The organism is Sporosarcina quadrami, from assembly GCF_014836615.1.
In the GTDB taxonomy this organism is placed as follows: Bacteria; Bacillota; Bacilli; order Bacillales_A; family Planococcaceae; genus Sporosarcina; species Sporosarcina quadrami.
The window spans coordinates 1-57,671 of the sequence record NZ_JACSQN010000014.1; the positions used below are offsets into that span (position 1 = coordinate 1).

Genomic DNA, 57,671 nt, shown 5'->3' on the forward strand with positions numbered 1-57,671 from the left:
CTCAATCGATGGGGTCATCCGCTCAATAAAGGTCCACAACCGCTCAATCGATGGAGTCATCCGCTCAATAGAGGTCCACAACCGCTCAATGTATGGAGTGATCCGCTCAATAAAGGTCCACAACCGCTCAATCGATGGGGTCATCCGCTCAATAAAGATCTACAACCGCTCAATCGATGGAGTCATCCGCTCAATAAAGGCCCACAACCGCTCAATGTACGTGCTTCATCCGTGAAAACTATACGAAATGTCATTGTTCATTTATACTGAATGAAAAACCAGTAGGAGTGTTCAGTTATGCATGTAAACTTTTATTCGAGGAAGAACTGTCAGCTTTGCGAGGAAGCCGAAGCGATGCTAAAACTTGTGCAAGAAGATTATCCTTTGACTTGGTCGACTATCGATATCGAATCGGATGATGAAATCCATGAAAAGTATATGCTCATGATTCCAGTCATTGAGATGAATGGTAAAGTGTTGGCGTATGGCAATGTCGGCTATATGGATATCATTGAACTATTTTAAGAAACACTCAAATATTTGAATAATTGATTATAAAGGTGTATGATGACATTATAAATCATATTTTTTTGACTTAGGTGGGACATTTTAAAAGTAGGTGGGCGATATATGACCAACTCAAAGGAGAATCTTTCCTTACACTCGAAACTACTTGAAGCACAACAGAAACTTGTGCCAGAAATGATGGATATACTGCAACAACGTTTTAAGTTACTGAAATTTATCGGCATGTCAGGTCCGATCGGAAGACGGCCATTAAGTTTGATGGCGGGATTATCGGAACGTGAATGTAGAAATGAGATGGAAAGTTTACGTTCTTTGAACTTGATACGCATCGCAAAAGAAGGTGCGACGATTACTACTGAAGGTGCGGAAGTACTTGACTCACTCCAATCGAGCATCGACGAATGGACGGGTAATAACCTGTTGGAAAGAAAACTGACATCACTTCTTGGCATAAAAGAAGTGAAAGTTGTAGCAGGAGATAGTGATGCCAACAAAGCTATCAAAGGCCAATTAGCAAATGAAGCGGCAAAGCAGTTCCTTGAGCGCATTGGCGATGGTCGGCTTGTAGCTGTCACGGGTGGCACTTCTGTAGCCTCGATTCCGCAATATATACAGCCTTTTGAAAGAGGCGAACGCTTGCACTTCATTGCCGCGAGGGGCGGAATTGGAAATGATATCGGTTTGCAGGCAAATATCATTGCAGCAACTTTTGCGCAAGCGTGTGGGGGCACATATAGCACTTTCTACTACCCTGAATCGCTCAGTGAAGAAGCACATGAAATCTTCAAACGTGAACCGGCTGCTATTGACATGATGAAACAATATGAACGAACAGATTGTGTCATCCATGGTATTGGAGATGCGCTACGCATGGCTGATATGCGTGGGACTGCAGAAGACGTAAAAAGCATGTTGCAGAAAAATGAAGCCAAAGGTGAAGCATTCGGATTTTATTTCAACGAAGTTGGCGATATTGTTCACAGGATAACGACTGTCGGTATTCAGACTGAACAATTGGAAAAAGTTCCGCTCCTTCTTGCTGTAGCTGGCGGAAAGAAAAAAGCTGAAGCCATTTTGTCGTATATGGCTAGTGCACCTCGGCAGACCCTGTTAGTGACTGATGAAGGTGCCGCTTTGGCAATGCTTGAGAAATTGGAGAGACATTAAAAATTGGAGGAAACTACTATGACTTTAAAAATGGCGATTAATGGATTTGGACGTATTGGACGTAAAGTGTTCCGAGAGGCAAGCAAGCATGAAGGAATCGAAATTGTAGCTGTCAATGATTTAACGGATTCAGCTATGCTCGCTCATTTATTGAAATATGATTCAGTGCACGGAATTTTTGACGCTGAAATCGGTTCAGAAGAAGGATACTTACTGTTAAATGGCAAAAAGATTAAAGTATACGCTGAAAAAGATCCTTCCCAACTTCCATGGGGTGAGTTGGATGTGGACGTTGTCATTGAATCGACAGGCGTGTTCAGAGATGAAAAAGGCTTGATGAAACATATCGAAGCAGGTGCGAAGAAAGTCATCTTGTCTGCGCCGGCTAAAGGCGAGATGAAAACGTTGGTCATGGGTGTCAATGAAAATGAATATGATCCGCAAAATGACAAAGTCGTATCCAATGCATCTTGTACGACAAACTGTCTTGCACCAGTCGTTAAAGTATTGAACGACCAGTTCGGTATTAAACGCGGCATGATGACAACAATTCATTCCTATACGAACGATCAGCGCATCTTGGATCTTCCGCATGAAGATTACCGCAGAGCGAGAGCGGCAGCTGAGTCCATGATTCCGACGACGACTGGCGCTGCATCAGCGGTAACGAAAGTAATTCCTGAGTTGAAAGGGAAGTTGGACGGTATGGCCGTACGTGTACCGACACCGAACGTGTCACTAGTCGATTTCGTTGCTGAACTTTCTAAAGACGTCACTGTCGAAGAAGTGAACAGTGCACTTAAGAATGCATCAGAAAATGAATTGAAAGACATTCTGTTCTATAATGAAATTCCGCTTGTTTCCAGAGACTATAACGGAAATACAGCATCTTCAACTGTCGACGGTCTATCGACGATGGTGATGGACGATAATATGGTGAAAGTGATCGCTTGGTATGATAATGAATCCGGTTATTCTGCCCGTTGTATCGACTTGGCGCTCTATATGAATGAAAAAGGAATTTGAAACACTGAAAGTATATAAAACATAGCCAATCCCATGGCTAAACCTTATAATAGAAAATGGGTAAGAGGAACGGTTGAACCCGTTCCTTTTTTACATTACATACGCTGGAATAATGGACAGAAGACAGTTGAAAGTCCTTGTTCTGAGCGCTTAAATTCTCGGAGGTGTACAGTTTACATGAATGCCAAAAAGACAATTAAAGATATTGACGTAAAAGGAAAGCGCGTTTTTTGCCGGGTGGATTTCAATGTGCCTATGGAAGATGGAAACGTGACAGATGACACGAGAATCAGAGCTGCTGTGCAGACAGTCAACTATTTAGCAGAACAGGGCGCGAAAGTTATTCTTGCAAGTCATCTTGGTCGGCCGAAAGGTGAAGTGAATAAGGACTTCAGATTGACGGCAGTTGGAGAACGGTTAGCTGAGCTTATTGGAAAAGACGTGAAAAAACTCGATTCATCGATTGGTGAAGAAGTGGAAAATGCTGTGAGCACTATGGACGAAGGGGATATTATACTTCTTGAAAATGTCCGCTTCCATGCAGGTGAAGAGAAGAATGATGCAGACCTTGCGAAGAAATTTGCAGCTCTTGCGGATATCTTCGTCAATGACGCATTTGGCGCTGCACATCGCGCGCATGCATCGACTGCAGGTATCGCTGAATTCATCCCTGGCGTCAGCGGCTTTTTACTTGAGAAAGAGCTTGATGTACTTGGCAAAGCATTGTCTGATCCGGAACGTCCTTTCACGGCAATTATCGGCGGTGCAAAGGTGAAGGACAAAATTGGAGTCATTGACAATCTGTTGGACAATGTCGACAATTTATTGATTGGCGGCGGTCTTTCCTACACATTCACGAAAGCACAAGGATATGAAACAGGAAACTCCTTAGTAGAAGAAGATAAAATCGAATTGGCCCAGTCATTCATACAAAAGGCGAAAGAGAAGAACGTCAATCTCTATTTGCCTGTTGACGCTGTTGTGGCAGATGCGTTTTCTGCAGAGGCAAACGTGCAAACGGTGAAAATCGACAGTATACAAGACGGTTGGATGGGGCTCGATATCGGCCCTGAAACAGCTGCGTTATATGCTGATGTTATTAAAAAATCCAAACTTGTAATATGGAATGGACCGATGGGTGTGTTCGAAATGGAACAATTTGCGGCGGGTACGAAACAAGTTGCTGAAGCGATGGCTGAAACTGAAGGCTATACGGTTATCGGTGGCGGCGATTCGGCTGCAGCTGTTGAGAAATTCCATGTCGCTGACAAGATGGATCATGTATCTACTGGCGGTGGAGCGTCGCTGGAATTTATGGAAGGTAAAGAGTTACCTGGAGTCACTGTACTGCAGGATAAATGACAGGAGGGGTACAATTGCGGAAACGAATTATAGCTGGAAATTGGAAGATGTATAAAACGATGGATGAAGCGAAAAGTTTTGTGACGGAAGTGAAGGGGCGACTGCCTGAATCGGATCAAGTCCAAGCAGTCATTTGTCCGCCATCACTCTATCTGTCTGAGCTTACAAGCTTATCAGAAGACTCGATGCTTGGCATTGGCGCACAGACGATGCATGATACGGACGAAGGAGCGTTTACAGGTGAAGTGAGCCCGAAAATGCTTGCTGAACTCCATATTCCTTTTGTTATTTTAGGTCATTCAGAACGTCGTCAATATTTCAATGAAACAGATGAAACGGTAAATAAAAAAGTGCTTGCTGCCTTCTCGCATGAGTTGACTCCAATCGTTTGTGTTGGGGAAAGTCTCAAACAGCGCGAAGAAGGTAAAACAGTTGAAACCGTAGCGATGCAAGTGAAGAAAGCATTTGAAGGTGTTCAAGCTGAACAGGCGAAGCGGGCAATTATCGCTTATGAACCGGTTTGGGCGATTGGAACTGGCAAAACAGCTACTGCGAATGATGCGAATGATGTGTGTAAAGAAATCCGTTCTGAAATCGGTCAGTTGTATGACGAGGAAACGGCTTCAGCAATACGTATTCAATACGGCGGCAGCGTAAAACCATCCAATCTTGCAGAATTATTGTCCATGGACGACATTGACGGAGCGCTAGTCGGTGGGGCAAGCCTTGACGCAGATTCGTTCGTTGAAATGATCGAGGTCGCAAGTCATGCGTAATGGACCAGTCGCATTGATCATCTTGGACGGTTTTGGACTACGGGATGAAAAGTTCGGCAATGCGGTCGCGCAAGCGAGTACACCGAACTTTGATATTTTATGGAACAACTATCCCCACTCAACGTTAACAGCATGTGGCGAGGCTGTAGGACTTCCAGAAGGGCAAATGGGCAATTCGGAAGTCGGTCATTTGAATATTGGCGCAGGGCGTATTGTCTATCAGAGCCTTACACGTGTCAATAAATCCATCAAAGACGGCGACTTCATGACGAATGCGGCATTGCTCGGTGCAATTGAACATGTGAAACGAAATGGTTCAGCACTCCATCTCATGGGGCTTGTATCGGACGGTGGTGTCCATAGTCATTATGAGCATCTGTTTGCGCTGCTTCGTCTTGCCAAAATGAACGGAGTCGAAAAGGTCTACATTCATGCATTTCTTGATGGGCGTGATGTCGGACCTCAAACAGCACCGGGTTATCTCGAACGGACAGAACAAGTACTTCAAGGCGTAGGGGTCGGCACAATCGCTTCTGTCTCAGGACGGTATTACGCAATGGACCGTGACAAAAGATGGGACCGCGTGGAATGTGCGTACCGCGCAATCGTAGACGGCATTGGAGAGAAGTTCCCGACAGCAATCTCGGGTGTGCATGCATCGTATGAAGAAGATATCTATGACGAGTTTGTCAAACCGTTCGTCATCGAAAAAGAAGGTGAACCGGTTGCCACTGTGAATAGTGATGATGCTGTCGTATTCTTCAACTTCAGACCGGACCGTGCGATTCAATTGTCACGTGCATTCACCGATCCGAAGTTTGACGGATTCCACACAGGGCCGAAACAGCTCGACAATTTGAAGTTTGTGTCATTTACTCATTACAGTGACGAAGTCCAAGCGGATGTCGTATTTACAAATGATAATCTTGAAAATACAATTGGTGAAGTGCTTGCTAAAAATGGTCTGCGACAATTGCGTATTGCCGAAACCGAAAAATATCCACACGTGACATTTTTCATGAGTGGCGGCAGGGAAGAGGAATTCGAAGGCGAAACGAGAATTCTCATCGCCAGTCCGAAAGTTGCGACATACGATCTGAAGCCTGAAATGAGTGCTGTAGAAGTGACAGAAGCATTACTTGCTGAAATCGAAGGTGACCGGCAAGATGCGATTCTGTTGAACTTTGCTAATCCTGATATGGTCGGTCATAGCGGCATGCTCGAACCGACGATTAAGGCGATTGAAACAGTCGATGCATGTTTAGGCAGGATTATAGATGCCCTCATGCTAAAAGGCGGAACGGCGATTGTAACGGCGGATCACGGAAATTCCGATGAAGTGTTGACACTTGAAGGAAAACCGATGACCGCTCATACGACAAATCCTGTCCCTGTCATTATTACGAAAGCGGATGTTGTGTTGCGCGAAGGCGGTATTTTGTCTGATCTTGCACCAACGATGTTAAAGCTACTTGATGTGAAACAGCCAGAAGAAATGTCCGGCACACCATTATTCTAATTAAAGGGAGAGAGTTATTATGCCAATCATTAGTCATATTCAAGCAAGAGAAGTCCTTGATTCACGTGGGAATCCAACAGTTGAAGTAGAAGTGTTCACGGAAAGCGGCGCGTTCGGACGAGCAATCGTTCCGTCTGGTGCTTCCACGGGAGAATATGAAGCGGTTGAATTGCGTGACGGCGACAAGTCCCGTTATTTAGGTAAAGGTGTTCTGAAAGCAGTAGATCATGTGAATGAAGTGATTGCTGATGAATTAGTGGAAAACTACTCAGTGCTCGATCAAGTTGTTATCGATAAAGCATTGATCGAATTAGATGGCACAGACAACAAAGGAAAGCTCGGTGCGAACGCAATTCTTGGTGTATCCATCGCTGTCGCTCATGCTGCAGCTGATTATTTGGATCTTCCACTTTATCAATACCTTGGCGGTGTCAACGCGAAGCAGTTGCCAGTTCCGATGATGAACATCCTAAACGGAGGCGAACATGCGGATAATAACGTGGATATCCAGGAATTCATGGTCATGCCTGTCGGTGCGGAATCATTCCGTCACGGACTGCGAATGGGCGCTGAAATCTTCCATAGCTTAAAAGACGTTCTAAAGTCTAAAGGCTTGAACACTTCAGTAGGGGATGAAGGCGGCTTTGCACCAAACTTAGCATCTAACGAAGAAGCACTATCGACAATTATGGAAGCGATTGAAAAAGCAGGGTATAAGCCAGGCGAAGAAGTATTGCTTGCAATGGATGTCGCTGCATCTGAGTTCTATGACAAAGAAGCGAAAAATTATTCGTTGGCTGGAGAAGGCATTACAAAAACGTCAGAAGAGATGGTTGCTTGGTATGAAGAGCTTTGCTCGAAATATCCGATCGTTTCAATTGAAGACGGATTGGATGAAAACGACTGGACAGGACATAAGTTGTTGACAGACCGTTTAGGCAAAAAAGTTCAATTGGTAGGGGACGATCTATTCGTTACGAATACGGAGAAATTGGCTCGTGGAATTGAAGAAGGTGTCGGTAACTCGATCCTTATTAAAGTGAATCAAATCGGTACATTGACAGAAACGTTCGATGCGATCGAAATGGCGAAACGCGCTGGTTATACAGCTGTCATTTCTCACCGTTCAGGTGAATCAGAAGATACGACGATTGCGGATATTGCAGTTGCAACAAACGCAGGTCAGATTAAGACAGGTGCTCCTTCACGTACAGACCGTGTAGCGAAGTACAACCAACTTCTCCGTATTGAAGACCAGTTACATGAAACAGCTGTGTATCTTGGGGAGAAGACGTTTTATAATTTGAAGAAGTAAGAACAGCAAAAGCCGGCGATTGCCGGCTTTTTGTCAAATTATTTAAAACATGTTGTAACAATATCTAATATTTGATAGAATGTAAACAGTGTTATGTTCGATTCAGGAGGTGGAACAAAGTGCATGCTTTGTTTATGACGTTATTAGTAATCGTATCATTGGCGTTAATTGTTGTTGTATTATTGCAATCCGGTAAAAGTGCTGGTCTTTCTGGAGCCATCTCCGGTGGTGCCGAACAGCTTTTCGGAAAACAGAAGGCACGTGGGTTAGACTTAGTGCTTCAACGAGTGACAATTGTACTTTCGGTTTTATTTTTCGTTTTGGCGATTGCCATTGTGAAGATTTAATTGAGATGATCTAATTGCATACATGACAAACGCCTGGCCAGCCGTATGGTCGGGCGTTTTTTATCTTGTTTGTTGGGAATAATGACATATATAGTTACTGTTTTGGGTGAAAGGATGAAAGAATATGAGAATTGCACAGCCTAAGCCGTTCTTTTTTGAGAGTGGGAAACGGGCGGTTTTGTTGTTACATGGATTTACAGGAACGTCAGCGGATGTACGGATGCTTGGACGTTTTCTTGAGAAGAAAGGATATACGTCGCTTGCACCGCATTACAAGGGGCATGGTGTGCCGCCGGAAGAGTTGATTGAAACGGGTCCGGATCAGTGGTGGGAAGATGTGGTTGCAGGTTTTAATCAACTAAGAGATGCAGGATATGAAGAAATCGCTGTTGGTGGTTTGTCGTTAGGTGGCGTATTTTCCTTGAAAGTAGGGGTTAAACTGCCAGTAAAGGGTATTGTAACGATGTGTGCTCCGATGTCGATGAAAACGACGGATACGATGTTTCAAGGTGTGTTGAAATATGCCGCTGATTATAAAAAGTTTGAAGGAAAATCAGCCGTTGAAATCGAAGAAGAGATGGAGGCGCTTCGCGTGCAGTCGATGCCGTCATTGAGAGATTTACGTGATTTGGTTTATCGTGTGAAAGATGAGCTTGGTCAAGTGGAAGCTCCTTTATTCGTTGTCCAGTCACGAAAGGATGAAGTCATTGATCCGAATTCTGCGAATGTCATTTATGATAAATCGAATGCTGTTGAAAAAGAACTTAAATGGTTTGAAGACTCAGGACATGTCATCACACTCGGTCCTGAAAAAGAGCAACTTCATGAAGATGTATATCAATTTCTTGAATCGCTCGACTGGAACGTGTGAAAATAGGGTTAGATGACGATAATAAGAAATGGAGGGATGTAATTGGACATGATTGAAGAAGAACTGAAAACACGCTTATTGGCGTTTATGAGAGAAGAAACGTATAAACCGATGACCGTTCAAGAAATCCAGGAAGAAATGGGTATTGAAGGTGCAGCGGAATTCAAGGAACTTGTGAAAATGCTCGTTCACTTGGAACAGAAAGGCAATATTATCCGGTCTCGCACGAACCGCTACGGCGTTCCTGAAAAAATGAATATGATGCGCGGGAAGTTCATCGGTCATGCGAAAGGCTTCGGATTTGTTGCGCCTGAAACGGATGGCATGGATGATATTTTCATTCCACCGCCTGAAGTGAACGGAGCGATGAACGGAGATATCGTTCTCGTCAGAGTTTCTAAAGGGTCATTCGGCGATCGCCGGGAAGGTTCAATTATACGGGTCGTGGAACGCAAAACGACGAAAGTGGTCGGCATGTACCAGGATAACAAAGGGTTCGGCTTTGTCATTCCGGATGATAAGAAATTGCCGATGGATATCTTTATCGGCAAAGGAAACGCGCTTGACGCGGTAGATGGCCATAAGGTTGTCGTGGAAATTACGGATTGGCCGAGTGATATGAAGTCTGCAACAGGAATGGTCGTACAGATTCTTGGTCATAAGAATGATCCAGGTGTTGATATTCTGTCGATTATCCATAAGCATGGCATCGAAGTGGAATTCCCGCAAGAAGTGATGGATCAGGCGAATAAAACACCTGATGAAGTGCAGGAGAAAGACCTGTTCAAACGCCGTGACTTGCGTGAAGATCTTGTTATCACGATCGATGGAGCAGATGCAAAAGACTTGGATGATGCAATTGGCTTAGTGAAAAACAGTGATGGGACATTCACATTGTCTGTTCATATCGCGGACGTCAGTCATTATGTACAACAGAACACACCTCTTGACGATGCAGCGTATGATCGCGGCACGAGTGTTTATTTGACGGACCGTGTCATTCCGATGCTTCCGCATAAATTGTCAAATGGTATCTGTTCGTTGAATCCGCATGTTGATCGTCTAACATTGTCTTGTTCGATGACAATCGACCATAACGGGAAAACGATTGATCATGAAATTTTTGAAAGTGTCATTAAGTCGAAAGAACGGATGACATATACAGACGTCTATAAGATCATCGAAGAAAAAGATGAAGAGTTGATGGAGAAGTATGCTCATATCGTTCCGATGCTTAACAATATGGCGGAGCTTGCGTCCATTTTACGCCAGAAACGAATTGACCGCGGAGCGATCGATTTCGATTTCAAAGAGTCGAAAGTACTTGTCGATGATAAAGGTTGGCCGACAGATATCGTTATTCGTGAACGTACGGAAGCGGAACGTCTGATCGAGGAATTCATGCTTGCAGCGAACGAAACGGTTGCAGAGCACTTCCATTGGCTTCAAGTGCCATTCTTGTACCGGATTCACGAAGATCCAAAAGCCGAAAAGCTTCAGCGTTTCTTCGAGTTCATCACGAATTTTGGTATTGTCGTAAAAGGTGCCGGGAATAAAGTGCATCCACGCGCTTTGCAGGAAATTGTCGAGTCGATTGAAGGCATGCCTGAAGAAACGGTTATTTCTACGATGTTATTACGTTCCATGCAACAGGCGAAGTATTTTGAAGAGAGCCTTGGTCACTTCGGTTTATCGGCTGATTTCTATACACATTTTACATCACCAATTAGACGTTATCCGGACTTGATCGTGCATCGATTGATCCGCACGTATTTGATCGAGAAAGATGTGTCTCCTCAGACGATTGCGCACTGGAACGCCAACTTGGCTGAAATCGCGCAGCATACGTCAGAACGTGAACGTCGTGCAGTCGATGCAGAACGAGATACGGATGCACTGAAGAAAGCGCAGTTCATGTTGGATAAGATTGGTGAAGAGTTTGACGGTGTCATCTCGTCTGTAACGAACTTCGGGATGTTCGTTGAGCTTGAAAACACAGTCGAAGGACTTGTGCATGTAAGCTATATGAACGATGATTATTATCGTTTTGACGACCGTCAAATGATGATGATCGGTGAGCATACAGGCAAGCAGTTCAGAATCGGAGATGAAGTGACGATCCGCGTTGTTTCAGTTAAGCCTGAGGAGTCTGCAATCGACTTTGAAATTGCGGGTATGAAGCAATCGTTCCATAGAGCGCGCAAAGAGACGCCGAAGGTCATTCATGCGAAAAAAGGCGGGGACCGTGCTTCTGCAGGTTCTTCGAAGCCGAAGTCGGATAAGAAGCCTGGATCGGGTAAACCGAAGCGGAAGTTTTATGAAGATGTCACGAAGGGTAAGAAAAAGAAGAAGAAACAGGCTCCTAGAAAGAGAAAATAATACTGAAGTGGGCGGCATCCGTATAAGTCGTGGATGCCGGCCGTTTCACCAGTAATTGTTGAAATGGGGGATACAGCATGGCGAAAGGTCAAGGGAAAGTATTGGCAATCAATAAAAAAGCGAATCATGATTTTGCTATTGAAGAGACGATTGAAGCTGGAATTGTTCTGCAAGGGACCGAAATTAAGTCGATTCGTAATGGTAAAGTCCAAATTCGTGATGCGTTTGTTTTGATCCGGAATAATGAAGCATGGATCTCCAATATGCACATTAGTCCGTATGAACAGGGGAACCAGTTTAACCATGATCCACTCCGTTCTCGGAAGCTATTACTGCATAAGAAGCAGATCAAGTCGCTTATCGGCCAGACAAAGCAAGAAGGTTTCGCAATTGTGCCACTTAAAATGTATTTGAAAGACGGCTTTGCGAAAGTGTTGATTGGCATCGGTAAAGGGAAGAAGTTGTACGATAAACGTGAAGACTTGAAGAAGAAAGAAGCGAAGCGTGAAGTCGAACGTGCTTTCAAGGCAAAACAGCAATATTGATTATCAGTCGAAAATGTAGTAAGATAAAGATAGTGAAATAGTTCAGAAGCCTTTCATTAGGCCTTCCTGACATCCCTATAAAGGTTGAATTTAACCTTTAGTTAACGGGGACGTTACGGATTCGACAGGGGTGGTCTGGGCTTGAGCTGCGCGTCGGAGGGATCGTCTCCGTCAGAAACGACAGTTAATAATAACTGGCAAAACAAACAACAACTTAGCATTCGCAGCGTAAGCTGATGAATCTGCCTAGCAGTTCCATCGCCCATGTGGCATTGTTAGGCTCAACTTAAGTGGGATACGGTAACTGTTGCCTCCTGAGGCAGTTGCAAGAGATTTCCGGGATAGCGTCACGAGTCGCCTTGATTGACGGCAAACGTGCGCGCGAATAAAAGTAGTCAATCTACACGCGTAGACGCTGAAGTAGCAGAGCCTTTGGACGCGGGTTCGACTCCCGCCGTCTCCATAGAAATTATGGAAAGCAACAAAACAGATTAGAAGCATGAATTTTCCGGATGGAGAATTTATGCTTCTTTTTTTATAGACATTTCTTTTCTTATTTTTCGCTAAGTGATGTAGACTATGGCAAAGTTGTTTAAAAGCTGAGGTGAATTTAAAAAGCATGATTCAAAGAGATATATTTTATCACGGCACCTTGGATATTTATAAGGATAGTTTAAAAGAATCGCGTTACGGGCAGATGCAGCGAATTTATATTTTCGGAAGTAGGGAAGAAAAATGATTGAATTAAGAAAGATTACCCACGATAATTTTGAAGCAGTGTTGAAGTTAAGCATAACAGATGAGCAGAAAGGAAATGTGGATTCCAGCATATATTGTTTGGCTAGAGCCTATGTGAGGATACTCAACGACGAAAAGCCTCCTATGATCTTCGCTATATGTCATCATGATGAAGTCATAGGATATGTCGATATGGGATTTTACAAACTGGCGGAAAGTTCAATTTTACATGAAAAATATGGAGATACATCTACTTATGGTCTTAATCGCTTTATGATTGATAAAAAGCATCAAGGCAAAGGATTTGGCAAACAAGCAATGATGAAAGTTATTGATTACATAAAGTCGTTTCCACAAGGAAAAGCCGATGCAGTTTCTACATCATATTGGATGGTAAACGAAGCCGCCCGGAAGTTGTATGCGTCTGTCGGTTTCGTTGAAACAGGAGCGAAATGGGACGGACAAACAGGGGGTAATTGGAGTGCAGAAAGAAAAGATATAGAGTATGCAGAAGTAGGTGCCAGACTCGGATTATAATGCTAACAATTTGAATCGTGCATCGTACAGTATAAGACCAACTATGCGAAGTCAATAGCAAAAATGCAAAATAGAAAACACAACATTAGCCATACAAAAGAGTGCACGCTTCCGCGAACCTATGCGGAAACAGGTTCGAAAAAGTAATAAAACGTTAAGCTAAACTATAATATTTATGAAGAAAGCATAGGAAGCATGAACCTTTCCAATCGGGGAGTTCGTGCTTCTTTTTTTAATGCTCAGATGCCGCTATGTGAAAATTTTTACTGGCCATCCGTCTCGCCACGGAACGACTTTGCCTCTATAATGAAGTGAACCATTATTTTTTGTACGCTCAGTAAAGGAGTTCATGCATGACTACTCAATTCTCAAAGAAACAAACCATCCTCTTGCTTCTCACCATTTTCGCGGTGTCCATCAATATGCGGCCCGCTATCACATCAATCGGCCCGATGCTCGATACGATTCGGGATGACCTCGCCCTCACCAACGCGCAAGTGAGCCTGCTTACCGCGCTGCCGGTCTTCTGCATGGGCTTGTTCGCGTCGTTTGCGCCAGTGCTGAACCGGAAGATCGGATTGACTCGGTCAATGTTTCTGATGTTGATCATCATTGGCGGCATGACGGTGCTGCGCGGGTTTTATTCTACCTACGCCGCTTTGCTCGTGTCTGCGATCTTGATCGGAATCGGCATTGCGGTCATCGGGCCGCTGTTGTCCGCAATGATCAAGCAGTTCTTTCCGGACCGGGCGACAAGCGTCATTGGCGTCTACACATTCGGCATGGGAGTCGGAGCGACGCTTGGCGCGGGGCTGACGGCGGTCTTTTTCAGATGGACTGGCTCGTATCCTTTCGCTCTAAGCATCTGGGCCTCGCTCGCACTGGTAGGGATCTTCTTCTGCGCGATTTCCTTGCGCGGCAATGTACGCTTGAAGCAGACAGAGACTCCGGCCGCGAACGGTGCAGTGAGAATCTCACCGTGGAAGCAGAAAAAAGCCTGGCTGTTCCTCGTATTCTTCGGTCTGCAGGCATCGAGCTTCTTCTGCGTCATCACATGGGTCGTCCCGATCGCGACGGACAGCGGCATGACACTCGTCGCCGCGAGCGGAGTATTGAGCCTGATGACGGGGATTCAGATCGTCTTGAACCTGATCTTCCCGATTGTCTACGAACGGTTTCCGAAACGGAAGCTCTGGCTACTGTTTTTCCTAACGATGGGCTTAATTTCGATCGGGTTGCTTTCCACTGGCAACTGGACACTCATGTGGATCAGCGCCATTTTCATGAGCCTGCCTCTTGCGGGCCTGTTCCCAATCACATTGCTGTTCCCACTAGACGCGACGGAAACTGCCGAAGACACGAATGCCTGGACCGCCATGATGCAGACTGGCGGCTATATTATGGCCGGCTTCGTCCCGCTCATCATCGCACTTGTCTACGACGTCACCGGCAACCATGCCTACACACTCTGGATTTTCGCCGTATTGTTCATCTGCATGATCGGACTGACGTTCTTGGTCGGGGAGCGGGAGCAGCGAGTTGGTTGATAAGGAGTTACCTTACAAGAGAATGGCGGTTGATGAAATTTGGCTGCGATGTGAGAGAGGTATTGACGTGCGGAGTATTTGAAGAAAAAGCAAAAACAAACAAATAAATAATAGGAATGAAAACATAGGAAGACTAACATCTCCCTATGTTTTTTCTTATTCTACGTTCTCTTCTTCTAATTTAATTGTACTGCATTTGAAATAGTGACAATTCATGAACTGTGACATTCTTGAGAAATGACTAAGGGATAGCCAAAGATTAAAAAAAGTTAATGAGAGTCTAATTGTTTTTTTAACATACCTTCACCTTCCTTTTATATATTGGGCGTAAGATAAACATTGTAGTAAATAAAAAGGAGGAACAAATCATGAGAAACAAAAAGAATAAAATACTTATCCCGGCAATAGCAGCAGTAGTTTTAGCAGGCGGGGGTTATAGTTTTGCAAATGCTGCCAATACACAAGTTAAGCATTCATCTGAGGTAGCGGTAGAAAACGATGATTTAAGCCAGGCTGAATTAGCTAAACAAGCAAAAATCACAGAAGAAGCAGCAACTAAAATAGCGTTAGAAAAAGTACCTGGCACGATCGATGAGGTGGAATTAGAGGACGAAGATGGAACAATTGTTTACGAGTTTGAAATTGTTTCAGAGGATGGTACTGAACAAGAAGTAAAAGTGGATGCAAACACAGGTAAGATTGTAAAAGTTGAAGCTGATGATGAAGATGGTGAGGAGCAAGGCCAAGAAGAAGACGATGAGCTAAGCCAGGCTGAGTTAGCTAAACAAGCAAAAATTACAGAAAAAGCAGCAACTAAAATAGCGTTAGAAAAAGTACCTGGCACAATCGATGAGGTAGAATTAGAGGACGAAGACGGAACAATTGTCTACGAGTTTGAAATTGTTTCAGCGGATGGCACTGAACAAGAAGTAAAAGTAGATGCAAAAACAGGCAAGATCGTAAAAGTTGAAGCCGATGAAGAAAATGATGAAGAGCAAGACGATTAAGAAGACGGTAGTCAAAACCAAGCAGAAACAGCTAAATAAGTAAATATGAATTTGAAAGATGCCGCGAAATCGTAAACATATTTCGCGGCACTTTTTATTGGGGAAATTCCTCATATTTGAAAGAAAAGATGGTTAAAATGATGATTCATAAAGCCTTGCCAAATATGTGTAATAGCCGATGCAAGGATAAAAGAATATAGGTAAGGGTGCCTTCATATGTGACCCTTTTATTGGAGAGCGATCTTGCATGAAAAAAATATTGATTATTGAAGATGAAAAGGATTTATCGAAATTTATCCAATTGGAATTAGAGTATGAGGGCTATGAAGTACGAACTGCCTTTAATGGAAGAGATGGTTTAGAACTGGCGTTACATGAAGATGTTGACCTTGTTTTACTCGACTTAATGCTGCCCAAATTAAATGGAATCGAAGTGTGCAGAAGAATTCGTTTGGTTAAGTACACGCCCATCATTATGATAACGGCTAGAGATAGCGTTTTAGATAAAATATCTGGACTGGATAGCGGGGCAGATGATTATATTACAAAACCATTTGAGATAGAAGAATTATTAGCAAGGATGAGGTCCCTTTTTAGAAGATCAGAAGTTCCCGTGAATCACAATACAATCATCTATCAAGATTTAGAGGTGAACATGGAATCCAGAACGGTGAAACGAGGGAAAGATGAAATTGAACTAACTAAAAAGGAGTTCGAATTGCTATATCTTTTACTGAAAAACAAGAACAGAGTGTTGACACGGGATATCCTATTAGAAAAAATATGGGGATTTGACACGACAATCGAAACCAATATTGTAGATGTTTATATTAGTTATTTACGTGCCAAAGTCGATCGAAAAGAAGAGGAATCCTATATTCAAACGGTCAGGGGTACAGGATATGTCATAAGAGATTAGGGGATAAAGATGCATGGATAAAAAAATGAAGAGGATCTCGATTAAGTGGAGGATGACTATCTATTCAGCTATTTCCATTTTTATTATTTTTATGTTATGCAACGTTCTGCAACTTATTCTCATCCATACGCTTACCACTAATCAGGAAGAAGACCAATTAAAGAAACGGTCGAAAGAAATTAGTACGTTAATCAAAGAACAATCTAAACGGAAGGATATAAAAACCGCTCTGTCTGAAGTTTTTTTTGGAAATATTTTAGGTGAGAATGAAATGATACGAATTTTGGATGACCAAGGACAGGAGCTTTTAAATATTTCAGAGGACTTTCCTGATCTGGAAAACAGAAACACGGAATTTGGTTTCCGCCGAATAAAGGAAGACAATGAAGGCTTACTTATGCTAACAAAACCATTAATCGTTGGATCCTTTAAAGGTTCACTTGAGATTGGACAAAGTGTGGAGACTTTTGATGAATTTATGGAAAGCGTTTTTTGGGTATTAATAGTAGGGACCATTCTATCACTCCTATTAAGTAGTATAGGTGGACAGCTTTTGGCGAGAAAGTTATTAGTTCCCCTTGCCATCATGACGAACACCATGAGAAAAATTGAAGACAAGCATTTCCAAGAGCGAATGCCCGTTTTAGAATCCAATGATGAATTTTCGCAACTTAGTTCGATCTTTAATTCAATGATGGATCGAATTGAGGCTTCAATGGAGCAGCAGAGACGATTTGTGGAAGATGCATCTCATGAGCTCAGAACACCATTAGCCGTTATTCATGGCCACCTTTCGTTATTGCAAAGATGGGGTAAAAATGATGAAGAAGTATTAGAGAATTCCCTGCAAACAAGCATTAAAGAAACCAATCGATTGATCGAACTAACAAATCGATTATTAATGCTTACTCGTATGGATAAACAAGAAGACCAAGAAAGTATCATTGCTTGTGATGCTACAGAAATCATGAATGAAGTTATTCACGACTACGAACTCATATACGGGCAACTAGAAATAACAGAGGATATGACGAAAGCCAATCGGTTAATTGCGATCCCACAAGAACAGTTGAAGCAAGTTCTAATCATCCTACTAGATAACGCCATAAAGTACAGTGGAGAGCAGAAAGAAATCGCGATAAGATCCAGTAATCATGAAAATAACTACAAGATCGAAATTGAAGACAATGGATATGGGATCAGCCAAGAGGATCTCCCCTTTATTTTTGATCGTTTTTATCGAGCGGATAAGGCTCGCAGCAGGGAAGAAGGCGGAACGGGTCTAGGACTTTCTATAGCAAAGGATATCCTAACTAAAAACAGAGGAAATATTTCAGCGGCGAGTAAGCTGGGAGTGGGAACCATCATTACTTTGGAAATACCGTACACTAATTAATCGTTTATCATCATTCCAAGTGAGAATCATTTTGTAGCAGGTTCTCATTGAATTTAGGATTGTTTCAGAACCTGGTTCCCTGTATGACAGGGTGGCTGGGCTTGAGGTGCGCGTTGGAGGGCTCGTCTCCGTCAGAAACGACAGTTAATAAAACTGGCAAAACATACAACCTAGCATTCGCAGCGTATGCTGTTGAGTCTGCCTAGCAGTTCCATCGCCCATGTGGCATTGTTAGACCTATTAGTGGGATACGGTAACTGTCGCTTCCTGAGACCGTTGCAGGAGATTATCAGGATAGCGCTCACGGATAGCCTTGATTGACGGCAAACGTGCGTGCGAATTGAAAGTAGTCAATCTACACGCGTACCCGCTGAAGTAGCAGAGCCATTGGACGTAAGTTCGACTCTCACCTTCTCCATAAATAAATAGGATTGATAAAAATAGTCGTAACAATGATTTAAAAAGATAGGGGTATTGAACGGGAGCTGTACTCTTGGGCAATATCCTTATTTTTTACGTTATAAATGATTATTAATAAGATCTTTGCCGTTCATCTAAAAGTACTAAGGATATTAAAAAGAAATAGAAGACGGACCTTCTATTTCTTATAGGGAATATTCAACAATTCAGGAACAGCCAGTTAAGAAAACTTTCAAAACAAACAGCAACCTCGCATTCGCTTTTGTACGCAAAATTTAGAATTCCATTCGCTTTCTAGAAATGAAGTGATAAAATGCATGTATATGGCAATAAACAACATATAAAGAAATGGCGTGGGGAGTGAAACGGGGATGGGCAAGAAGAGAAAAACCTTACCGAAAAACTTCGATGAACTAATTGAAGCGGGAGACATATCGGCATTAAAAGAGCTATTTACCCGATGTGAACTGGATGCACGAGGCGGTTACAGTAAATCAACAGCCTTGAGTTTCAATCTATCGAATGAAATGGTTTGTTGGCTCGTGGAACAGGGCGCAGATATTAATGCTAAAGACAGTTACGGAAGAACTGCTCTACATAAACACGCAATGAGTTGGTGGGGGAATGCTGAATTACTGCTTGAGTTGGGTGCAGATATCGAAGCCCTTGATTATCAAAACGAGACACCATTATTTGCCGCCGCAGGGTCATTTAAGCCAAATGCAGTCCATACGTTGGTAGTTAAAGGCGCAGATCTAAGCGCAAGAAATAATATGAACCTGACTCCTTTAGAAAAAGCTTTGGCTAATTGTAGAAATATAGATATTGTTCATATGGTGGAAGTTGCAGATGTTTTGCTAAACGCTGGAGCAACTGTGACAGAGAAAATGAAAGAATCGATTAAGCGCATTGGTAACGAATTTGAATTCCACAGAGATGGATTTAATAAAGAGTATTTGGATCAAACGGATGAGGCACTTTACCGTCTATATGAACTATTTGACGTTCCCTCGGTAGGGAAACGAAAGACTCATGATGGCACGTCTCCAATAACAGTTTCAACAAAGGGATGGCTGGCCCAACATGATGAACTCTGGAATTTACTAATTCCTTCACAAGGACATGCGAACACCGTGCAGGGTGAGGTAATCCGTATTACTGGCAAAGTGTCATATGAAGTTTTAGATAATGGCGGCATCAACTGGGACAATCATTTTCGTCAGATGCTCAATCATTTACATCATTACTTTAGCTTGGGCACACCATTACAACCCGCTGCACTTCAGGAGGTAGAAGCATTAGCGAAAAAACTTCACAAAGGTCAGGGTACTGATGAACCTGCAAGACTATGCGAAATGGCAGTACAATGGGTACTAAGCAATCCGGATCCAATCACTATGGAACAGCCCGATTATAAGCGATAGAATGGGGGACTTATATTGATGACATACGAAATTCCTGAACTCTTAAAGGAACATGAAAACCTAATACAAGGTACTTTGAGGTATAGCAACGAAATCCGTTTTAAGCGTGAAGAAACAAAACCTTGGGAAAGTAAATTAGGTGGGTGTCCCTATTTGAAAAGCATTGAAGATTATCCCACCGATGAAAATGGAAACCCTATGTTGTTTTTAGCACAAATCAATCTGGTGGATCTTGAAAATCTAGATGAATTGCCAGAAAAGGGATTACTGCAATTTTTTGTTGCAAACGATGATCTATTTGGCTTGGAAGATCCGATTCGAGTACTATACATTGAAGATTACGAAGAGAACGAAGAACATTTAGTAAAGAAACATCCTTATGAAAACGAAGAATATAACAGGAGTCTTCCTTTTTCACACAACGGTAAAATGTATTTTACATCAAGGGAGATGCCTATGTCTTCATCATTAGAATTATTTCAGGATACATTTATGAAACTATCAGAAGTAGAATATGAGAAACTTAGTGATGATTGTTATAGCAGCGATAGCAGAATTGGCGGTTACCCCTATTTTGTTCAGAATGACGATATCGGTTTTGACGATGGCGATTTTCTATTATTACAACTGGACATCGATGAGGAATGTGGCATTATGTTTGGGGATTCCGGAAATTGTGTTTTCTCTATTCCAAAAGAAGCTTTGAAAAAGAGGGATTTCTCAAAAGTAGTTTATGATTGGCAATGTTGCTAGCCGAAGTAGCAGAGCCTTTGGACGTGGGTTCGAGAATCACTGATAAGAAAAAGCCATCCCCTCCACATGCGGAGAGAATGACTTTCCTTGAAACAACTGATTGCAGTTTTGCCCAACATACCGCTAACCAGTTCGTAAATTGTTCACCTTTGTCACCATCATACGCATCAAAGACATCTAAACGCATACGTTTTAGCTGGTCCGTAAAGTCTGCCACTGTGTGGTCCTTCGGCAAGCTCTTTTCACCCGTAGGAAAATTTTGTCCGTGTATTTAATAATATCAAAACGTGCAGGAGACGGCTTCTCTACGTCTTCACCAAACGCTACAAGTGCTTCATAGGCTGCTAATTGCACCTTGTTGACCGTATCATGCTTCATACGATTTTATAATAAATTAATGACTTTTTCATATTAATAAGTCAATAGTATTTCCACTGCGTCTAAACGATCTCGCCAACTAGACGTATAATTGGCCTGTTTTTTTAACGTTTCATATTGCTCAGGTAATGCTGTTTCAAACTGTTTCAAGTAATAGCACCTCTTTTTTAACTAGAGGAAAAATGAATTCTTCTCTGCTTCACTTATTATACGTTGTCTAGGTGAAAATAGCGATGAATCGCTTGTAAGGCGATTCAGAAATAAACGAGTGCCCGGTACTTGAATATAAGAATTTCGAATGGTTTCAGAAAGTGGCACCGTGAAATACTTCTCTTTTAGGGGACGTTACGGATTCGACAGGGGTGGTCTGGGCTTGAGCTGCGCGTCGGAGGGATCGTCTCCGTCAGAAACGACAGTTAATAATAACTGGCAAAACAAACAACAACCTAGCATTCGCAGCGTAAGCTGATGAATCTGCCTAGCAGTTCCATCGCCCATGTGGCACTGTTAGGCTCACCTATTAGTGGGATACGGTAACGGTCGCCTCCTGAGGCCGTTGCAAGAGATTATCAGGATAGCGCTCAAGACGCCTTGATTGACGGAAACGTGCGCGCGAACCGTAAGTTGTCAATCTACACACGTAGACGCTGAAGTATTGGAGCCTTTGGACGCGGGTTCGACTCCCGCCGTCTCCATAAGTTTTTCTAGCTTACGGAGTGTTTGGTCAATTATTTGTCGTAAATTTCGAGAAACAAAGATAAAATGTTTCAATTTTATGGTAATATGAATAGACGTAGTAAATTATTCAGATAAAATGTATGTCTTATAAAAAGGGGTAAAAAATTGACTAGAGCTTTAGAGGTAAGAAAAATATTATCTTGTAAAATTAACGAATCTAATTTACATTCCTATTTTATCGATTTTGATTTAGATGATGATGGAAGTTTAACTCAGATGGTTAAACAATTTACTAGATTATTGACTGAAGAAATTCCTAGTTTTGCTTTAGGGTATCATCAAGGGACAATGGTTGCTCAGGAAAACATGGTTCGAGTTTTAATAGAAGCTGCAAATTCAATTTATAAAATAGACGCTTATGAAAAAGCCGCACAAACATATTTGAATGATGGATATTTTGAAGACGATTTCGAGGACAAATATTTAAAAAGAGGAGAATTTGGCGAGTTAATACTTCATTTTATACTAAAATACTTTTTTAACACATTACCCTTAGTCGCCAAAATCTATTTTAAAGATTCTTATGGACATGCTGTACATGGGTTTGACTCTGTTCATATAAACACTGAGTCTAGTACTCTTTGGTTGGGAGAATCAAAATTATATACTGATGGTGCTAGAGGTATAGATGCTTTAGTAGAAGATTTATTTGAGCATTTCAATAGTGATTACTTCGAAAACGAGTTCACTATTATTTCAAAGAGAATAAAAGATACAGAGAAGAACTTAGAGAAATCAGGTGCAAATCCTAGCTATTGGATTGACTTATTGAATAGTTATACTAAATTATCGGAAAAGCTGGATAAGATAGTTGTCCCGATGTTTTGTGCCTATGAAACAAAAGTTTTCTCTAATTATAGTAATACAGCTCAGTTTGAGAAAGATTATATTGAAGAAATAAAGAAGTTAAATAGCAGGTTTACTTCAAAAAAATCAAAACACCCCTGGGACAAAAAATTAAACATTGTAGTAATACTAGTTCCGTTAGAAAGTAAGAAAAAGTTGATTTCTACGCTTCATAATAAACTAAAGATGCTTCAGGCATTAGGGGGCTAAGTATAGATGATTTGGAATGGGGAAGAAATACTGAAAATAAACGTATTAGATTTTGAGAAAAGTTTTTCGTTAGCCAAATACGTATCTCAACAACATTTAATCAACGAAGAAGTGGCTAACAAAATAATAATAAAAGTGTTAGATATTTGGGAGAATGTAGATCCAACCACAAAAGACATTTGGATGGATTTAATAGAAAGTGCTGGATTTTATCCATACCTACTTAGAATTGTCGAATCATCTACTCAGTTAGATATTACATCCGAGATTAGAACTTCATATCATTCTTCCAATAATCTAGGTAATATAACTTTTCATAAAGAACAAAAAAAATTGGCAGGTTTAATAGCCGATGAACAAAATTTAATAGTAAGTGCCCCAACAAGTTTTGGTAAAAGTTTATTAATTCAGGAGATAATAGCACTAGACAGATATGATAATATCCTAATAATACAACCTACATTAGCTTTAATAAATGAAACAAGAATAAGTCTAAAGAGATTTAGTGATAAGTATAATATTATAGTTAATACCTCACAAATACTAGGTGAAAAAAATATTTTCATTTTAACTGCTGAAAGGGTATTAGAATTTGAAGGTCTCCCAAGAATAAATTACTGTATTCTAGATGAATTTTACAAATTAAGTTCACTTAGAGATGATGAAAGATCCGATGTATTGAATATTACTATGAGAAAAGTTTTGAAGTTTAATCCTGTATTTTATTTTATCGGACCGAATATTGATCAGATTCCTGAAGGGTTTCAAGAAAAATATAATGCACAGTTTTATAAAACCAATTACTCTCTAGTAAATACAGAAGTTATTCAAGTCAATTTAGAATATCAAACTACAGGAGTAAGAAAAAGAGCAAAGGAAAAAGAAAAAAAATTGTTTGAGTTGCTTAACAATAACCGTGATGAGCAGTCTATAGTATATGTCTCTTCACCGCAAAGAGCTTATACCTTAGCTAATAAATATTACGCATATTTATTAGAGGAAGGGTTCTTGAAAGAGACTCAATACTTGCCGGTTTGTGAATGGATTGAAGAGAATTTAAGTGAAGAGTGGGGATTTAACGAACTGATAAAAAACCATATTGGTGTACATTCAGGAATTATTCCTAAACATTTAGTACACTCTATGATTGAGTATTTCAATGAAGGTAAACTAGAAGTTTTGTTTTGTACATCCACAATAATTGAAGGAGTAAACACTTCTGCAAAAAACGTATTTATTTTTGATAATAAGAAAGGCCCGAGTAATTTAGATTTTTTTGACTTCTCCAACATTAAAGGTAGAGCTGGAAGAATGTTGAAACATTATACAGGTAGAGTTTTCATATTCGATAGCATTCCAGAAAGAGAAGATTTTGTTTTAGACATACCTTTTCATGATCAGAAAATAATTAACGATGAAATACTAATAAATTTAGATAGGGAAGAAGTTCATGCGCAGCATATAGACAAATACTATGAGCTAAATGACTACGATGAGGATTTATTAAAGGTAATAAAAAGGAATGCGGTTTCAGTCGAAGGGCAAAAGGAGATTGTAAGAAAATTAATAATTCAATTGAATACTAATCCGGAATTAGTTATTTGGGATAATTTCCCGAATGTGAAACAACTTCAATTTTTAATTCAATTAGCTTGGGAACATCTTCTAAAGCCTACTGAAACAACTAGACCAATGACTAAAAATAAATTGCCTGTAACTATTTGGAAGCACAGTACTAAAGAGATTCACACATTAATAAGGGAGGAGAAAAACTATTTAGAGGGACGACATTTTAATTGGGATGAACAGAGAATTTTAGACACTGCAATCGAAAATGTTTTTCGAGAAAATAGGCACTGGATTTCATATAAAGTCCCAAAGTGGTTAAATGTGGTTGACTCATTGCAGAAAATAGTTTGTCAGAAAGAGGGACTAGATATTACTGGAGATTACTCATTTTTTGCATCATATTTAGAAAATGAGGGTGTGGATGAAAGACTTTCCTTATTAATCGATATGGGAGTTCCTTCATCGGTGATTAGGAAAATTAGTTATATTATTCCTAGGGATTTAATGAATCAAGAATTAATTCAATTTGTTAAGAGTATACGGAAAGACAATGTTTCTTCTTTACTAGAATATGAAGTTAATAAGCTGAAACAACTATAAGTTATTAAGAACTGTAAATATTCTAAGTTTGTATGTCATAGTTTTTAGTACTGGGCACCCAAATTTAGAATTAAACGGGTGCCTAGTAATTTTAAATTACTAATTTTCTAAGCATACTTTCTCAATATATTTATTTGTAGGGTTCTTATATTTCTTATTCATTTTATAACAGGTACCTGAGTAAGGTTGAATTTTGTTAATTCACTACAATTGCATTTACATAAAATTTGATTGCTATAGGTATAATGTTTGTTATTATTTCTTGTATAACCATTCAAATTGTATAAATTAACGTGATTGTTTCTGGCACAGGCACCGTCAAATCAATGGCTGTATTGTCATATGGGAAGAACAACAGCTACGGTCATCCACATGCAGCAATCAAAGATGGGTGGGCGTGTGAGCGATGAGTAAAAAGTATACACTTGATCGGATTGAAGAAGATTTTTATGTATTCATGGATATCTAGTTAAGGCATTATATAATATATATTAATCATTAATTAAAGGAGTTGTACAGAGTGATCTATATAGTTAATGGGGAAAAGCGTCATCCTGCTGGAGTTGCTTCTTTTCAAAAAATATTAAGTCAAATCACGGAAAATTATGATGGTACAGCTTATTATGGATTTGCGTTATCTGAAATAGATAATAAGAAAATTTTAGTTGATGCATTACTAGTTACTAAAGAAAAAGGAATTATTGCCATAAATTTTGCATCCTCTTCTGTTGAAGAAGATTTAAATGATGTAGATAGGATATATTTACTCTTAAGATCGCTATTAGAAAAAAATAAAAGACTGAGAAAAAGAACTAAATTAGCAATAGATATTACAGTAGTTAACTATGTAGCAACTAAAGACGCTATTCCTGACGGATATGAAGAAGATTATATATGCGAGGAAGAATTTTTAGGTTTTTTTGAAGACGAAATCGATGATTTTAACGATGAATATTATACAGCCCTAAATGAATCTTTAGATAAAGTGGTATCTGCAAAACCAAAAAAATTAAGGAAATCGGTTGTTAAAGCTTCTTCATTAGGAGCGAAAATTAAAGAAATTGAACTTGAAATTGCTAATATGGACAGGTGGCAAAGAACGGCTGCATATGAAATTCCTGATAGTCCACAAAGGATTAGAGGATTAGCTGGTTCTGGTAAAACCATTGTTTTAGCTTTAAAAGCAGCTTATTTGCATTTTAAAGACCCTAATGCCGATATTGCTATTACTTTTTATAGTAGAAGTTTATACCAACAATTTATTAGTTTAATTGAGGAATTCTATCAACAATATAGTAGCGATAAAGTAGATTTTGATAAAGTACATGTCCTACATGCATGGGGAACCTTTAACGAACCAGGTATATATTCAAAAGCAGCTGAACATTTACAAGCAGATATATATACTTATAAACAAGCTGTTGGTGCATATGGAAGTTCTAACGCGTTTTCGGGGATATGTAATGAATTATTGAATAGTATGAATGTCAAGGGTATTGACTCTATTCCGATGTATGATTATATCTTAATTGACGAAGCACAAGATTTGCCACCATCTTTCTTTAGATTATCGTATAAATTAATAAAAAATAATGAAAAAAGAATTGTATATGCTTATGATGAATTGCAAAATTTAAGTAAAAGCTCGATGCCATCACTTAAAGAAATGTTTGGTGAAGATGAAAATGGTCAACCATTAGTAACTGTTCGAAATAGCGATATCCCCTCTACCCCTAGAACAGATATTATATTGCCGATATGTTACCGTAATAGTAAATGGACATTAACAATTGCACACTCTTTAGGTTTTGGAGTATATAGAAATGCAAAACAGCCATTAGTGCAGTTCTTTAAGGAATTAGAAGTATGGAGAGAAATAGGATATGAAGTTGTTGACGGGAACTTAAACTTTAATAGTTTTGTACGATTAAAAAGACAACCTCAAGCTTCACCGGAATATTTTGATAGGCTAATGACAGCTAATGAAGCTGTAGTAGTCCCAGATGCTTTCAACAGTAAAGAAGAAGAGTATATGTGGGTAGCTAGAGAAATTAAAAAGAATATAACTGAAGATGAACTAGATCCGGATGATATTTTAGTTATTTTCCCTGAAACAAAATCTTCTTATAATAGTTACGAAAAATTCGAAAAGTATTTAAGGATGGCAGGAATTGAAAGTATAATGCCGGGGAAAAATGTTGATAGAGATACTTTCACTGTCAAGGGGAAAATTACTTGCACACATATCCATCGAGCAAAAGGTAATGAACGTCCGATGGTTTACTTAGTCGATGGTGAATATGGTGGAAGAACAACTGATCTAATTAATGTTAGAAACACATTATTTACTGCCATCACTCGATCGAGAGCTTGGATTAAGATTACAGGAACTGGTCCAAGCATGTTAGATTTAATAGAAGAAATAAATAAATGTATTGCTAACGAATATACTTTAGGGATTGATATACCGTCAAGAGAAGATATTGAAAAAATTAATCTATTAAATAGAGATACAAATGAAGAAGAAATTCGCAAATTAACTAATGCTGGTAAAGTTGTTAACGACTTATTGAAATTGTTACAAGAAGGTAGTATTTTACCAGAAGATTTACCACCTGAATTCCGAGAATTATATAGATTTTTGGATAACAGTGGAGAATAACTATGCAAAAAAGGCCGAGCGAACAATTATATAAGCAATTTAACGTTTTAAAAGATATGTATAAAGACAAATTAATATTGGGATATATAGAACCTACTATCCACAATAATTTATTCACATTTACCAATCAAATGCCTATATTTGATGAACGAAGTCCTTTGAGTGCAAAATATTTTAATAACTGTAAGCAGTATTTGACATTATTTAAAAACCGCTCTTACCATTTTTTGTTTGTCGATGGATCGATAGCTAAATTTCATTATGAATTTGATGAATTAAATAAATTGATTTCTTATAATTTACTTTGGTATCCTTGTCCATTCTCAGAAGAATGGATAAAAATATTTAAATTAGATGATGGAAGTATAGATGAATTACAGATGTCGGAATTCATGGATAACATAGAAGAAGTAGATAATTTCAAGTATCTTGATTTTAACTTGCGTACACCTATTAGAATTGACTATGACATTACTTATGATGCGAAAAGTGATAAAGCTTCTTTCCATCCAACGTCTCACATACATTTTCAACACACTAACACACGTGCTAGGAATAGTGAGATTTTTTGTTTATATAAGTTTTTTGTTTTTATTATCGAAAATTGTTATCCCAATATTAATTACGAACTGACTAAAAGTTCGTTAATAAGTGAAAGAATGCTGAATGAGGCTTCACATTGGCTAAAGTGTAAAGATTTAAGAACCGATGGTATAGGCGATAGAATATATACTACTTATACTTTTTAGAACGAAATAGATTACACATGTTTTACACAGAAGACTTTCGAATTAATTTTAAGTTGCGTGTGCATGTTTGGATTCAGTTAATTCATTGTAATTTGTATATAAAAAAATCTAATCCGTTGTAATTGAGTGAGTTATCTTTATATCTTATATAATTTAAAAACAGGTACCTGTGTAAGGTTGAATTCAGTTAATTCACTACAATTGTATATACATATAATCTGGACGTTATAGGTATAATGTTTGTTATGATTGCTAGTATAACCATTGAAATTGCTTAAATTAACGTGATTGTTCTGTCACAAACACCGTCAAAATTCTTTCGTACCATGAAAGAACGGACCTGGATCTAAGCTGTTTTTGTTCTCGTTCATACAGTTGCCCCCTTTTGCTTTTTGACTTGCGTATTACAGTATAAGGCAGTGGTGGCGGGAAAAGTAGTCTATAAAAGTGAATCAGATGATGGTATACTATAGATAGGGAATAAGATGTGAATCAAATTAATCCGATAGAGAGCGCGTGAAAGAGAAGGGTAGCCAATGCTGCTCTTCTTTTTTTTGCTAACTCTGTTCTTTACTTGAGAGTTGATGATTTGAAATGATCTTATTGAAATTATTTAGTCTAATATTGGATTCATAACAATCTTTACAATAATATTTATTGCAAAGAGAGGGGTCTGTAATTTTGAAAAATAAAAAGGGGGAAATCATATATATAGATTAAAACAATTATTTTGGAAGTTCTAAGGCTTCTCCTGAAGTGTTAGTTGATAATCCTATTACGAATCCAAGCTCATTTCTCGCAAGGAAATTGTGCTTTTTTTAATTCCGAAAAATAAATGTTCCACGCCTGTATCCTTTTGCTACTTTCCAATCTATATAGAAGATGAGATGACTGGTCATCTAAAAGGAGGAATTGGAATGAAAATGGATAAGGGATGGTTGAAATTGCATCGGGCGCTGAAGGATCAGCCGATATGGAAGACGTCGAGGCCGGAGCAGCAAGCAATTCTGGTCACTTTACTCATGATGGCAACTTACGAGAAGAGGGAGTGGGAGTGGAAAGGGGAAAAATATACATTGCAGCCTGGTCAAATTCTGACATCACTTGCAAGTTTGGCGAAAGAGAGCGGCGAGTATATTACGGTTCAGAACGTTCGGACGGCTTTGAGGCGTTTTGAGAAATATGGATTTCTAACAAACGAATCAACAACGAAGAGCAGGCTCATCACCCTTACAAACTGGGGGTTTTATCAGCATACTGAAAGAGGGCTGGCAACCCGTACAACAAACTACCAGCAAAGCCCTCACAACGAGCTAACACCTATTAAAGAAAGTAAGAAAGATAACAAAGAAATAATAAATCCTTTTCTGCGCAAACTGCAATTGACAGAATTTAAGTTGGATTTGACGAAGGGAGAAACGTGGTGATTGCAAAATATGCGTAACATGGCTTCACGCTGGGCAGTACCAGTTCCAATCACTACCTTCGTTTAATGTGGTTTTAGAGTGATGATGTACGAAGAATTTTGAAGTGTATGGTCTATCTTTCGTCCGACTATGGAAATTTGTTTTTATTGACCGATATATTAACAAACTAGTTTGAAAAAAACAGGAGGCATACACATGAAAATAAACCCGAATCACGTCACTTCCCATCAGAAGCCGGTACAACCTAAAGCAAAGCAAGACGATGCAAAGAAAAATGAGTCAGTTGTTCAGCAAAACCAACAAGTGGATAAATACATCCCCTCTGAGAAAGAACAAAGTGTTACATATGAAAAACCGGCATTCAAGCCGGATGTAACTACGATTGAGAGGCTTAAAGCGGAGAGCGATCAAGCTTTCGAACAACTGCGCAACTTAGTTCGTCAGCTTCTTAAAGAGCAAGGAATGACTTTCAAAGATGTCTTGAGCGGGGAGAAACAGCTTGTTGTAGACGAAGCTACGCGTTTAGATGCACAGGCAGCCATCGAAGCCGGTGGGGAGCATAGTCCTGAAAAAGTGAGTGACCGTCTTGTGGAGTTTGCGAACGCGATTTCTGGAGGGGATCGAAGCAAATTCGAACTTTTAAAAGGGGCCATTGAAGATGGGTTCGCGCAAGCGAAAGCGGCAATGGGCGGAACACTTCCGGAGATTTCACAAAAAACGTATGATCTGACAATGGAAAAGTTGAACAATTGGAAGGAAGAGAAGTAAAATCTTTTATAGTTTAGATTGAATGAGTGATAGGTATCATACACTTTAGCGTACCAATTGTAGAATTCAAGCTTCCCTCGATTTTATGAATAACCAAAAGAAGCATGAACTTTCCGCTTGGAGAGTTCATGCACTATTTATACTGCTCTGTCGTTTTCTAATTAAATCTTTGGTGCCAGTCACTCATATAAACGCAAAATTTCAAACAAACACGTTAGTTTTAGTGACTGTCACCGGAATCTAAATCATTTATAATCTATCACAAATACCTATCCAAAAACTCCCGTATAGCCCGAAAACCAGTAATCTGATTTTCCCGTTTCGTAAACCCATGCCCTTCATCTTCAAAGATAATATACTCCACAGGCACACCGTTTTCTTTCACTTTTTCCACAATGTCGTCGGATTCTACTTGAAGGACGCGTGGGTCGTTTGCGCCTTGTAGGACGATGAGCGGTTTGTTGATGTTTTCGGCATGGAAGAGTGGCGAGATGCTGCGAATGTAGTCCGTTTGTGTGTAGGGATCGCCGATTTTCTTGTAGAGCAGGTCACGACTTGCTTCCCACCATGCCGGAATACTTTTTAGTGTACGTTCCCAGTTGGATACACCGAATATGTTGACGCCGACGTTGAATGCATCTGGTTGGAAGGTGAGGGCAGCAAGTGTCATGTAACCTCCGTAACTACCGCCGATGATGCCGATCCGGTTTTCATCGATTCTGCCTGTTTCGATTAAAAACGTTTTTCCTTCAATACAATCGGCTAGGTCAACATCGCCGTGCTTTAAATCAGCTGCCTTGAAAAATGTCTTCCCGTATCCAGAACTCCCTCGATTGTTTACAGCGAGTACTGCATACCCGTGATTGACTAAATACTGGATCATTGGATTGAAATCGACGGTCCACTGGCCACCAGGTCCACCGTGGACATAAATGAGTGCTGGTGCTTTTTCACCGTCTTCCAAATGCGGTTCATAGTAAATGGCTGGTATTTCAAGGCCGTCGAAAGAAGGGAAGTGAACAATTTTTGCATGGACTAAATCGTTTTCGTCAATTTCGGGGTTCAGTGTGTTTGTTGAGCACTTCAACTCTTTCGTTTCAAAATCGTATACATATAAGTTTGCAGGAGCTGTTGACCGGTTTACTAAAAACACCATATATTTTTCACTCTTTGAAATGGCCAAACCGCTAATTTGTCCTTCAGGAAAATCAGCAATTTCAACCGCATTGCCTGTTGCTGTTTCTAGCACCTTCACTTCCATTTTCCCATCATGATTTACATAGTAGTACAAGTATTTATGAGTAGGCGAGAAGCGAGCGGCTACAATTCCCCAGTCTTCTTTCGCTACAACTTCTGTCTTGCCGGACATTAAGCAAAGGCGTTTCAAGTATAAAAACTCATGGTCTTCGTCTGTTAAAAAGTATAAGAAATTGGAATCTAAATCGAATGTGACAGGTTGATAGTGAACGTCGCCGTCATGTTCTGACAAATGCTTCACGCCATCTTCTTTCGTATAAATAAACATATCGGAATTATTTGCTGTCCGCGGCTTGTGCAAGGCAACGTATTTTTTGTCATGGGAAATCGCGGATACGTAATAACCGTCTTCATTCGTAAACAGCAATGTTGGTTCCAGTGCGTCGATATTCATTTCATACAAATCCATATACTTAGGATTGCGCTTATTGGATTCATAGAAAAAGGAGTGCTCATCCAGACTCCAGCGGTGAAACTCGGCTTTCTCTTCTTTGCCAGGCGTTAAATCGATCTGTTTTCCATCTTCCGTCTGAATATATAAATGCGTAATTTCATTCCCACCTTGGTCGCTGCTGAACAGGAACTTGTGTCCATCCGGGAAATATCCCTTCGGAATGATGAAATCGTCATCTGAGCTTGTCAGTTGCTCGACCTTGTCGCCCGAACGGGAAAACGCATACGCGTTGTACACACCCGAACGATTACTCCCCAGTAGAATTTTTTCATCATCAGGAGAAATCGATATTCCTATCAAACTCTCACAATTCATAAATTGCTCAATCGAATACTTCTTTTTTACATGAATCATTTTTTAGCCCCTTCCCTTTTTCACACACCCACTTATATGTTATATTATTTTGACTGTTGAAACAAATTTTGTTAGTGAAACGTTCTCTAGTTAATGAATATGGTAAATACGATTATCTAGTGAGGCGAGTTAATAGAAGAAAGCCTGAAAAGTAAATAAAATTTTAATGATGGTTTATTCTGATAGGATAGAAAATAGAGAGAGGTGTTAGCCATGGTGGTAAGCAAGATTCTTTACTATGAAAAAGAATCACTGAAATTTAACCCTTTTGAGCATATGCAAGGAAGGATTCAAGAGATGGAGCAGGCATCGAGTGAAGGAGCGGAAATTGCTGCTCGGTGGAAACAAATCGTCAAGCAGCTGAAAGACGAAGAATATCCGGTAGTTCACCCGAGTGGGCGGGAGACGTTTTCTCTGTTTGCCGAATTTCCGTCAGGGGTTTTTGATTATGCGCTGGATATTGACGGGGCTACTTCGTTGATTAATGAGAATCAGCTCGAGTCTGTCATCTATCAGCCTTCTTCGATTATTGAGTCGGTCGATATGGGCAATGTCAACACAGACACGAGCAATATAAAGACAAACCACAAGAACCCTGTCATGGTTCTTCAAAGCCAGTATATAACTGAAGGAAAGCCCTATTGTATTAATGGGAACCATCGCATCACGGAAGCTTTTAAAAAGCAGGCAAAACAGATTGGTGTATTTGTCTTTGATGATCTGGAGTTTGTTCCATTCTTCTATGACTTGCTGAGTAAGGCTATCTATTATTTGGAGATTGATTACCACAATGTCGTCAAGAATGAACGGCGGCTGTTGGTGGATCATCAGACTGCATTTGCATATGAATTCTAATTGATTGATAGTAGTATGATAAGATTTTTGAGATGATAAATAGGTAAGTCGCCAGCTTGCAATTTGGGATTTTCTTACTTTTGAAATCTTATTCGATCTTTATTTGTTGGAATTCCATTATTTACTTGTACCCATTTGCCATTTTTAAATAGTTCGTACTGTTCAAAAGCAAAGGGCAATCCATTTGCAGTAGCTAAGTCAAGGCTATCCATCAGTTGAAAATGTAAATGCGGAGCGAAGGAGTTACCTGAATGACCGACTCTACCAATAACATTACCTTTTTTAACAAGCTGACCAACTGAAACTTGAATAGATCCAGTTTGAAGATGGACGAATCCAGCGTATACATTGTCAGCACATTTTAAAATAATGTAATTGCCAGCAACTGATTGGATGTCATCTATCTTCGGGTCAAAATAATGAGCATTTTTATAGGCGTTAGACATATCTAAAAGCAATTTTGTTCGTGGACGTTCTTTATAGCCATCCGCTGCTTGGACAATGACACCGTCGCAAGGCGCATATACATCTTGCCCCCAACAATAATATTGATCTAAGGGAACCCCGAAAAGTAGATATTGCGCCAGACTGACGCGATAGGCGGGCCAGCCCTTTCTTTCCCAATCCACTTGTACAAAGTCATAAGCATATCTTGATCCAAATTTGTTTGTGCCATGACTCGGAATTTTTGTCCCTGGAGTGTTAGGGGAGAGCCATTCTCCTCTCAAAGGAAACTGTAATATTATCGGCTCACGTGCATCAATCATCTCATATCCTCCTTCGTCAATTCTTTACTTACATTATTAAACTAACAGTGCAATTTAACACAAGAAGAAAAAGTTTGTGTTGAAGTTGAAATGATAATAGTACATAAAATCTAAAAGGGGCTAAGTGATGGGGACATAGCGAAACTAAAAGAGGTATTTGACCGATGCGAATTGGATTCCCAATATGGTTAAAGTAAATCTACAGCCGAACGTAAAAAAAGAGTGGCTTCGTTGGCCAATCTTCATAGCGTCCGTGTTATAACTATTTTTCGGTACATCGCTATAATTTTTTGGTTTTCCTTTTTCCATTCCTTGCTTCGCATAGGAAGCTTGAATTGTTTTTCCATTTCTGTCTGTAGACCTTCTAATAGTATATCCTTTCGCGGTTGGTCGAAGAAGATGATTCGTTCATATTCTTTTTGATAATCCGCTAGTGACTTGCCTGTCATTGTATAGCCACCTTTTCTTTTATTGCATGAATCCTTTACAATATCATTTATAATCAGGAAAAAATTATGGATTTCGTCCACTGCCAAAGGAGAATTTAACATGATTATACGTGAAATTCAACCAAAAGATAATGAAGCAATTAAAAAAGTCATTCAACGTTCTTTAGAGAAATTAGGTTTGAATGTACCTGGGACAGCTTATTTTGATCCGCAGCTGAGCGATTTATACACTTACTACGCCAATTTAAAGCATGCAAAATATTGGATTGTCGAAATGGAAAATACAGTCGTTGGTGGAATTGGTATTGCCCCTTTCGACAAGGAACATGCGATTTGTGAACTTCAAAAGTTGTATTTGGCTGAAACGGTGAAAGGTATAGGGCTAGGCGGAAAATTAGTGGAAGTCGCTTTATCGTTTGCGGAAGAGCATTATGAGCAATGCTATTTAGAAACGATGCACGAATTGAAAACAGCGTGTATTTTGTACGAGAAATACGGATTTGATTTATTAAATAAACCTCTTTCAGGTTCTGAGCATTCTACGATGGACGCTTGGTATATTAAAAGATTAAAGGTAAGAGACTTGCTGGAAGAGGCTAAATGATAATGGTTGTGGTTTCGTCTGGGGATATGCTACTCTTCATAACAAGAAGGAAGAGGAGCCTGCTTTAAAAGCAAGCTCTTCATGAACCCGATCAGCAATTACGTATCATATTGTTCATCGTTTACTAAACCTTTGATAAATTCCTCGAAATTATCCGCAAGGAAAGTAATCTTATAATCATCTTCTTGATCGACATGAATAACTGCAGGTTCTCCATTTGTACCGCATGTTCGATAATCTAACATGACGACATCGTGACCGGCTGAAGGACAATCGCAGATCACTACGCCGATGTCGGGATATCCCCATTCCTCGATCATAAATGGACTGCCGAGCCCCCCGCACAGAGAATAGCTTTTCTCGCGACCAATTCCCATAATCCCTGTAATGGCAATATGATCGTCAGCCCAGGAAGTCGATTCCTCTGTTGGATAGTTGGTGTTCATCGGCACTCCGCCATTCCGATGCTTCATCAGTTGAATAAAAGAGGATGGAAGCTTGTAACCAAGCTCTTTCTCAATCGAATCGATTAGTTCATCTGTAGGTGGCTCCGATTGATAAGATTCTATTGCATACTCGCTGTCCTCCCAGAAATCGGCTAAGAACACTTCCGAAAAAAGATGGTTGTCTGCTTCATGCCCCTCGTTACCTATACGCTTTTTTTCCATTTCTGCCTCCCATTGATATCTGTAATTGTTGGTAGTCTCTACCATTCAAATAATAGTAACATTTGGAGATAAAGGATTCTAGAATTATCTAACTAATGGTATATCTAAAGCCGCTAATTTAGATCTAGGACAAGTGGCCATTATTTATTTCAGTCATTTTTTAGTATACTTAATAGATTACTAGAAGGTGAAACAGTACGAGATGGAGGGAAAAGAATGACGGAAGAAATGAACACAATAGGATGGGATGCAATTGAAGCGGCGGTAACGAAACTATACGGTGAACAGGAGCCGAAGCATTACGGCACCACAATTCCTTATATGCTTGGTGGACAAGACCCATTAGATGGCCTTAGTGCGTATAAAGCGGAAACACCTTCGCTTCACTGGCATATAGTTACATTTGGTTTTTCAGAGCTTTATGAGAAGGAATCGGGCGATACCGAATATAGCGGCTATGGGTTTGAGCTTTCTTTTCGGGTAGCACGCAGTGAGGATGAGGAGGAGCCCCCGGCATGGGCATTGAACCTGCTTCAAAACATGGGGAGATATGTGTTTACGAGCAACAATGTTTTCGCGGCAGGTGATTATTTGGATGCGAATGGTCCAATCTGCTTGGGAGCTGATACTGAGCTAACCGCTCTTGCCTTTATGCCCGACACGGAATTAGGTACATTAAATACGCCGAATGGGCGCGTTGAGTTCCTTCAAATGGTGGGGATCACTGAGGATGAGCTGGAGGCTATGAAAATATGGAATACTAGGGGACTGCTTGAAGCTGGGAAAGAGGAGATTCCTGGTTATATTACAGATTTATCCCGAACTTCCATGCTGCACAATCCTGCTGTTCAGGAAAGTGTTCAAGTAGGAATAGACCGTGATGGATCGAGCACTGGCTTTTTATTCGTGGATCAATTGGCTTGGGAACCCGGAAAGAATGGGTTGTTCAAAAAGAAGCCGTCTGTGCTCACACTAGGAGCAAAACAAGCTGATACGGTTGGCAAGCTACTACGCGGTCGACTGCTGAAAGGGAAAGATTTGAGGTTAGTGAGCAATGAAATAAGCGTAACATTGGAGCCTGCTTCAACAACTAGAGTTAAAACAGGTGAGGGGACGGTACATTTACAACTTGATGAAGCGGTTGTCAACGAACTCAAGGACAAGCTTCTACCGAAAGAAGGAGAAATTCGTTTATCTTCTTATAATGACTTAATCATCCAAGTCGTTAAAACGTATATTAAGGATCAAGATGGACAGGTGATATCGACTGTAGGGTGAACAAATACAACTTCCCAACGGTATCACCTAGACTTACTGCTTGTCATCTAATTTGTGAAACGGTTAGGTGAAAATGTGAGAAAGTTGCATATGCGTTCAAGCTACTAGCAATTAATAGAAGAATACACTTGGATTTCGTGTGTTAGGTCCGATCTCTGGTTGACAAGCCTATGTCATTACTATTCATTTTGAGACGGTAGCCGCTGCGAAGTTTTGCTGTGCCTGTGAAAGAACCATTCATGTTAATTCAACTGATTTGGAAGGTAATTCGGAAGAAATTCATAAACCTAATACATACAACTTCAAGTTTTAATTAATATGTAATTGTAGTGAATTGAATGAATTAGATTTCATACAAGTACCCGTCATATTTTGGTTGATGATACCAAATTATCCATGATTTATTGTCGATGTTTCTCTTGAAAGCTTTGTATCCAATCAATATCAATCGGTCCATTAATAACCTTGTAATATCCAAAACCTGGCATATGAACATGCTTTTCTAAAAATAAGATTGTTAGTAATTTATTTTCAGATTGAATGTCTATCCAGACCCCTTTCTCTCTTGAAACAGCGGTATCCCACTCTGCGTGTTTTATCTTCATAACTTGATAATGGCTTAAAAATTCTGTCAACTCATCAATCACTGCTTTGTCATCTGGTATCGATTTATTATTATCATAAGCCTCAAAAGCTATAGATTTAAAGTCCTCTGAGTATTGGACAAACAATGAATCTAGACCTTTTTCCTTATAATCAGTGTACTTCAAAAACAGAATTCCTATTGCAAGTACGCCAATTATTGGATAGATAACGATTTTCTTACTCATTATTTACACCCTCTTTAAGTTGAATTGGCATAAATTGCAAACTTCTCTTAGTTGAAAATCAAGAATTAATTCTTTGACTAACCTGTTGTTTGTTTAAGCAACTGTATTCTTATAATAATTTACTCGGTTTAATTCTGACAGTAGTGCGATGCGATAACTATACTATATCAAACAGAACGGTGTCTCCTTATAACTTTTTAAAGATGTAAAGCAGTTGTTTTTGTCGTTATTTAAAACAAAAAAAGTAACTTTACAACCCTATTTGAGTTCGCGTTAATCTGTATGTGTCACTTCCATAAAGCTCCACCCTAATATGTGTTGTATATTTGTCAGGAGCATATTTCAAAGCCTTAAACAACACTTGGGTCTAATTGATGTTTTTTTTAAAGTTGAAGGAATTGTGACCCGAAATAGAGAACAAGTACTTGTTGGATACTATTTTTAATTCACAATACTTTGGGGGTTTTCACTTGAAAATATTAGTTATTGGCGGAACATCGTTTGTTGGTCGTCATATTGTTGAGCAGTCACTACTAAACGGACATGAAGTAGTTCTATTCAATCGCGGAAAAACAAATCCGGATTTATTCCCAGCATGTCGTCGCATTGTTGGGGATCGGCGCACAAATATGGATCAGGCTGCCCTAGAACATTGGGATGCTGTAATTGATACAAGCGGTTATACGCCGAATGATGTAAAACCAGTTATTGAGGCACTGAAGGAAAAAAGTGATCATTATACATTTATCTCGACGATTTCAGTGTATGATGATTTCTCAAAAGGCGATGTTGATGAGAATGGAACGAAATTTACACATACTGTAAATACAGATGAAGTGACGGGTGAAACGTACGGTCCGCTAAAGGTAATGTGCGAGAAGGAAGTGATTGAAGGATTTGGCGAAAAGGCTCTTATTGTCAGACCTTGTATTGTCGTAGGTCCGGATGATCCGACTGATAGGTTCACCTATTGGGCTATGCGCACTGTGGAGGAAGGGCCGATTGCCATACCAGAAGGGGACCGGAAAGTACAATGGATCGATGTTCGCGATTTGGCAAAATGGATAATAGACATGATTGAGGGGAATAAAACCGGGACGTTTAATGCTGCAGCCGAACCCGTTTCATTCCGAGCATTCATTGATGAATTAATTGCTGATCAAGGAACTGAGACAATCGCCATTCCTGACACGGTTATGGCAAAGGTGGAAATGGAGCCAAAGCATCGTTTCCCATTATGGATGCCTATTACGGAACAGTTTCCACAAGGCTTTTTTATTGTCGATGCATCTAAAGCAGTAGAAGCTGGGCTTTCGATTCGTCCCCTTCGAGACACTACGGACGATACGAGGGAATGGGCTGCGCAACTTGATTCTGGAACATGCAAAGTTGGACCAACGAAGGAAATCGAGAAATTATTAATTGAATTGTCAAATTGAATCGGTGCCTGTGCAAGAAACATTCATGATAATTCAACAAAATTGAATAGTTATGCATGATTTTTTTGCAAACCTGTCAAATGCGACTTCTTGTTTTTATTATTATGCAATTGTAGTGAATTGACAGAATTGAATCTTGCACAGGTACTTGATTATAGGAAAGGCAGGGACATGTATGATCATATGGTTTCGTCATTTGCCGCAGATACGTATGGATGTCGAAGAATGGAAACCGTTCATTCGACAAGCCTGGTTGCGAAAGCATTTTATGAAGATTGTTTACGTATTAATGGCCGCCTTTATTCTAACACCAATTTGGTACTTGGGAAGTCTTGCTCCACTAGAAAACTTTCCCCTTTTGTTAATCATGCTTCTCGTATTTGTCATACACGAAGCGATTCATATGCTCGTCATACATAAGAAAGGCGACATGAGCTTAACGTTCAAGGGAATCTATTTTTGGATTCACACAAATTCAATTCTATCTAAAAAGAGATATTGGGTCTTCATGAGCTTACCTTTTATCGGATTGTCAATAATCCCGGCTATTGCTTCTCTCTTTGTGTTGGGGGATCTGAAAACGCTTCTGTTATTTATCGGTTGGTTCAATTTAATCATCTCTGCTTCTGATATTGTGAATTCGATCTTGATCATAATGAAACCCAATCGATCTGAATTTTGTAGAGGGTATTATCGCGAAACAAGTCATCCACGTCGGAAGGAAGTAGGATTTAAGATTGTCAGTTGAGTCAAAGAAAACAGGGGACGATTCCATTACCGGGAAGCGTTCCAGGCGTTAAGTACAGGAAAACTGAAGAGGGTAGGAGTGAGGTTGAGCATGCAATATGACGCGAAAAATTATGAAGAATACATTGAGATGCTAGAAGAGGATTGGCGGAAAGAGAAGCTGCTTGCGATTCGGCAAATGATTATGGCTTATGCACCTGAATTGGATGAGGTGATTCGCTATAAAATGTTGAATTATGGGAAAGGTGATCACTATATCTTTGCTTTAAATGCACAGAAACATTATGTCAGCCTTTATGTAGGGACAATCGATAAAGTAGAAAACGCTGAAACCCTATTAGCGGGCTATAATTATGGTAAAGGCTGTATTCGAGTGAAGAAGACGATCAAGATGGAAGACACTGGATTGGAGCAATTTATCCATAAAACCGTTGATATGTGGCGCGCTGGTGAGGATACGGATTGTTAAAGGAATGAATGACCAGAATGTGGAGGGGCAATGGAGTCGGATCATTGAGAAGAGGCACCCGCGCGATGCTCGCCAATCGGCTCTTTAGCCACTTTATTATGGCTGCATGTACTGTCTCAAAAAGGTGTAAAAATCTCTTGGGGTAGTTGGTATTATCTTAACAGTCCCGACACTACTTGTTACACTAATCGGACTGTATTTATGGCTATCGTTCATACAATAAAACACAAAAAGGGGATTTATTATGTCGAAAAAAATACTCTATTTCTTATGTACAGGTAACTCATGCCGTAGCCAAATGGCTGAAGGATGGGGAAAAAAGTATCTTGGTGATGAATGGCAAGTTTTCAGTGCAGGAATTGAAGCGCACGGAGTAAACCCGAATGCTGTTAAGGCTATGAATGAGGTTGGCATTGACATTTCGCCTCAAACTTCGGATATTATTGATCCGCAAATCATAAATAATGCAGACTTTGTCGTCACTCTTTGTGGTGATGCTGCTGACAAGTGTCCGATGACACCAGCTCATGTGAAACGTGCTCATTGGGGATTCGATGACCCTGCAAAAGCAGAAGGGAAAGATGAAGAGAAATGGGCATTCTTCCAACGTGTACGCGATGAAATTGGAGCAAGGATTGAACACTTTTCTAAAACTGGAGAATAAGAAAAACAGGCTGTGGATTCACATCAAGACTTTCCTTGTGATAAATATATAAAGATATAATGATGCGGTGATATAGGAGATGTTAGTAATAAAAAAAGGTTGAAGTATTTGATCCTGCAATGTGTTTTTCAACAAGTGTCTACGGACCAAGTGGATTTCTATAGACAAGATCTAACTGTTTATGAATATACAGATCGCCTCATGTCAGTCACATGAAGCGGTCTTTTTTTTCTTGCAATCGATTGTGTTGCGCCGTTTATAGTTAGTTGGATTTCAAACTAATTAGAATTAGCGTAATGCCAGCAAAGAGGCAGACCATTCGTATGAGAGAAATCTTTTCAGTGAGACCGAATAATGCGATTGCCGTAGTGATGATTAAGATACAAGGACCTACAAGAGCTAATAGTGTGTTGATGTAAAAAGCTTTTTCCAAATCATTAAACTTGTACATTAACATGGCTGCAGCGATGTCTACACTGCCGGAAAAGATGCGTAATAAGATAATTAGTAACAATGCTCGTTCAACCAATCATGTTGCCTCGTCCCCTTCGTTATTCATCCATTTTATTTTAGTTTTCCTTTTGGACTTTTCATACTATATGTAAGACGACTTGTGTTCATTATAAAAAACAATTTCTGTAGGAACGCGATACCTAGTGAAACGACTTATCAAGTTATGAGGGGAAACACAGATTGCGAAGTTCGATGAGCGTGTCGGTGTCATGCATGACGTTTTAACTGGGGAAATAACCACTGCGTTCTAGATATAATTAACTTACGGCTGCTATTTGTAATGTATTTGTTACAATACTAATGTAACAGTAATATTCGTAATAATATAATTCAGAAAGTGAAATAACACTTCACTTTAAACGGCATGAGCGTTATTTCTAGGCTTTTTAATATAGAGTAATACCGTCCCTCATAATCTTTGCTTGGAACGCAATTCAATGCTTTTAAACATGTTGTATGGACGATAGTTACATTGGGTATAACATTTAAAATCTCATTCTTTTAATGTAATATTAATCTGAATGAAACTAACTTCGTGTAAATTCAATCTATAATTAATTATGTATTAAAGATTGAACTTAGGAAGAGGGGATAGTTTTGCAAGATACAATTAATGACAATGAAGACTTATTGTTGATGTTAGACGCTTTACTACGTGAACCAACTAGCTTTTGGGATGATTTTTATTCTAATCGTGAAAAAGGTATTCCTTTTTTCGTCAATAAACCTGATGAAAATTTAGCAAGCTATTTCAATAATGTTCTTTCTGGAACTTCAGGGAAAGCTCTTGAACTTGGTTGTGGTCCGGGTAGAAATGCAATATACTTTGCAGAAAAAGGATATGCAGTGGATGCAGTTGACTTATCGGAACAATCACTGCGATGGGCAATTGAACGAGCGAAAGAAAGAAATTTAAAGATAAACTTTATTCACAATAACATTTTTGATATTCAATTTAAAGAAGGGGCATATGATGTCATCTATGATTCCGGATGTTTTCACCATATTGCTCCTCACCGAAGAATGAGTTACATTCAATTGGTACAAAAGGCATTGAAGCCGGGTGGTTACTTTGCAATCACTTGCTTTGAACAAGGTGGAAAGTTGGGAGGAGCAGCCATTTCTGATTGGGAAGTTTACAGATTACGAAGTCTTCAGGGGGGCTTAGGATTTACTGAAGAAAGATTAAGAACCATCTTTAAAGACTTTGAAGAAATAGAGATAAGAAAGATGAGAGAATTAGAACGATCAAATGAACTGTTTGGTGTTTCCGCTTTATTGACCGCTTTATTTAGAAAAAAATGATTTACAGCAAGATGCACACAACAAAATAGGGTGCCTGGCACTCATTCAAACACGAAAGTTCAAACTAACACGTTTGTTCCATTTAACGGAATTGTTTGAGTGCCGGGCACCTTGTTCTTAAACTAATGCAGCCTTATCCGCAAAAACGGTTACGCAAGGGTGGGTGTGTAAGACGGATGCAGGGAAGGCTTCAGTAATTTCTCCTTCTAGCAATTTGGACAAAGCGGCCTTTTTCGCACTTCCTGAAGCAAGCAACACGATTTCTTTGCTGTTCATAATCGTTTCAATTCCCATTGTGATAGCATGCGTGGGTACGCTGTCTAGGTTCTCAAAGTATCGGGCATTGTTTTGACGGGTACTGTCGGTCAGCTGTACAATTCGGGTTCTTGATTGAAAGGAAGCGCCGGGTTCGTTAAAGCCGATATGCCCATTTTCACCGATGCCGAGTAATTGTACGTCAATACCACCATGTATTTTTATGAACTGATCATAAGAATTAAATTCAGATGCCTCTATTTGTTCCTCTTCTGCTGGGAAGTGGGTGTTCGATAATTGGATATTAAGATGCTGGAAAAGGGTGTCGTTCATGAAGGTTCGATAACTATGGTTGCTTCCATCGTCCAGTCCAATGTATTCATCTAAGTTAAATGTTGTGACGTTCTGATAACATGTCTGGTGGAGACGATGGTCTTCAATCATGTTCATGTACATTCCTTTCGGCGTACCACCAGTCGCAAGGCCAAGTGTTATAGTTGGTAAGTTTCGGATTTTATGAATGAAATAAGATGCTGCTTGGGCACTCATATCTTCATAATCGCTTACTTCAATAATTTTCATTTGCCAACAGCCCTCCCTTGCAATCTTTAAGATTTTACTTGTTTAGTATAAGGCGAATTACATTTCCATAAGCATAGTTTTCACATACTGTTCGACTTCAGAAGATGTACGTAACGTAAAGATGTGCTCTATATGCGTAGCTAGTTTTTCTTTGGACAATTGAGCGATTTGCCTGCGCGCACTTAAGATAGAGGAGCTGCTCATCGAAAACTCATCTAACCCTAGTCCAAGAAGAATAGGTATTGCAGTTGTGTCTCCAGCCATCTCGCCGCACATCCCGACCCATTTCCCGTGCAGATGTGCTCCGTCAATGACCGTTTTAATCAGTCGTAGCACAGCTGGGTGATATGGCTGATACAAATACGAAACGGATTCATTCATACGATCTGCCGCTAGCGTATATTGGATCAAATCATTTGTGCCGATCGATAAAAAGTCAGCTTCTTGTGCGAACAGGTCCGCTATAATTGCGGCTGAGGGAATCTCGATCATCATCCCGATTTGCAGTTTTTCAGAAACCGGAATGCCTTCCGTTTCAAGTTGCTGTTTTACGTCAAGAAGAATCTCTTTTGCTTCTCGGAACTCCTCTAACGTTGCGATCATTGGGAACATGATGCGCAAATCTCCGTAGTTGCTGGCCCGTAGCAATGCGCGTAATTGCGTCCGGAAAATAGCTTGTTGGTTCAAGCAAATCCGGATCGCCCGATAGCCTAAAAAAGGATTTGATTCGTGGGGTAAAGATAAATAGGGAACTTCTTTGTCCCCGCCAATATCGAGTGTCCGAACGACAGCAGGTTTACCTTCCAGTTTTGTAAGCACGGATTTGTACACGTCATATTGCTCATCTTCAGTCGGCAATTCATCCCGGTCCATGTATAAAAACTCTGTTCGGAATAAACCGATGCCGTCTCCGCCATTTGTTAGAATAGAATCGATATCTTCTATTTTACTAATGTTTCCGACAATTTCAACTGAATGACCGTCAGCGCTACGACTTGGTAAGCTACTAAATTTCTGTAGCGATTCGTTCTGTAATTTAAATTCTCTTTGGAGTGCGCGATAATGCTGTTGCTGTTCTTCAGTTGCTCCTTCAAGCACTATTCCACTGTCACCATCCATTATAAGCATGGAACAATGGGGGATTGACTTCGATGCAGTTTTCGTACCGACGATCGCAGGTATGCCCATTGCTCTTGCTAAAATGGCGGTATGAGAGGTTTTACCACCAATATCCGTGACGAATCCTTTTACAAAGCGTGTATCCAGTTGTGCTGTCATGGACGGTGTTAAATCTTCTGCAACAATAATCACTTCTGAGGAGATCAGGCTGACATCAGGGAGCTCGACGTTCATTAAACCTGCCAGCAATCTTTTGGCAACATCTTTAATATCTGCAGCACGTTCTTGCATGTAGGCATTATCCATTGACTCGAATAACTGGACGAACGTATCCGTTACTTCTTTCAACGCATATTCGGCATTAGCGTGTTGTTTTATCTTATCCTTCATACTAGCAATCATTTCAGGGTCTTCGAGAATTAATAAATGAGCTGAAATAATGGCGGCTTGTTCTTCACCTACCGTGTCGGTCATTCCATTTCGTATCGTTTCTAGTACGGACTTTGTTTTGATGATCGTTTCGTTTAAACGTGCAATTTCCGCATCGATGTTTTCTATTTCCATCTTTTCAACAGGTAACTCAGGTTCCACTAAACAATAGGCCTTGGCAATGGCAATTCCACTTGAAACGGCGATTCCTTGTAGTTCTAGCATTCTTCACCAAGTCCTTGAGAAATGAATATGTCTACTACACGTTCCATCAATGCAACTTCATCTTCACCAACAGCCGAAATGGTGATGACAGCACCTGTAGGAACAGCTTGAGACATGACACTCATGATTGATTTTAAATTCGCGGATCTGTCTTTATAGCGTAAAGTTGCTTCGGATTTGAATGGGGTGGCAGCTGAAACGAGTAGTGTGCATGGTCTTGCATGCAGTCCGTCTAAAGCACTGATTTTAAATGTTTTTTCCATTATGATACCTCCAAGTAGTTAAAAGTGGACCATCAATTAGCAATGGTCCACCTAAAATAGGGTTTAGTTCGTTTTTCGTATTTTATTTAATTCATCAGCAACGAACTGGACGCTCGTTCCGACGATGACTTGAATATTATTTGCACCGACGACATTAATGCCGGGGACGCCTGTAGATTTGATCAGTTGTTGATCGACTTTGTTCATATCGCTAACTTCTACGCGTAAGCGTGTTGCACAGTTATCAACAGAGCGGATGTTTTCATTCCCGCCGAGGCCTGTGAAGATTTGTGACGCCATTGCATGGAATTTCTGATCGCCCGTAGCGACAAGTGTGTCGTTGTTTTCGTATTCATCATCATCCTCACGTCCTGGTGTTTTCAAGTTGAACTTCAAGATGAGGAAGCGGAACAGTACATAATAAATGACCCCGAATACGAGCCCTTGTAGCAGAAGCATTAAGGGCATATTGGCAATTGGAATGCGCAAGCTTAGTATATAGTCTATTAAGCCAGCGCTGAATCCGAATCCTGCTGTCCATTGGAAACTAGCTGCGATGAATAGTGAGAGACCGGTAAGTGCTGCGTGAACTACATATAGTGCAGGAGCTAGGAACATAAATGCAAATTCAATAGGCTCTGTTACGCCTGTGAAGAACGATGCGAAAGCGGCGGCGAGCATTAAAGAAGCGACCTGCTTTTTTCTCTTCGTTTTTGCAGTATGGTACATCGCAAGTGCAGCAGCGGGCAATCCGAACATCATAATCGGGAAGAAGCCAGCCTGGTACATTCCCGTGACGCCTTTTTCACCCGAACTACTCCAGAAGTTTTTAATATCATCAATTCCAACTGTATCAAACCAGAATACGGCATTCAGTGCGTGATGTAATCCAGTAGGAATTAACAGACGGTTGAAGAAGCCGTATAATCCCGCGCCTGCAGCTCCTAAACCGCTTATCCCTTCACCGAACGAAACGAGAGCTCCATAGACGATTGGCCAAACAATAAATAAGATTGCAGAGATGAAGAGCATTGCAACGGCGGACATAATAGGCACGAGTCGTTTTCCGCTGAAAAAGGCTAAGAAATCGGGCAGTTTTACATGACTAAATCGATTGTACATGATTGAAGCGATAATACCTGATAAAATACCGATAAATGCGTTTTTAATTTTATCGAATGCAGGATCGACGTTTGCGACATCAATTCCTTGCAATAACGCAACAGTGTCGGAGGACAACATCGTCGTTACGACTAAGAATGCGACAAGTCCACTTAGGGCTGCTGATCCATCTCTTTCTTTTGCTAAACCTAGTGCTACTCCAACTGCGAATAAGATGGCGATATTTCCAAGTATTGAATCTCCGGCTTTGATCAAAAAGGCGGCGAGTACGTTTCCGGCGCCCCAACCATCATGATCGATCCAATAGCCAATTCCCATTAATATTGCCGCAGCAGGTAAAACTGCAACGGGAAGCATTAAAGATGCCCCAAGTCTTTGGAAATACTTCTTCATCACTCATCAAACCCCTTTCTTATTTTGCAACTTTTTTTTCTGCCTTTCTTAAACGCTCAATATGCACAGTAATATAGCCCAGTTCCTGCTCGGGAAGCTCAATTCCGTGAAGCTGTAATAGATCTTTTGCCATGGCGGTTGCGAATGTGTATGAATGTGGATATTTTTCGCGAATTATTTCAGACATTTCTTCATCCAAAGAGTGGATTTCATAATGGTCCAGTCTGTCGAGTGTATGTCGTAAATGTGTGATGAGGCGCTGATAAGAAATATCGTCTTCTGCGATGAAGATGTCCATACGTTTTGATATTGATTGCACCATGTCTCTGACCATCGTCGTTTGCCGTAAAGTTTGTCGTAAATCTCCTCCTTGTGGCTTCATTGTGTGTAGATGTAATGCGATAAAAGCAGCTTCGTCCAGCGGCATTGTAATCTTGCAAACTTCTTGTATATGTTGAATTGCCCAAATACCAATCTCAAATTCTTTAGTGTATAAGAGTTTGATTTCATGTAATAATTTGTTTTGAATATGAATGCCATCCCTCGTTCTTTCAATCGCGAAGGAAATATGATCTGTCAACACAACGTGAATATGCTCACTTAGTTTTGTATGTAACGCTTTTTCAGCGTACGTAATAATCTCTTCTGAAATGGTAAAGTGTTCTTCAGGTATTCGACTTAGTAGTTGTGCAAGCTTGTCATTTTCTTTCATGACAAAAATCTTTTCGATTTTTTGGGGAAGGACAAGGTCATTTCGCTTTCGATTAAAAGCAATACCAGAGCCGACAACGACTTTTTCTTTGCCCTCGTCGAGAACAATGACAGCATTGTTATTGAGAATTTTTTTTATTTTAATTGGAACCACTCCTTATTTAGTGAGTTGAAATGGTTAATAACACAGTTTCATTTGCGATACATTGCGCATTGTTTGATGACGTTATGGTTCTTGAGGAACTATTTGTAATAATGACGGGGGTGAGAATGCTCTTGGCATGTTCCTTCAAATAGTCCCAATCGGCTTCGATCAGTAACTGTCCAATTGACACTGCATCTCCAACTTGAACGTGTGTTTTAAACCCTACGCCTTTCAATGTAACCGTTTCCAATCCGATGTGTATTAAAATCTCTGTACCGTCAGTAGCTTGTATTCCAACGGCATGGCTCGTGTCTGCCACTAGAATAATCGTCCCTTCTACGGGAGAGTGAATACCTCCTTCTTTCGGCATAATCGCAATGCCACCTCCCATCATCCCTTCACTAAAAACCGGATCGGGAACTTCTCTAAGCGAAACGACATCTCCTGTAATCGGCGCAATCACTTGCAACTTCTTTTTATTAAACAGCTTAGTAAACATATGCAAACTCTCCTTCCACGTATGAAATAGCCGTTACTCTAAGACGATAAATTGAAAAAGGCATGGAGGAACGAAAAGAACGAGAAACAGTCCTTTTTGTTTACCACCATGCCTAATCAATTCAGTAACATGTGATCAATATGATTTTGTGTTTATAGAATACCATATTCCAAATTAAAGAGCAATATGATAATTTCTACTCTTTAGATAACGGTAATTGTGTCGGTACCTGTGCAAGAAACATTCATGTTTATTCAGTCGATTTGGATGGTTATACAATAAATATTAATAAATCTTATACTTACAACATTATGTATTTATTAATATGCAATTGTAGTGAATTGACTGAATTGGGTCTTTCACAGGTACCTAAAAAGTTTTACAAGTTATTGTTGCAGTTTGCCGGCCGTGTAGCCGCCGTCTATTGCTAGTGTTACGCCGCTAATGGATTTTGCGAGGTCTGAGCATAGGAATACAATAGCGTTTGCTTGTTCTTCAGCGGTAGACATTCTTCCTGCTGGAAGTGATTTGAGTACACCTTCGTATTGTTCTGGTGATGTCTTTGCCCAGCTTTCAATGGCAGGTGTAATCGTTGCACCCGGTGCGATTGAGTTAATGGTGATTCCTTTTTGACCATATTCCAACGCGACTGATTTAGTTAAACCGGCAATCGCGTGTTTCGATGCAGTGTATGGGGCCATATTTGGTGAACCTTCAATTCCAGCACCTGATGCTGTGTTGACAATTGCGCCGCCGCCAGTTTTCACCATTGCATTGACTTGGTGTTTGATGCAGTAAAATGTGCCATAGAGATTTACTTTTAGTGTAATATCCCAGTCTTTGGAGTCCATTTCTCCGATTGGTACAAGCCCTTTGTTAATGCCTGCGTTGTTATGCGCAAAGTCCAGCTTGCCAAATGTTTCAACTGTTTTGTTCACAAGAGCGATGACTTGCTCTTCGTCACTAACATCACATTTGAAAAAGGCAGCTTCACCGCCATTGTCTTTAATCATTTGTACCGTTTCTTGACCGGATTGTTCGCTTACATCAGAAATCATCACTTTTGCGCCTGCTTTTGCTAATGCGATTGCGGATGCTCGACCGATTCCTGACCCTGATGCTGTAACTAATCCTGCTTTTCCTTCCATAATTCCAACCATGTGAAACACTCCTCTTTTTATATTCTCATTACTTTAGTAAACTTCTTTAGTAAACTGAATTTATGATACTGTAAATATATGTTAACTAACGGATATTACTCGCTTCCTTCATTGAAAGTAGCTTGTAAGCACAAACGTATTAGCAACAATACCCCTTTTCTTTATTATTTAAAAATAAATTAGTGAAGAGTAGTACTGGAAGAAAACTTCCGAAACGTTTTTCAATGAACAATATACTCCTATACTAATGTAAAATCAAACAAATAGTTTAATGTCTAAATATTTGCATATCGTGTTGATATTTACTATATAATTGTCTTCAGTTAATTGTATAGAAACAAACGAATACATGCGGTAGAAGTAGGTTTATATTTTTTAATATGCTAAACTTTGAAAGCTAGGAATGAAAATGATGAAGGTGGAATTCATATGAAAAGAACGGATCATAAACAACAAAAGAACAAGTTACATGTACGTAACAAATGGTCTAACTTAAAAAAACCTATTCGTGTACTATTTATCGTTATCTTCGTAGTAGCAATGAGTATTTTGCTTATTGTTAATGGGTTAATTTCAACAAGTGATGTAAGTAAACTTGAAAAGCCTGAACCAAGACCGACGTTTATCTACGATCAAAAAGGGGACATTGTCAGCAAAATATCAAATTCAACTATTGAAGGGGTTACGTTAGACCAAATCCCGAATGAGTTAGTTGAAGCTGTCGTTTCCATTGAGGATCAACAGTTTTACAAGCATAGTGGCATTAATTATTTCGGAGTTGCGCGTGCATTCATCCAAAACCTATTCAAAGGGGAGGTTGTCGCTGGAGGAAGTACAATTACGCAACAGCTTTCAAAAAATGTATTCTTATCGCAAGAACGTACATATTCTCGGAAATTCAAAGAATTAATTATCGCGAAGAAGATTGAAAGAACGTACTCAAAAGATGATATTATAGAACGCTACTTAAATCAGATTTATTTTGGCGAAGGTGCATGGGGCGTTCAGCGAGCTGCTCAAGTGTACTTTGGAAAGGATGTTAATGATTTAACGTTAAGCGAATGTGCTACATTAGCAGGATTAATCAAAGCGCCTTCTCATCTATCTCCTTATAAACAGATGGAAAAGTCAGTAGAACGTCGCAATATAGTGTTGTCGGTAATGAAAAGTGAAAAGTATATTAGTCATACGGAGTACGATGAAGCGATTGGACAAGAAATTAAGTTAGCTGATTCAACCATGCCGAATTACAAAGGGAAATATCCGTATTATATTGACCATGTCATTGACGAGGCAGTTAACACGTACAAACTAACGAAAAACGAAGTGTTATATGGAGGTTTACATATATACACAGCGATAAATCCTGTTATTCAAGATGCACTGGAAGAAGTGTACGCTGATGATCGTAACTTTCCAGAGAGTACACCCGATCAACTCCTTCAAAGCGCTTCCGTTTTCTTGAATCCTAAAACGGGAGGTATTTCTGCATTAGTTGGAGGCAGAGGAGAATATACGCATGGCCGCTTTAATAATGCAACGGAGCTAATTAGACAACCGGGATCGACCCTGAAGCCACTTGCTGTCTACACGCCAGCGCTTGAGCAAGGTTATCATATGTCGGACTTGCTCGTCGATGAACCCATTAACATAGATGGATATGCTCCGAAAAATTTCGACAAGCAATATAGAGGACGAGTGACAATGTACGATGCAGTCGCTCATTCGTATAATATTCCTCCAGTTTGGCTCTTACAGCAGATTGGAATAGAAAGTGGAGTGCGTGCTGTTGAACGGTTCGGCATTCCATTGGAAGAGAACGACTATAATCTTGGTCTTGCTTTAGGAGGATTGAACAAAGGTACTTCACCTTTGCAAATGGCCCAAGCTTTTTCTACATTTGCGAATGATGGAGTCATGGTGGAAGCACATGCGATTGTAGAAATAAAAGATTCAGGGGGCAAAGTCCTTGGGAAGTGGAAGGAACAGTCTGAAGATGTAACAGAACCGGAAGTTGCACAGCAAATGACGTATATGCTTCAAGGTGCTATTAAAGAAGGTACAGCGAAAAAAGCTCAAATTTCAGATATCGAAATAGCTGGTAAAACAGGTACTACCCAGCTGCCGTTCACCGGTGTGGAAGGTTCAAAGGATCATTGGTTCGTCGGCTACACACCAGACATCGTAGGTGCGGTTTGGCTCGGTTATGATCAAACGGATGCCGCTCACTATTTAACGTCGACAAGTAGTTTCACAGCGCCACCCGTTTTCGCACAAGTTCTGTCAAAATCAATGAGTGAATTCCCAACGAAAAAATTCAATTTGCCTTTAATCGCGAATAATAAAAAGGAACTAGATAATCAGCGGGAGAAATTGAAGAAAGAAGAACGTAAAAAAGAAAAAGCGAAAATGAAACAGCAGAAAAAAGAAGAGAAAGAACGGAAAAAAAGAGATGAAAAAGGTGAGAAAGAACAGAAAAAAAGGGATAAGAAATACAAGAAGGAAAGAGAAAAAGAGAAGAAGAACAAAGAGAAAAAGGACAAGAAGCGGGATAAAGGGAAAGATTAATAAATTAAAGGAGGCCTGCTAATTAGGGCCTCCTTTTGTAATCAATTCGTTTAAAAAGCTTTTTACCTTATTTTTTGTTTCCTCATCCATTGCGTAGCAACCCATTTTTCACCAATCTCCACAGGTGCTCCACCGTGTAGCGTAAAATCGTTCAACGTTTGATCGTTATAGAAATACTCAAAGTAAACAGCCATCCCTTTTCGTGGAGTGACGGAAAAATTCAAGTGGGGAAAGAACGTTTCGCCACCTTGTTCGACTTCATTTAAGTACATGACCAGCGTACTGATTCGATTGTTTGCCACTGCACTTGAAGATGAGAAGAAATCATGATGCGCTTTGTATTGTTGACCTGGTGTATACTGAAGAATTTGAAGTCCTTCTCCATGTTCAATAGGTATATTCATGACCGCTGCAATTCTTTTTTCAATCCCTGCAACAATTAGGTTTTCGCTTTCTTCAATAAACATACTACTGCTCGTTCGCAACGCATTTTCTTCGCGTGTCGTACCGATTTTTGAACGCTTCATTTTGTCAGTAGACAATCTGATAAGTTCCTCGCACTCTTCGTCACTTAGCACATTGCCTAAAACGACGATCAGCGGTTCTTCAATTCGGGCAATAATGTCAATCTCTCTATCTGTAATGATTTTTTTACCAACATGATGAAATATCGTTTGTTCTTTATTTTCCGCTATCAACTTCGAACACCTCTTGAATTGTTTAGTTTTCAAAACAAATATATGCTTCGGCTATGAGTGTACAGCTAATAACGGACTTCTTTTACGGTTCACACTTCCTCTTGGAATAAAATTCAATTCATTTCATTTTATCACAATCGATTAGTTGCCGTAAATTATGAATGCAGTAATTGTGACGGTACCTGTGCATGAAACATTCATGTTAATTCAACCAATTTGAATAGTTATACAGATAGACTCAATTAACTCAGTAGATAAAATATAAATTTCTATTAATATTCAATTGTAGTGAATAGACTGAATTGTGCTTTGCACAGGTACCGACTAAAAGTAGGAATTCCCTCTTGGAAAATTGCGAAAAAATACCATTGCGAATGGCTGATAAGTGCTCTTTTTCTTTAATTCTGTTTTATATAACTATAAACAGTGAATTGTACAAGTATCTAAAATTCTTGAAGGAGCGTGTGATAATGAAAAAATGGAAATTACTATCGGTTCTTTTTACTTGTACGCTAGTTTTTGCAGCATGTGCTGATGAAAAAAATGACTCGGCTACTGTAACAGATAAATCCAATGGTAATAATGGGAATCCCGATAGTCAGAGTGAAGAGGATACATTGCCATCCGTTACTGTACAAATGATGGATAGCAGCGGAAAGTCACTTGGTACGGTGCAATTGACCGAGGAAGAAGATGCTTTGAGAATAATGGTTGATGCACATGATCTGCCTGAAGGTTCTCATGGATTTCATTTTCACGAAAAAGGGGTATGTGAAGCGCCTGACTTTGAATCCACGGGGGGACATTTTAATCCTACGGAAGCTAGCCATGGACTTGACTCAGAAGGGGGCCCGCATGCTGGAGATTTACCTAACCTAGTAGTAGGTGCAGATGGAGAGGTGAAGGAAGAATTCTTCGTTCAAAACCTCACGTTGAAAAATGATGATGAAAACTCGCTTTTCCAGGATGGTGGAACAGCTCTTGTTATCCATGCGGATTCCGATGATGGAAAAACCCAACCGTCGGGTGATTCTGGTGATCGCATCGCGTGTGGCATTGTGGAGTGATGGATTTAAAACTATGCCGCTAACATTGTTTGAAATAAGAAGAAGCCAATCGTTTAAAATACGGATTGGCTTCTTTCTATTATTCAAAATATATCTATTTAGTTAATACATAGTCATGTGTTTCCTATCCACACATTGTGTAACACCTTAGTGATTACGCATTTCCTTTTGCTGTTTTATATTGGATATACAATGGGTGGTTCGTTTTTTATTACCCTTAAGGTGTACTGTTTGAGTTGATTACTTTGCCATTGGCAGGTCGAAGGTTACGGATTTTTCTTTGAACAGCTTTTTCGCATTTGTGTCTGCTAATGGACCAAATTGAAGCTGTAGTTCTTTAAAGAGCCCGAATTCGTCCTTCCGGAAAAGGAAGACGGCAAGGATTTCTTCCGATTCGCCAGGTTGGAAATCTCCGTAAAGAATCGGTTCAAGCATACCTTCAGACAACATTTTACCCCTGTTTTGGTCAAGGATCAGACGCTTATCGATCAACGATTTCGTAAACGCTTCCTTGCTGTCGTTTTTCACTTGGAATTTAGCTGTCAATGCGACGAGTGGACCATCGCCGAAATTGCTGAAACGGGAAGCGTGTGCCGCTGTTGGCTTGACGTCGGCGTATTGGACACCCTCTAGTGTAATTGACACTTCGTCGATTTTCTTTGTTTCATTTATATCTTCTTTTGAGAAGAACAATTCTTTATCCGCAATTGTGTCTAGCACCATTCGATCGGCATATAATGCTGAGCTTTTTGATGCTTTTTCAGCACCTTCATTATTGAACGGAATTTTAAAAACAGCGTCTTTTCCGATCCTCTTATTGAAATCGTCTTCAAGCATTGGAATGTCGATTGTGAATGTTGGAGCTGTTAATCGCTCGTACTGTGCCTTTGTCATAGTGTACGCAAGCATGCCTGTGAATTTACCAGGTCCGAATTGACGTCCCGCGCTGTCTTTATCACCTAACAACCAGTCTTCCCGATCGACGAGTCCGACTCGTTTATACAAATTCTCCGTACCGTCATCTGACAACATCATTGTACTTGCATTAAAAAATACGTCTTCGTCCAGGTTGTTTTCGAATGCCAGTTTGTATGTGATAACATACCCCTCATCTTCATCATCGAAGTTGTGTTTTACTGATTCGTTCATATTTGACACATGGGCGATTTGGTATTCCGCAACAGATATTTTTACTTTATCCGAATAGGCATGTGTCAGATTAGGATCTGTGTTCGTGAACACAATGTCAATATCGCCGTCTGTTTCTTCTTCCATGTACGGATTAATATTTTCAGCAGATTCGTTTTTCTCTTCTACAGCAGGATCTGTATCACTCTCAGATTCTTCCTCTGCATCACTTTCAGTCTCATCCCCTGTCACTGTCGATTCAGCATTATTTTCGTTGTTCTCTAACTCTTCATTATCAGGTTGCTCGGCTGCTGCCGTTTCGTCTTCTTTGTCTTTCGCTTGTCCGCAAGCGCCAAGGATGAGGACCATCGCCAACATGCAACCGCTCAACATTTTTTTAAAATCCATATTATGCACCCCTTAACATTGAATTACCAAAATAATTGTAACAGGTTATTGACTAGCAAAAAGCACTGTTCTGAAAACAGTGCTTAAGTGATTTATTGAATGAGGGAATATGTGGAAAGTCCTAGTTTAAAATAGATTAGAGCGTTGTTTTATAGACGCCCTTAGTCTTTTGGATGAATAAAAACTAATACTTTTCCATTCTCAACATCATGGGAGTAGTTTTCAGCTTCATCATCCGGGATTCCAATTTCCATCAGGGCATGTTTTAATCCTCCAACATCAGAGCCGGCACCGATGACTGCTCCTCCAATCGTTGTAAGAATAGGACCTGCAGCTAATACAGCGCCAAGTCCTGGAATGACAACAGTGGATAGCCCAACTAGTACACCGGCAATGCCAAGTGCTCCTCCCGTAGCGGCTCCTGCAATCGCTCCGTCCTTAATGGAAGGTTTGACTTCCTGTGTGACTTCAGATTGCTTTTCAATATTTTTAGCTACAACTGAAATTTCCTCAGTTGTATAGCCTTTCAATTTTAACTCTTCAACGACTTCAGCCGCTTGTTGTTCATTTTCATATACGCCGATTACATGGTTTTTCATTACAAATTACCTCCAGTTTGCTAGAACTATAATGTATACTATTTACCCGATCTTTATTTTTATAGTCACCTTTCACTGATGCATATTATGGAAGAAGTAACATAAAAACGGATTCCTAGGAATCCGTTTCTTGATAAGCCATGATCTGCTCCAAATAATTCTCTATATGATTTGCTTGCCCAACAGCACCTAATTCTGTATATATATGAATCGCTTTTTGAATCATCGCGGTACCAAGTTCACTTTCTCCTATTCGCAATTTATATGCGCCTTTTAGTTGAAGTAAGGTTGCTCGCTCGAATAATTTATGTTCAGGAACTGATAGGGCATTTAAATAGGAAAAGAACTCGCCCAATTCCGCTTGAAATTTCATTTCGTTTGTGAATTTATTGACAGGTCCTAATAGATAAATGATTGTATTCATCAGGATCGTGCCAGTTACTTCGTTTACTTTTTGAAACTCCTCGTACCGTATACTTTTTTCGTATGCTGTCCGAGAAAGCTGTAGTACCATATCTGCATCGAGAAAGAGCATTGTCGCATTATAAAGCATGAACTCATATTGGCCCCAAACTTCTACGTTAAAAAAGTAATCTGCTAATCTTTGAATGTCCTCTTTGTGTACTTCTTCAACCATCGCTTTATTGTCGATAATGCTTTCATACATTTGTAACATCAAAACATGATGCTTGTACATTTCCAAACCAGATTGTTTCCACTTTTTCTTTTCTTGTTCTTTTAATTTTCTAAGTGCATCTGAATCGTTCTGATTATATGCATTGCCTATGGCTTTGAAAAATCGTTCGAGCTGGCCGGCCTTAAACTCGTTATGGACGAACAAGAACTCATCAAAACTCATCATTAATTTGTCTAACACTCTCGTGAACAACCTAAGGGTTATATCAGAATCGCTGCGCTCGAATTTCGAAAGGAATGAAATCGAACAAATCCCATCTGCCAATTCTTTTAGTGTCAATCCTTTTTGTTCACGAATTTGTCGTAGTGTTTCCCCATATGCTTTCATTTGTACCCCTCAATTCCACTATATGAAAATTAATGAAATACCTTTAAAAATTGAATATACAATAAAAATAAGTTAATTCCATTATACATGAGGGGGCGGC

Annotated in this window: 51 protein-coding genes, 3 other RNA genes and 2 pseudogenes; 39 read left to right on the forward strand and 17 right to left on the reverse strand. The window is 39.8% G+C overall.

All coding sequences use genetic code 11. From position 1 onward, the window contains the following. From H9649_RS17880 to H9649_RS14160, 28 genes are all read left to right on the forward strand, one after another. A partial coding sequence (locus tag H9649_RS17880; protein WP_225229903.1) for a hypothetical protein occupies nucleotides 1–235 on the forward strand: 235 nt, incomplete at its 5' end. 62 nt (nucleotides 236–297) lie between these two features. Then, entirely contained in the window at nucleotides 298–525 is a 228-nt protein-coding gene (locus H9649_RS14030; protein WP_191695537.1) for a glutaredoxin family protein, read from the forward strand. 105 nt (nucleotides 526–630) lie between these two features. Next, on the forward strand, nucleotides 631–1,695 hold the full coding sequence (locus H9649_RS14035; protein WP_191695538.1) for a sugar-binding transcriptional regulator: 1,065 nt from the start codon (nucleotides 631–633) through the stop codon (nucleotides 1,693–1,695). 18 nt (nucleotides 1,696–1,713) lie between these two features. Beyond that, nucleotides 1,714–2,721 carry a type I glyceraldehyde-3-phosphate dehydrogenase gene (gap, locus tag H9649_RS14040; protein WP_191695539.1) on the forward strand — a complete coding sequence of 336 codons (1,008 nt, stop codon included), beginning with the start codon at nucleotides 1,714–1,716 and terminating at the stop codon, nucleotides 2,719–2,721. Between the two features lie 177 nt (nucleotides 2,722–2,898). Continuing rightward, nucleotides 2,899–4,083, forward strand: coding sequence for a phosphoglycerate kinase (locus H9649_RS14045; protein ID WP_191695540.1), 1,185 nt, complete (start codon nucleotides 2,899–2,901; stop codon nucleotides 4,081–4,083). Nucleotides 4,084–4,097: 14 nt separating this feature from the next. Then, on the forward strand, nucleotides 4,098–4,859 hold the full coding sequence (gene tpiA / locus H9649_RS14050; protein ID WP_191695541.1) for a triose-phosphate isomerase: 762 nt from the start codon (nucleotides 4,098–4,100) through the stop codon (nucleotides 4,857–4,859). Continuing rightward, complete coding sequence (gene gpmI, locus H9649_RS14055) at nucleotides 4,852–6,378, forward strand: 2,3-bisphosphoglycerate-independent phosphoglycerate mutase (protein ID WP_191695542.1); 1,527 nt, start codon at nucleotides 4,852–4,854, stop codon at nucleotides 6,376–6,378. The genes tpiA and gpmI overlap by 8 nt, the downstream gene beginning before the upstream one ends. Nucleotides 6,379–6,397: 19 nt before the next feature. Continuing rightward, nucleotides 6,398–7,693, forward strand: a complete 1,296-nt coding sequence (gene eno, locus H9649_RS14060; protein WP_191695543.1) for a phosphopyruvate hydratase — start codon at nucleotides 6,398–6,400, stop codon at nucleotides 7,691–7,693. A gap of 119 nt (nucleotides 7,694–7,812) precedes the next feature. Continuing rightward, nucleotides 7,813–8,040, forward strand: a complete 228-nt coding sequence (gene secG, locus H9649_RS14065; protein ID WP_191695544.1) for a preprotein translocase subunit SecG — start codon at nucleotides 7,813–7,815, stop codon at nucleotides 8,038–8,040. 124 nt (nucleotides 8,041–8,164) lie between these two features. Further along, nucleotides 8,165–8,911, forward strand: a complete 747-nt coding sequence (locus tag H9649_RS14070; RefSeq protein ID WP_191695545.1) for an alpha/beta hydrolase — start codon at nucleotides 8,165–8,167, stop codon at nucleotides 8,909–8,911. A gap of 48 nt (nucleotides 8,912–8,959) precedes the next feature. Continuing rightward, nucleotides 8,960–11,290: a ribonuclease R gene (gene rnr / locus H9649_RS14075; RefSeq protein ID WP_225229910.1), complete on the forward strand. Its 2,331-nt coding sequence runs from the start codon at nucleotides 8,960–8,962 to the stop codon at nucleotides 11,288–11,290. 77 nt (nucleotides 11,291–11,367) lie between these two features. Next, nucleotides 11,368–11,835 (forward strand): SsrA-binding protein SmpB, encoded by a 468-nt coding sequence (gene smpB / locus H9649_RS14080; protein ID WP_191695547.1) that lies wholly within the window; start codon nucleotides 11,368–11,370, stop codon nucleotides 11,833–11,835. 106 nt (nucleotides 11,836–11,941) lie between these two features. Then, nucleotides 11,942–12,301, forward strand: a transfer-messenger RNA (tmRNA) gene (gene ssrA / locus H9649_RS14085). A 269-nt stretch (nucleotides 12,302–12,570) separates the two neighbouring features. After that, nucleotides 12,571–13,110, forward strand: coding sequence for a GNAT family N-acetyltransferase (locus tag H9649_RS14090; protein WP_191695548.1), 540 nt, complete (start codon nucleotides 12,571–12,573; stop codon nucleotides 13,108–13,110). Nucleotides 13,111–13,463: 353 nt separating this feature from the next. Beyond that, nucleotides 13,464–14,657: an MFS transporter gene (locus H9649_RS14095; protein WP_191695549.1), complete on the forward strand. Its 1,194-nt coding sequence runs from the start codon at nucleotides 13,464–13,466 to the stop codon at nucleotides 14,655–14,657. Between the two features lie 368 nt (nucleotides 14,658–15,025). Beyond that, nucleotides 15,026–15,664 (forward strand): PepSY domain-containing protein, encoded by a 639-nt coding sequence (locus H9649_RS14100; protein WP_191695550.1) that lies wholly within the window; start codon nucleotides 15,026–15,028, stop codon nucleotides 15,662–15,664. A 247-nt stretch (nucleotides 15,665–15,911) separates the two neighbouring features. Continuing rightward, nucleotides 15,912–16,583, forward strand: coding sequence for a response regulator transcription factor (locus H9649_RS14105; protein ID WP_191695551.1), 672 nt, complete (start codon nucleotides 15,912–15,914; stop codon nucleotides 16,581–16,583). Nucleotides 16,584–16,596: 13 nt separating this feature from the next. Continuing rightward, nucleotides 16,597–17,979, forward strand: coding sequence for a HAMP domain-containing sensor histidine kinase (locus tag H9649_RS14110; protein WP_191695552.1), 1,383 nt, complete (start codon nucleotides 16,597–16,599; stop codon nucleotides 17,977–17,979). Nucleotides 17,980–18,064: 85 nt separating this feature from the next. Further along, nucleotides 18,065–18,400: a transfer-messenger RNA gene (gene ssrA / locus H9649_RS14115) on the forward strand. A gap of 370 nt (nucleotides 18,401–18,770) precedes the next feature. Next, complete coding sequence (locus tag H9649_RS14120; RefSeq protein ID WP_191695553.1) at nucleotides 18,771–19,823, forward strand: ankyrin repeat domain-containing protein; 1,053 nt, start codon at nucleotides 18,771–18,773, stop codon at nucleotides 19,821–19,823. A gap of 18 nt (nucleotides 19,824–19,841) precedes the next feature. Continuing rightward, nucleotides 19,842–20,576 (forward strand): YwqG family protein, encoded by a 735-nt coding sequence (locus H9649_RS14125; RefSeq protein ID WP_191695554.1) that lies wholly within the window; start codon nucleotides 19,842–19,844, stop codon nucleotides 20,574–20,576. Between the two features lie 716 nt (nucleotides 20,577–21,292). Beyond that, nucleotides 21,293–21,652: a transfer-messenger RNA gene (ssrA, locus tag H9649_RS14130) on the forward strand. A 145-nt stretch (nucleotides 21,653–21,797) separates the two neighbouring features. Beyond that, a complete protein-coding gene (locus H9649_RS14135; protein WP_191695555.1) occupies nucleotides 21,798–22,748 on the forward strand; it encodes a HamA C-terminal domain-containing protein in 951 nt (316 codons plus the stop codon). A gap of 6 nt (nucleotides 22,749–22,754) precedes the next feature. Further along, nucleotides 22,755–24,917, forward strand: coding sequence for a DEAD/DEAH box helicase (locus H9649_RS14140; protein ID WP_191695556.1), 2,163 nt, complete (start codon nucleotides 22,755–22,757; stop codon nucleotides 24,915–24,917). Nucleotides 24,918–25,437: 520 nt separating this feature from the next. Next, entirely contained in the window at nucleotides 25,438–27,579 is a 2,142-nt protein-coding gene (locus H9649_RS18060) for a DEAD/DEAH box helicase (protein ID WP_191695557.1), read from the forward strand. Nucleotides 27,580–27,581: 2 nt separating this feature from the next. Further along, on the forward strand, nucleotides 27,582–28,328 hold the full coding sequence (locus H9649_RS14150) for a DUF2290 domain-containing protein (RefSeq protein ID WP_191695558.1): 747 nt from the start codon (nucleotides 27,582–27,584) through the stop codon (nucleotides 28,326–28,328). A gap of 917 nt (nucleotides 28,329–29,245) precedes the next feature. Further along, complete coding sequence (locus H9649_RS14155) at nucleotides 29,246–29,755, forward strand: hypothetical protein (RefSeq protein ID WP_191695559.1); 510 nt, start codon at nucleotides 29,246–29,248, stop codon at nucleotides 29,753–29,755. A 195-nt stretch (nucleotides 29,756–29,950) separates the two neighbouring features. Then, entirely contained in the window at nucleotides 29,951–30,523 is a 573-nt protein-coding gene (locus tag H9649_RS14160; RefSeq protein WP_191695560.1) for a hypothetical protein, read from the forward strand. A 259-nt stretch (nucleotides 30,524–30,782) separates the two neighbouring features. Here the strand turns inward: H9649_RS14160 and H9649_RS14165 are convergent, their stop codons facing one another. Further along, the gene (locus H9649_RS14165) at nucleotides 30,783–32,588 is read right to left on the reverse strand and encodes a S9 family peptidase (protein ID WP_191695561.1); all 1,806 of its coding nucleotides are present in this window, start codon (nucleotides 32,586–32,588) and stop codon (nucleotides 30,783–30,785) included. Nucleotides 32,589–32,801: 213 nt separating this feature from the next. Between H9649_RS14165 and H9649_RS14170 the strand changes: the two genes are divergently transcribed. Continuing rightward, nucleotides 32,802–33,443 carry a hypothetical protein gene (locus tag H9649_RS14170; protein WP_191695562.1) on the forward strand — a complete coding sequence of 214 codons (642 nt, stop codon included), beginning with the start codon at nucleotides 32,802–32,804 and terminating at the stop codon, nucleotides 33,441–33,443. 74 nt (nucleotides 33,444–33,517) lie between these two features. Here the strand turns inward: H9649_RS14170 and H9649_RS14175 are convergent, their stop codons facing one another. Further along, nucleotides 33,518–34,210, reverse strand: a complete 693-nt coding sequence (locus H9649_RS14175; RefSeq protein WP_191695563.1) for a M23 family metallopeptidase — start codon at nucleotides 34,208–34,210, stop codon at nucleotides 33,518–33,520. 242 nt (nucleotides 34,211–34,452) lie between these two features. Further along, a complete protein-coding gene (locus tag H9649_RS14180) occupies nucleotides 34,453–34,659 on the reverse strand; it encodes a hypothetical protein (protein WP_191695564.1) in 207 nt (68 codons plus the stop codon). Nucleotides 34,660–34,759: 100 nt separating this feature from the next. Between H9649_RS14180 and H9649_RS14185 the strand changes: the two genes are divergently transcribed. Next, nucleotides 34,760–35,263, forward strand: coding sequence for a GNAT family N-acetyltransferase (locus H9649_RS14185; RefSeq protein ID WP_191695565.1), 504 nt, complete (start codon nucleotides 34,760–34,762; stop codon nucleotides 35,261–35,263). A 101-nt stretch (nucleotides 35,264–35,364) separates the two neighbouring features. On the opposite strand, the pseudogene H9649_RS14190 reads toward H9649_RS14185, so the two are convergent. Further along, nucleotides 35,365–35,931, reverse strand: a pseudogene (locus tag H9649_RS14190) (SMI1/KNR4 family protein); the annotation flags it as partial. Nucleotides 35,932–36,147: 216 nt separating this feature from the next. Between H9649_RS14190 and H9649_RS14195 the strand changes: the two are divergent. Further along, a complete protein-coding gene (locus H9649_RS14195) occupies nucleotides 36,148–37,209 on the forward strand; it encodes a suppressor of fused domain protein (RefSeq protein WP_191695566.1) in 1,062 nt (353 codons plus the stop codon). A gap of 401 nt (nucleotides 37,210–37,610) precedes the next feature. Here the strand turns inward: H9649_RS14195 and H9649_RS14200 are convergent, their stop codons facing one another. Further along, nucleotides 37,611–38,039 carry a hypothetical protein gene (locus H9649_RS14200; RefSeq protein WP_191695567.1) on the reverse strand — a complete coding sequence of 143 codons (429 nt, stop codon included), beginning with the start codon at nucleotides 38,037–38,039 and terminating at the stop codon, nucleotides 37,611–37,613. A 470-nt stretch (nucleotides 38,040–38,509) separates the two neighbouring features. Here H9649_RS14200 and H9649_RS14205 point away from each other — a divergent pair, with 470 nt between their 5' ends. The 5 genes and pseudogenes from H9649_RS14205 (at nucleotide 38,510) to arsC (ending at nucleotide 41,358) form a co-directional block, all read left to right on the forward strand. After that, a complete protein-coding gene (locus H9649_RS14205; protein ID WP_191695568.1) occupies nucleotides 38,510–39,478 on the forward strand; it encodes an NAD-dependent epimerase/dehydratase family protein in 969 nt (322 codons plus the stop codon). Nucleotides 39,479–39,653: 175 nt separating this feature from the next. Next, a complete protein-coding gene (locus tag H9649_RS14210) occupies nucleotides 39,654–40,226 on the forward strand; it encodes a DUF3267 domain-containing protein (RefSeq protein ID WP_225229904.1) in 573 nt (190 codons plus the stop codon). A gap of 78 nt (nucleotides 40,227–40,304) precedes the next feature. Beyond that, entirely contained in the window at nucleotides 40,305–40,694 is a 390-nt protein-coding gene (locus H9649_RS14215) for an iron chaperone (protein WP_318241697.1), read from the forward strand. 63 nt (nucleotides 40,695–40,757) lie between these two features. Further along, a pseudogene (locus H9649_RS14220) lies at nucleotides 40,758–40,917 on the forward strand (ArsB/NhaD family transporter); the annotation flags it as partial. Nucleotides 40,918–40,938: 21 nt separating this feature from the next. Next, on the forward strand, nucleotides 40,939–41,358 hold the full coding sequence (gene arsC / locus H9649_RS14225; RefSeq protein WP_191695569.1) for an arsenate reductase (thioredoxin): 420 nt from the start codon (nucleotides 40,939–40,941) through the stop codon (nucleotides 41,356–41,358). Between the two features lie 262 nt (nucleotides 41,359–41,620). Here the strand turns inward: arsC and H9649_RS14230 are convergent, their stop codons facing one another. Further along, complete coding sequence (locus H9649_RS14230) at nucleotides 41,621–41,887, reverse strand: YqhV family protein (protein ID WP_225229905.1); 267 nt, start codon at nucleotides 41,885–41,887, stop codon at nucleotides 41,621–41,623. Between the two features lie 581 nt (nucleotides 41,888–42,468). Here H9649_RS14230 and H9649_RS14235 point away from each other — a divergent pair. Next, nucleotides 42,469–43,176 (forward strand): class I SAM-dependent methyltransferase, encoded by a 708-nt coding sequence (locus tag H9649_RS14235; RefSeq protein ID WP_191695570.1) that lies wholly within the window; start codon nucleotides 42,469–42,471, stop codon nucleotides 43,174–43,176. 117 nt (nucleotides 43,177–43,293) lie between these two features. Here H9649_RS14235 and nagB read toward each other — a convergent pair whose 3' ends face one another. The 7 genes from nagB to H9649_RS14270 all read right to left on the reverse strand — a co-directional run bounded on the left by nagB (nucleotide 43,294) and on the right by H9649_RS14270 (nucleotide 50,079). Then, a complete protein-coding gene (nagB, locus tag H9649_RS14240; RefSeq protein WP_191695571.1) occupies nucleotides 43,294–44,013 on the reverse strand; it encodes a glucosamine-6-phosphate deaminase in 720 nt (239 codons plus the stop codon). A 57-nt stretch (nucleotides 44,014–44,070) separates the two neighbouring features. Continuing rightward, a complete protein-coding gene (gene ptsP, locus H9649_RS14245) occupies nucleotides 44,071–45,786 on the reverse strand; it encodes a phosphoenolpyruvate--protein phosphotransferase (RefSeq protein ID WP_191695572.1) in 1,716 nt (571 codons plus the stop codon). Beyond that, nucleotides 45,780–46,049, reverse strand: a complete 270-nt coding sequence (locus H9649_RS14250) for an HPr family phosphocarrier protein (protein ID WP_191695573.1) — start codon at nucleotides 46,047–46,049, stop codon at nucleotides 45,780–45,782. Before H9649_RS14250 ends, ptsP begins: the two co-directional genes overlap by 7 nt. Nucleotides 46,050–46,112: 63 nt before the next feature. Further along, complete coding sequence (gene nagE, locus H9649_RS14255; protein WP_191695594.1) at nucleotides 46,113–47,564, reverse strand: N-acetylglucosamine-specific PTS transporter subunit IIBC; 1,452 nt, start codon at nucleotides 47,562–47,564, stop codon at nucleotides 46,113–46,115. 19 nt (nucleotides 47,565–47,583) lie between these two features. After that, nucleotides 47,584–48,420, reverse strand: a complete 837-nt coding sequence (locus H9649_RS14260; protein ID WP_191695595.1) for a PRD domain-containing protein — start codon at nucleotides 48,418–48,420, stop codon at nucleotides 47,584–47,586. Nucleotides 48,421–48,436: 16 nt separating this feature from the next. Then, nucleotides 48,437–48,919, reverse strand: a complete 483-nt coding sequence (locus H9649_RS14265) for a PTS sugar transporter subunit IIA (protein ID WP_191695574.1) — start codon at nucleotides 48,917–48,919, stop codon at nucleotides 48,437–48,439. Between the two features lie 386 nt (nucleotides 48,920–49,305). Further along, nucleotides 49,306–50,079: an SDR family NAD(P)-dependent oxidoreductase gene (locus tag H9649_RS14270; protein ID WP_191695575.1), complete on the reverse strand. Its 774-nt coding sequence runs from the start codon at nucleotides 50,077–50,079 to the stop codon at nucleotides 49,306–49,308. Nucleotides 50,080–50,508: 429 nt separating this feature from the next. Here H9649_RS14270 and H9649_RS14275 point away from each other — a divergent pair, with 429 nt between their 5' ends. After that, entirely contained in the window at nucleotides 50,509–52,647 is a 2,139-nt protein-coding gene (locus H9649_RS14275; RefSeq protein ID WP_191695576.1) for a transglycosylase domain-containing protein, read from the forward strand. A 62-nt stretch (nucleotides 52,648–52,709) separates the two neighbouring features. Here H9649_RS14275 and H9649_RS14280 read toward each other — a convergent pair whose 3' ends face one another. Continuing rightward, nucleotides 52,710–53,345 carry a 2OG-Fe(II) oxygenase gene (locus tag H9649_RS14280; RefSeq protein ID WP_191695577.1) on the reverse strand — a complete coding sequence of 212 codons (636 nt, stop codon included), beginning with the start codon at nucleotides 53,343–53,345 and terminating at the stop codon, nucleotides 52,710–52,712. 470 nt (nucleotides 53,346–53,815) lie between these two features. On the opposite strand from H9649_RS14280, the gene H9649_RS14285 reads away from it, so the two are divergent. Further along, entirely contained in the window at nucleotides 53,816–54,412 is a 597-nt protein-coding gene (locus H9649_RS14285) for a superoxide dismutase family protein (RefSeq protein WP_191695578.1), read from the forward strand. Between the two features lie 240 nt (nucleotides 54,413–54,652). On the opposite strand, the gene H9649_RS14290 is transcribed toward H9649_RS14285, so the two are convergent. The 3 genes from H9649_RS14290 to H9649_RS14300 form a co-directional block, all read right to left on the reverse strand. After that, the gene (locus H9649_RS14290) at nucleotides 54,653–55,948 is read right to left on the reverse strand and encodes a DUF5068 domain-containing protein (RefSeq protein ID WP_191695579.1); all 1,296 of its coding nucleotides are present in this window, start codon (nucleotides 55,946–55,948) and stop codon (nucleotides 54,653–54,655) included. Nucleotides 55,949–56,109: 161 nt separating this feature from the next. Continuing rightward, a complete protein-coding gene (locus H9649_RS14295) occupies nucleotides 56,110–56,547 on the reverse strand; it encodes a general stress protein (RefSeq protein ID WP_191695580.1) in 438 nt (145 codons plus the stop codon). Nucleotides 56,548–56,662: 115 nt separating this feature from the next. Continuing rightward, nucleotides 56,663–57,571, reverse strand: a complete 909-nt coding sequence (locus H9649_RS14300) for a helix-turn-helix domain-containing protein (RefSeq protein ID WP_191695581.1) — start codon at nucleotides 57,569–57,571, stop codon at nucleotides 56,663–56,665. Nucleotides 57,572–57,671 lie beyond the last annotated feature (100 nt).

Coding starts and splice junctions, on each gene's coding strand:
- H9649_RS14030 (WP_191695537.1), top strand. CDS start 298: ATGCATGTAAACTTTTATTCGAGGAAGAACTGTCAGCTTTGCGAGGAA.
- H9649_RS14035 (WP_191695538.1), top strand. CDS start 631: ATGACCAACTCAAAGGAGAATCTTTCCTTACACTCGAAACTACTTGAA.
- gap (WP_191695539.1), top strand. CDS start 1,714: ATGACTTTAAAAATGGCGATTAATGGATTTGGACGTATTGGACGTAAA.
- H9649_RS14045 (WP_191695540.1), top strand. CDS start 2,899: ATGAATGCCAAAAAGACAATTAAAGATATTGACGTAAAAGGAAAGCGC.
- gpmI (WP_191695542.1), top strand. CDS start 4,852: ATGCGTAATGGACCAGTCGCATTGATCATCTTGGACGGTTTTGGACTA.
- eno (WP_191695543.1), top strand. CDS start 6,398: ATGCCAATCATTAGTCATATTCAAGCAAGAGAAGTCCTTGATTCACGT.
- H9649_RS14070 (WP_191695545.1), top strand. CDS start 8,165: ATGAGAATTGCACAGCCTAAGCCGTTCTTTTTTGAGAGTGGGAAACGG.
- rnr (WP_225229910.1), top strand. CDS start 8,960: ATGATTGAAGAAGAACTGAAAACACGCTTATTGGCGTTTATGAGAGAA.
- smpB (WP_191695547.1), top strand. CDS start 11,368: ATGGCGAAAGGTCAAGGGAAAGTATTGGCAATCAATAAAAAAGCGAAT.
- H9649_RS14090 (WP_191695548.1), top strand. CDS start 12,571: ATGATTGAATTAAGAAAGATTACCCACGATAATTTTGAAGCAGTGTTG.
- H9649_RS14095 (WP_191695549.1), top strand. CDS start 13,464: ATGACTACTCAATTCTCAAAGAAACAAACCATCCTCTTGCTTCTCACC.
- H9649_RS14100 (WP_191695550.1), top strand. CDS start 15,026: ATGAGAAACAAAAAGAATAAAATACTTATCCCGGCAATAGCAGCAGTA.
- H9649_RS14105 (WP_191695551.1), top strand. CDS start 15,912: ATGAAAAAAATATTGATTATTGAAGATGAAAAGGATTTATCGAAATTT.
- H9649_RS14110 (WP_191695552.1), top strand. CDS start 16,597: ATGGATAAAAAAATGAAGAGGATCTCGATTAAGTGGAGGATGACTATC.
- H9649_RS14120 (WP_191695553.1), top strand. CDS start 18,771: ATGGGCAAGAAGAGAAAAACCTTACCGAAAAACTTCGATGAACTAATT.
- H9649_RS14125 (WP_191695554.1), top strand. CDS start 19,842: ATGACATACGAAATTCCTGAACTCTTAAAGGAACATGAAAACCTAATA.
- H9649_RS14140 (WP_191695556.1), top strand. CDS start 22,755: ATGATTTGGAATGGGGAAGAAATACTGAAAATAAACGTATTAGATTTT.
- H9649_RS14150 (WP_191695558.1), top strand. CDS start 27,582: ATGCAAAAAAGGCCGAGCGAACAATTATATAAGCAATTTAACGTTTTA.
- H9649_RS14155 (WP_191695559.1), top strand. CDS start 29,246: ATGAAAATGGATAAGGGATGGTTGAAATTGCATCGGGCGCTGAAGGAT.
- H9649_RS14160 (WP_191695560.1), top strand. CDS start 29,951: ATGAAAATAAACCCGAATCACGTCACTTCCCATCAGAAGCCGGTACAA.
- H9649_RS14165 (WP_191695561.1), bottom strand. CDS start 32,588: ATGATTCATGTAAAAAAGAAGTATTCGATTGAGCAATTTATGAATTGT.
- H9649_RS14170 (WP_191695562.1), top strand. CDS start 32,802: ATGGTGGTAAGCAAGATTCTTTACTATGAAAAAGAATCACTGAAATTT.
- H9649_RS14175 (WP_191695563.1), bottom strand. CDS start 34,210: ATGATTGATGCACGTGAGCCGATAATATTACAGTTTCCTTTGAGAGGA.
- H9649_RS14180 (WP_191695564.1), bottom strand. CDS start 34,659: ATGACAGGCAAGTCACTAGCGGATTATCAAAAAGAATATGAACGAATC.
- H9649_RS14185 (WP_191695565.1), top strand. CDS start 34,760: ATGATTATACGTGAAATTCAACCAAAAGATAATGAAGCAATTAAAAAA.
- H9649_RS14195 (WP_191695566.1), top strand. CDS start 36,148: ATGACGGAAGAAATGAACACAATAGGATGGGATGCAATTGAAGCGGCG.
- H9649_RS14200 (WP_191695567.1), bottom strand. CDS start 38,039: ATGAGTAAGAAAATCGTTATCTATCCAATAATTGGCGTACTTGCAATA.
- H9649_RS14210 (WP_225229904.1), top strand. CDS start 39,654: ATGATCATATGGTTTCGTCATTTGCCGCAGATACGTATGGATGTCGAA.
- arsC (WP_191695569.1), top strand. CDS start 40,939: ATGTCGAAAAAAATACTCTATTTCTTATGTACAGGTAACTCATGCCGT.
- nagB (WP_191695571.1), bottom strand. CDS start 44,013: ATGAAAATTATTGAAGTAAGCGATTATGAAGATATGAGTGCCCAAGCA.
- ptsP (WP_191695572.1), bottom strand. CDS start 45,786: ATGCTAGAACTACAAGGAATCGCCGTTTCAAGTGGAATTGCCATTGCC.
- H9649_RS14250 (WP_191695573.1), bottom strand. CDS start 46,049: ATGGAAAAAACATTTAAAATCAGTGCTTTAGACGGACTGCATGCAAGA.
- nagE (WP_191695594.1), bottom strand. CDS start 47,564: ATGAAGAAGTATTTCCAAAGACTTGGGGCATCTTTAATGCTTCCCGTT.
- H9649_RS14265 (WP_191695574.1), bottom strand. CDS start 48,919: ATGTTTACTAAGCTGTTTAATAAAAAGAAGTTGCAAGTGATTGCGCCG.
- H9649_RS14270 (WP_191695575.1), bottom strand. CDS start 50,079: ATGGTTGGAATTATGGAAGGAAAAGCAGGATTAGTTACAGCATCAGGG.
- H9649_RS14275 (WP_191695576.1), top strand. CDS start 50,509: ATGAAAAGAACGGATCATAAACAACAAAAGAACAAGTTACATGTACGT.
- H9649_RS14285 (WP_191695578.1), top strand. CDS start 53,816: ATGAAAAAATGGAAATTACTATCGGTTCTTTTTACTTGTACGCTAGTT.
- H9649_RS14290 (WP_191695579.1), bottom strand. CDS start 55,948: ATGGATTTTAAAAAAATGTTGAGCGGTTGCATGTTGGCGATGGTCCTC.
- H9649_RS14295 (WP_191695580.1), bottom strand. CDS start 56,547: ATGAAAAACCATGTAATCGGCGTATATGAAAATGAACAACAAGCGGCT.
- H9649_RS14300 (WP_191695581.1), bottom strand. CDS start 57,571: ATGAAAGCATATGGGGAAACACTACGACAAATTCGTGAACAAAAAGGA.